53 protein-coding genes (2 of these 53 only partly in view) are annotated in these 55,788 nt (G+C 71.1%); 33 read left to right on the forward strand and 20 right to left on the reverse strand.

Features of this window, described 5'->3' with window-relative positions; translation table 11 throughout:
* Positions 1 to 704: the 5' portion of a cell division protein FtsX gene (locus tag EU555_RS19560; RefSeq protein ID WP_135416904.1), read on the reverse strand. Its footprint begins 256 nt before the window's first position; 704 of the gene's 960 nt are visible here — the first part of the coding sequence; it begins with the start codon at positions 702 to 704; its stop codon lies off the left edge, out of view.
* Between the two features lie 18 nt (positions 705 to 722).
* Complete coding sequence (ftsE, locus tag EU555_RS19565) at positions 723 to 1,442, reverse strand: cell division ATP-binding protein FtsE (protein WP_135416905.1); 720 nt, start codon at positions 1,440 to 1,442, stop codon at positions 723 to 725.
* A gap of 139 nt (positions 1,443 to 1,581) precedes the next feature.
* Between ftsE and EU555_RS19570 the strand changes: the two genes are divergently transcribed.
* From EU555_RS19570 to EU555_RS19580, 3 genes are all read left to right on the forward strand, one after another.
* Positions 1,582 to 2,343, forward strand: coding sequence for a zinc-ribbon domain-containing protein (locus EU555_RS19570; protein WP_135416906.1), 762 nt, complete (start codon positions 1,582 to 1,584; stop codon positions 2,341 to 2,343).
* Positions 2,340 to 2,909 carry a hypoxanthine phosphoribosyltransferase gene (gene hpt / locus EU555_RS19575; RefSeq protein ID WP_135416907.1) on the forward strand — a complete coding sequence of 190 codons (570 nt, stop codon included), beginning with the start codon at positions 2,340 to 2,342 and terminating at the stop codon, positions 2,907 to 2,909. The genes EU555_RS19570 and hpt overlap by 4 nt, the downstream gene beginning before the upstream one ends.
* Positions 2,910 to 3,118: 209 nt before the next feature.
* A complete protein-coding gene (locus tag EU555_RS19580) occupies positions 3,119 to 3,499 on the forward strand; it encodes a response regulator (protein ID WP_135416908.1) in 381 nt (126 codons plus the stop codon).
* A gap of 8 nt (positions 3,500 to 3,507) precedes the next feature.
* Here EU555_RS19580 and EU555_RS19585 read toward each other — a convergent pair whose 3' ends face one another.
* Entirely contained in the window at positions 3,508 to 4,407 is a 900-nt protein-coding gene (locus EU555_RS19585; RefSeq protein WP_135416909.1) for a LysR family transcriptional regulator, read from the reverse strand.
* 111 nt (positions 4,408 to 4,518) lie between these two features.
* Here EU555_RS19585 and EU555_RS19590 point away from each other — a divergent pair, with 111 nt between their 5' ends.
* Entirely contained in the window at positions 4,519 to 5,499 is a 981-nt protein-coding gene (locus tag EU555_RS19590; RefSeq protein ID WP_135416910.1) for a quinone oxidoreductase family protein, read from the forward strand.
* 49 nt (positions 5,500 to 5,548) lie between these two features.
* On the opposite strand, the gene EU555_RS19595 is transcribed toward EU555_RS19590, so the two are convergent.
* Positions 5,549 to 6,079 (reverse strand): TspO/MBR family protein, encoded by a 531-nt coding sequence (locus EU555_RS19595; protein ID WP_135416911.1) that lies wholly within the window; start codon positions 6,077 to 6,079, stop codon positions 5,549 to 5,551.
* Between the two features lie 117 nt (positions 6,080 to 6,196).
* Between EU555_RS19595 and EU555_RS19600 the strand changes: the two genes are divergently transcribed.
* Both EU555_RS19600 and EU555_RS19605 read left to right on the forward strand, forming a co-directional pair.
* Positions 6,197 to 7,351 carry a trans-sulfuration enzyme family protein gene (locus EU555_RS19600; protein WP_135416912.1) on the forward strand — a complete coding sequence of 385 codons (1,155 nt, stop codon included), beginning with the start codon at positions 6,197 to 6,199 and terminating at the stop codon, positions 7,349 to 7,351.
* 88 nt (positions 7,352 to 7,439) lie between these two features.
* On the forward strand, positions 7,440 to 7,904 hold the full coding sequence (locus EU555_RS19605) for a hypothetical protein (protein ID WP_135416913.1): 465 nt from the start codon (positions 7,440 to 7,442) through the stop codon (positions 7,902 to 7,904).
* Positions 7,905 to 7,909: 5 nt separating this feature from the next.
* On the opposite strand, the gene mdoH is transcribed toward EU555_RS19605, so the two are convergent.
* Positions 7,910 to 9,838: a glucans biosynthesis glucosyltransferase MdoH gene (gene mdoH, locus EU555_RS19610; RefSeq protein ID WP_135416914.1), complete on the reverse strand. Its 1,929-nt coding sequence runs from the start codon at positions 9,836 to 9,838 to the stop codon at positions 7,910 to 7,912.
* Between the two features lie 243 nt (positions 9,839 to 10,081).
* Here mdoH and EU555_RS19615 point away from each other — a divergent pair, with 243 nt between their 5' ends.
* From EU555_RS19615 to EU555_RS19640, 6 genes are all read left to right on the forward strand, one after another.
* Positions 10,082 to 11,206 carry an NAD-dependent epimerase/dehydratase family protein gene (locus EU555_RS19615; protein ID WP_135416915.1) on the forward strand — a complete coding sequence of 375 codons (1,125 nt, stop codon included), beginning with the start codon at positions 10,082 to 10,084 and terminating at the stop codon, positions 11,204 to 11,206.
* Positions 11,206 to 12,282, forward strand: coding sequence for an SDR family NAD(P)-dependent oxidoreductase (locus EU555_RS19620; protein WP_205820959.1), 1,077 nt, complete (start codon positions 11,206 to 11,208; stop codon positions 12,280 to 12,282). Before EU555_RS19615 ends, EU555_RS19620 begins: the two co-directional genes overlap by 1 nt.
* A 229-nt stretch (positions 12,283 to 12,511) precedes the next feature.
* On the forward strand, positions 12,512 to 13,810 hold the full coding sequence (locus EU555_RS19625; RefSeq protein WP_135416916.1) for a TIGR04295 family B12-binding domain-containing radical SAM protein: 1,299 nt from the start codon (positions 12,512 to 12,514) through the stop codon (positions 13,808 to 13,810).
* Positions 13,795 to 14,967 (forward strand): glycosyltransferase family 4 protein, encoded by a 1,173-nt coding sequence (locus tag EU555_RS19630; RefSeq protein WP_135416917.1) that lies wholly within the window; start codon positions 13,795 to 13,797, stop codon positions 14,965 to 14,967. Before EU555_RS19625 ends, EU555_RS19630 begins: the two co-directional genes overlap by 16 nt.
* Positions 14,964 to 16,067 (forward strand): CgeB family protein, encoded by a 1,104-nt coding sequence (locus tag EU555_RS19635; protein WP_135416918.1) that lies wholly within the window; start codon positions 14,964 to 14,966, stop codon positions 16,065 to 16,067. Before EU555_RS19630 ends, EU555_RS19635 begins: the two co-directional genes overlap by 4 nt.
* A gap of 177 nt (positions 16,068 to 16,244) precedes the next feature.
* Positions 16,245 to 17,531, forward strand: a complete 1,287-nt coding sequence (locus EU555_RS19640; RefSeq protein ID WP_135416919.1) for a radical SAM protein — start codon at positions 16,245 to 16,247, stop codon at positions 17,529 to 17,531.
* 27 nt (positions 17,532 to 17,558) lie between these two features.
* Here EU555_RS19640 and EU555_RS36285 read toward each other — a convergent pair whose 3' ends face one another.
* Positions 17,559 to 17,699: a hypothetical protein gene (locus EU555_RS36285; RefSeq protein WP_167858613.1), complete on the reverse strand. Its 141-nt coding sequence runs from the start codon at positions 17,697 to 17,699 to the stop codon at positions 17,559 to 17,561.
* 231 nt (positions 17,700 to 17,930) lie between these two features.
* Here EU555_RS36285 and EU555_RS19645 point away from each other — a divergent pair, with 231 nt between their 5' ends.
* On the forward strand, positions 17,931 to 18,200 hold the full coding sequence (locus tag EU555_RS19645; RefSeq protein WP_135416920.1) for a hypothetical protein: 270 nt from the start codon (positions 17,931 to 17,933) through the stop codon (positions 18,198 to 18,200).
* A 44-nt stretch (positions 18,201 to 18,244) separates the two neighbouring features.
* On the opposite strand, the gene EU555_RS19650 is transcribed toward EU555_RS19645, so the two are convergent.
* The 3 genes from EU555_RS19650 to EU555_RS19660 form a co-directional block, all read right to left on the reverse strand.
* Entirely contained in the window at positions 18,245 to 19,426 is a 1,182-nt protein-coding gene (locus EU555_RS19650) for an alpha-hydroxy acid oxidase (RefSeq protein ID WP_135417023.1), read from the reverse strand.
* Between the two features lie 200 nt (positions 19,427 to 19,626).
* The gene (locus EU555_RS19655; RefSeq protein ID WP_135416921.1) at positions 19,627 to 21,192 is read right to left on the reverse strand and encodes a cation:proton antiporter; all 1,566 of its coding nucleotides are present in this window, start codon (positions 21,190 to 21,192) and stop codon (positions 19,627 to 19,629) included.
* 211 nt (positions 21,193 to 21,403) lie between these two features.
* On the reverse strand, positions 21,404 to 21,808 hold the full coding sequence (locus tag EU555_RS19660; RefSeq protein ID WP_135416922.1) for a flagellar biosynthesis repressor FlbT: 405 nt from the start codon (positions 21,806 to 21,808) through the stop codon (positions 21,404 to 21,406).
* 449 nt (positions 21,809 to 22,257) lie between these two features.
* On the opposite strand from EU555_RS19660, the gene EU555_RS19665 reads away from it, so the two are divergent.
* Both EU555_RS19665 and EU555_RS19670 read left to right on the forward strand, forming a co-directional pair.
* Entirely contained in the window at positions 22,258 to 24,153 is a 1,896-nt protein-coding gene (locus EU555_RS19665; RefSeq protein WP_135416923.1) for a flagellin N-terminal helical domain-containing protein, read from the forward strand.
* Between the two features lie 1,153 nt (positions 24,154 to 25,306).
* Positions 25,307 to 27,202 (forward strand): flagellin N-terminal helical domain-containing protein, encoded by a 1,896-nt coding sequence (locus EU555_RS19670; RefSeq protein ID WP_135416924.1) that lies wholly within the window; start codon positions 25,307 to 25,309, stop codon positions 27,200 to 27,202.
* Between the two features lie 76 nt (positions 27,203 to 27,278).
* Here the strand turns inward: EU555_RS19670 and EU555_RS19675 are convergent, their stop codons facing one another.
* From EU555_RS19675 to EU555_RS19685, 3 genes are read right to left on the reverse strand one after another with little or no spacing between them, the layout of a single operon-like run.
* Complete coding sequence (locus EU555_RS19675) at positions 27,279 to 27,599, reverse strand: cupin domain-containing protein (RefSeq protein WP_135416925.1); 321 nt, start codon at positions 27,597 to 27,599, stop codon at positions 27,279 to 27,281.
* Between the two features lie 16 nt (positions 27,600 to 27,615).
* Positions 27,616 to 28,644 (reverse strand): histone deacetylase family protein, encoded by a 1,029-nt coding sequence (locus EU555_RS19680; RefSeq protein ID WP_135416926.1) that lies wholly within the window; start codon positions 28,642 to 28,644, stop codon positions 27,616 to 27,618.
* A complete protein-coding gene (locus tag EU555_RS19685; protein WP_245524388.1) occupies positions 28,641 to 29,336 on the reverse strand; it encodes a GntR family transcriptional regulator in 696 nt (231 codons plus the stop codon). The genes EU555_RS19680 and EU555_RS19685 overlap by 4 nt, the downstream gene beginning before the upstream one ends.
* A 233-nt stretch (positions 29,337 to 29,569) precedes the next feature.
* Between EU555_RS19685 and EU555_RS19690 the strand changes: the two genes are divergently transcribed.
* From EU555_RS19690 to EU555_RS19735, 10 genes are all read left to right on the forward strand, one after another.
* Positions 29,570 to 30,337, forward strand: a complete 768-nt coding sequence (locus EU555_RS19690) for a class II aldolase/adducin family protein (protein ID WP_135416928.1) — start codon at positions 29,570 to 29,572, stop codon at positions 30,335 to 30,337.
* Between the two features lie 244 nt (positions 30,338 to 30,581).
* Positions 30,582 to 32,135, forward strand: coding sequence for an ABC transporter substrate-binding protein (locus EU555_RS19695; protein WP_135416929.1), 1,554 nt, complete (start codon positions 30,582 to 30,584; stop codon positions 32,133 to 32,135).
* A 9-nt stretch (positions 32,136 to 32,144) separates the two neighbouring features.
* Positions 32,145 to 33,116, forward strand: coding sequence for an ABC transporter permease (locus tag EU555_RS19700; protein ID WP_135416930.1), 972 nt, complete (start codon positions 32,145 to 32,147; stop codon positions 33,114 to 33,116).
* A complete protein-coding gene (locus EU555_RS19705; RefSeq protein WP_245524389.1) occupies positions 33,113 to 33,991 on the forward strand; it encodes an ABC transporter permease in 879 nt (292 codons plus the stop codon). Before EU555_RS19700 ends, EU555_RS19705 begins: the two co-directional genes overlap by 4 nt.
* 1 nt (position 33,992) lies before the next feature.
* Positions 33,993 to 35,612, forward strand: a complete 1,620-nt coding sequence (locus tag EU555_RS19710; protein ID WP_135416931.1) for an ABC transporter ATP-binding protein — start codon at positions 33,993 to 33,995, stop codon at positions 35,610 to 35,612.
* 238 nt (positions 35,613 to 35,850) lie between these two features.
* The gene (locus EU555_RS19715) at positions 35,851 to 36,792 is read left to right on the forward strand and encodes a 2-hydroxyacid dehydrogenase (protein WP_135416932.1); all 942 of its coding nucleotides are present in this window, start codon (positions 35,851 to 35,853) and stop codon (positions 36,790 to 36,792) included.
* A 577-nt stretch (positions 36,793 to 37,369) separates the two neighbouring features.
* Positions 37,370 to 38,587: an RNA ligase RtcB family protein gene (locus EU555_RS19720; RefSeq protein WP_135416933.1), complete on the forward strand. Its 1,218-nt coding sequence runs from the start codon at positions 37,370 to 37,372 to the stop codon at positions 38,585 to 38,587.
* Between the two features lies 1 nt (position 38,588).
* A complete protein-coding gene (prfH, locus tag EU555_RS19725) occupies positions 38,589 to 39,221 on the forward strand; it encodes a peptide chain release factor H (protein WP_135416934.1) in 633 nt (210 codons plus the stop codon).
* Between the two features lie 152 nt (positions 39,222 to 39,373).
* Positions 39,374 to 39,607: a hypothetical protein gene (locus tag EU555_RS19730; protein WP_135416935.1), complete on the forward strand. Its 234-nt coding sequence runs from the start codon at positions 39,374 to 39,376 to the stop codon at positions 39,605 to 39,607.
* Positions 39,608 to 39,860: 253 nt separating this feature from the next.
* The gene (locus EU555_RS19735) at positions 39,861 to 40,094 is read left to right on the forward strand and encodes a hypothetical protein (protein WP_135416936.1); all 234 of its coding nucleotides are present in this window, start codon (positions 39,861 to 39,863) and stop codon (positions 40,092 to 40,094) included.
* A 301-nt stretch (positions 40,095 to 40,395) separates the two neighbouring features.
* Here the strand turns inward: EU555_RS19735 and EU555_RS19740 are convergent, their stop codons facing one another.
* The 5 genes from EU555_RS19740 to EU555_RS19760 all read right to left on the reverse strand — a co-directional run bounded on the left by EU555_RS19740 (position 40,396) and on the right by EU555_RS19760 (position 46,005).
* Positions 40,396 to 41,163, reverse strand: coding sequence for an FkbM family methyltransferase (locus EU555_RS19740; protein ID WP_135416937.1), 768 nt, complete (start codon positions 41,161 to 41,163; stop codon positions 40,396 to 40,398).
* Positions 41,164 to 41,200: 37 nt separating this feature from the next.
* Complete coding sequence (gene araD, locus EU555_RS19745; protein WP_135416938.1) at positions 41,201 to 42,997, reverse strand: L-arabinonate dehydratase; 1,797 nt, start codon at positions 42,995 to 42,997, stop codon at positions 41,201 to 41,203.
* A 304-nt stretch (positions 42,998 to 43,301) separates the two neighbouring features.
* Complete coding sequence (locus tag EU555_RS19750) at positions 43,302 to 44,165, reverse strand: ABC transporter permease (RefSeq protein ID WP_425375134.1); 864 nt, start codon at positions 44,163 to 44,165, stop codon at positions 43,302 to 43,304.
* A 22-nt stretch (positions 44,166 to 44,187) separates the two neighbouring features.
* Complete coding sequence (locus EU555_RS19755) at positions 44,188 to 44,952, reverse strand: ABC transporter ATP-binding protein (RefSeq protein ID WP_135416939.1); 765 nt, start codon at positions 44,950 to 44,952, stop codon at positions 44,188 to 44,190.
* A 27-nt stretch (positions 44,953 to 44,979) separates the two neighbouring features.
* The gene (locus EU555_RS19760; protein WP_135416940.1) at positions 44,980 to 46,005 is read right to left on the reverse strand and encodes an ABC transporter substrate-binding protein; all 1,026 of its coding nucleotides are present in this window, start codon (positions 46,003 to 46,005) and stop codon (positions 44,980 to 44,982) included.
* 177 nt (positions 46,006 to 46,182) lie between these two features.
* Here EU555_RS19760 and EU555_RS19765 point away from each other — a divergent pair, with 177 nt between their 5' ends.
* On the forward strand, positions 46,183 to 46,878 hold the full coding sequence (locus EU555_RS19765; protein WP_135416941.1) for a GntR family transcriptional regulator: 696 nt from the start codon (positions 46,183 to 46,185) through the stop codon (positions 46,876 to 46,878).
* Positions 46,879 to 46,887: 9 nt separating this feature from the next.
* Here the strand turns inward: EU555_RS19765 and EU555_RS19770 are convergent, their stop codons facing one another.
* The 3 genes from EU555_RS19770 to EU555_RS19780 all read right to left on the reverse strand — a co-directional run bounded on the left by EU555_RS19770 (position 46,888) and on the right by EU555_RS19780 (position 48,143).
* On the reverse strand, positions 46,888 to 47,313 hold the full coding sequence (locus EU555_RS19770) for a helix-turn-helix domain-containing protein (RefSeq protein WP_135416942.1): 426 nt from the start codon (positions 47,311 to 47,313) through the stop codon (positions 46,888 to 46,890).
* A complete protein-coding gene (locus EU555_RS19775) occupies positions 47,301 to 47,597 on the reverse strand; it encodes a type II toxin-antitoxin system HigB family toxin (RefSeq protein WP_245524390.1) in 297 nt (98 codons plus the stop codon). The genes EU555_RS19770 and EU555_RS19775 overlap by 13 nt, the downstream gene beginning before the upstream one ends.
* A 96-nt stretch (positions 47,598 to 47,693) precedes the next feature.
* Positions 47,694 to 48,143, reverse strand: a complete 450-nt coding sequence (locus EU555_RS19780; RefSeq protein ID WP_135416943.1) for an Lrp/AsnC family transcriptional regulator — start codon at positions 48,141 to 48,143, stop codon at positions 47,694 to 47,696.
* 170 nt (positions 48,144 to 48,313) lie between these two features.
* Between EU555_RS19780 and EU555_RS19785 the strand changes: the two genes are divergently transcribed.
* The 7 genes from EU555_RS19785 to EU555_RS19815 form a co-directional block, all read left to right on the forward strand.
* A complete protein-coding gene (locus tag EU555_RS19785) occupies positions 48,314 to 49,579 on the forward strand; it encodes a D-amino acid dehydrogenase (protein WP_135416944.1) in 1,266 nt (421 codons plus the stop codon).
* A gap of 480 nt (positions 49,580 to 50,059) precedes the next feature.
* Complete coding sequence (locus tag EU555_RS19790; RefSeq protein WP_135416945.1) at positions 50,060 to 50,791, forward strand: DUF429 domain-containing protein; 732 nt, start codon at positions 50,060 to 50,062, stop codon at positions 50,789 to 50,791.
* The gene (locus tag EU555_RS19795; protein ID WP_135416946.1) at positions 50,788 to 51,312 is read left to right on the forward strand and encodes an NUDIX hydrolase; all 525 of its coding nucleotides are present in this window, start codon (positions 50,788 to 50,790) and stop codon (positions 51,310 to 51,312) included. The genes EU555_RS19790 and EU555_RS19795 overlap by 4 nt, the downstream gene beginning before the upstream one ends.
* A 36-nt stretch (positions 51,313 to 51,348) precedes the next feature.
* On the forward strand, positions 51,349 to 52,047 hold the full coding sequence (locus tag EU555_RS19800) for a carbonic anhydrase (RefSeq protein WP_135416947.1): 699 nt from the start codon (positions 51,349 to 51,351) through the stop codon (positions 52,045 to 52,047).
* 298 nt (positions 52,048 to 52,345) lie between these two features.
* Positions 52,346 to 52,744, forward strand: coding sequence for a hypothetical protein (locus tag EU555_RS19805; RefSeq protein WP_135416948.1), 399 nt, complete (start codon positions 52,346 to 52,348; stop codon positions 52,742 to 52,744).
* Positions 52,745 to 53,228: 484 nt separating this feature from the next.
* Complete coding sequence (locus tag EU555_RS19810) at positions 53,229 to 53,846, forward strand: glutathione S-transferase family protein (protein ID WP_135417027.1); 618 nt, start codon at positions 53,229 to 53,231, stop codon at positions 53,844 to 53,846.
* Positions 53,847 to 53,902: 56 nt separating this feature from the next.
* Positions 53,903 to 55,788: the 5' portion of a 2Fe-2S iron-sulfur cluster-binding protein gene (locus EU555_RS19815; protein ID WP_135416949.1), read on the forward strand. It continues 184 nt past the right edge of the window; the window shows 1,886 of its 2,070 coding nt (coding positions 1–1,886); its start codon is at positions 53,903 to 53,905; the stop codon falls past the right edge of the window.

The following is a 55,788-nucleotide window of genomic DNA, read 5'->3' on the forward strand; positions in this document are numbered from 1 at the left end:
TCGCGGGCGATGAAGTCGGCGTCGGCCCCGACGAAGTGCAGCACCTCCACCACCTCGCGGTTGCCCGCCATGGCGCCGCGGGTCGCGAAGGTGACGGCGAGCCCGGTGGCCAGCAGCACCAGCGCCACCACGGCGACGCCGACCCCCACCACCGTGTTGGCCATGGTCGAGAGGCGCGAGAGCCAGAGCGCGTGGTCGTCGAGGCTCGCCACCCCGGGCAGCGCCTCGGCGAGGCGCTGGCGCAAGGAGCCCAGATCGGGCGTGCCGCCGCCGAGCCGAACCGTGATCAGGCGCGGCACCGGCAGGTCGCCGAGGTCGAGGCCGCTGCCGAGCCAGGGCTCGAGCAGGCGCTCGGATTCCGCCTTGGTGAAGGGCCGCGTCGCCGCGATGCCGGGGGTGCCGGCCGCGAGCGCCGCCGCCTTGGCGACGTCGGCATCGGTGTCGCGGCCCGGCCCCGGGCGGACCTGGATCGTCACCTCCTGCGCCACCGAGCCCTGCCATTGCGCCGCGCTCGAGGCGACGATCTCGGCGCCCCCGGCGCAGAGGGCGGCCAGGAAGGTCAGGATCGCGATCACCGCGGCGAGCGCCCGGCCGGCGCTGGTGTCGGTCGGCACCAGGGCTGCGTTGCGGCGCAAGGTGGGGGGAAGGTCGGCGGCGGGCGCCTCGCGCCGCGTCGCCCGCTCCAGGGTGGCCCCGTCAGACATGGTACGCCTCCCCGCGGCTCATCCCTCGATCCGCAGGCGGTTGTTGCCCAGGACGAACCGGCGCGCGTCGACGAGGTCCATCAGGGCGAAGTCGTGGGTGGCGATCAGCACCGAGGTGCCGAGGCGGTTGAGTTCGACGAACAGGCGCAGGAGGCGCCGGCCGAGCTGCGGGTCGACGTTGCCGGTGGGCTCGTCGGCGAGCAGCAGCTCCGGCCGGGCGATCAGCGCTCGGGCGATCGCCGCGCGCTGCTTCTCGCCGCCCGAGAGCAGCGGCGGCAGCACGTGCATGCGCTCGCCGAGACCCACCCAGCGCAGGAGTTCCACCACCTCGGCCCGGTAGCTCGTCTCGGCCCGGCCCTGGACGCGCAGCGGCAGGGCGACGTTCTCGTAGGTGGTGAGGTGGTCGAGCAGGCGGAAATCCTGGAACACCACGCCCATGCGCCGGCGCAAGCTCGTGAGCGCGTCGCTCGAGATGCCGCTCACCTCCTCGCCGAACACCGAGACGAGGCCCCGGCTCGGCCGCACCGAGAGCAGGATCAGGCGCAGAAGCGTCGTCTTGCCGGCTCCCGACGGGCCGGTGAGGAACTGGAACGAGTGCGGCGCGATGGTGAAGCTGATGTCGCTCAGGACCTCCGGTCCGACCCCGTAGCGCATCCCCACATTCTCGAACCGGACCACCGGCTCGTCCATGCCGCCGAGCAGGCTGCTTCCGGTCCCCCGGTCCGTTCTCGCGTCCATCCGGTCTCCGTTGCGGGTTCGTCGCGGCGGTCGATCCGCCCTGCGGCGAGGCCTTCCGGCAGCGCCGCTTTACCACGCATTAAGGCTGAGGCGGGAGGAGTCGTGGTTCGGCCCCGGTGCCGCGCCCGACTGATTCGCCATGCTGATCGTCTGCCCATCCTGCGCAAGCGAATATACGCTCGATCCGGAACGGATCGGTCCCGGAGGCCGCACCGTGCGCTGCGCCGCCTGCCGCGAGCCCTGGTTCGTGTCGGCCCCTCCCGAACTGGCCGAGGCCGCCGCGGTGCTCTCGCCTCCGGGCGAGGCGGTGTTCACGGCGACCGATGCGCCGACACCGCTCCGCCGGGCCGGCCGGCGGGCGGGGCCTGAAACGGGGCGGGGCGAGGCGCCGCCCGGGCGCCGGCGCCTCGCCACGGCCGCCGCTCTGGCTCTGGCCTGCGGCGCGGTGCTCGTCGGCCTCCTGCCCTCGGGCCGCGCGGCGCTGGTGCGGGCCGTACCGGCGACCGCGAGGCTCTACGCGGGGATAGGCCTGCCGGTGAACCTGCGCGGCCTCACCTTCCGGGACGTCGCCGCCTACCAGGTGCCGGACGCCTCCGGAGCCGGCCGGCTCGTGGTCGAGGGCGACGTGGTGAGCGCCTCGAAGGCGGCCGTGCCGGTGCCGCCCCTCAGCCTCGAGCTGCGCGACGCGCGGGGCCAGACCGTCTATCGCTGGCGCGCCGAGGCGCCGCGGGAGCGGCTCGAACCGGACGAATCCGCCCGCTTCCGGGCCGAGCTCCCGGGCGCGCCGGTGAAGGGGCAGGCCGTGCTGGTCCGCTTTGCCGCGGTTGACAGCGGGGATTCTGCCGTCAGCCTGAGGGCTCCGATGAACCCCGACGTGACTCCCAAAGACCGAGACCGATGAACCCGCCCCTGCCCCGCGTCCGCGTCCTCTTCGACGAATCCGCCATCGCGCAGCGCAACGAGGAGATCGCCCGCGCCATCGCGGGCCAGCCGCTGGAGAACCTGCTGGTCGTGGCGGTGCTCAAGGGCAGCTTCATGTTCGCCGCCGACCTGATCCGGGCCCTGCACCGGGCCGGGCTGGCGCCGCAGGTCGAGTTCATCCACCTGTCGAGCTACCGCGCCGCCACCGTCTCCTCGGGCCAGGTCGCGATCCTGCGCGACGTCGAGAGCGAGGTGCGCGGGCGCGACGTGCTCCTGATCGACGACATCCTCGAATCCGGCCGCACGCTCGTCTACGCCAAGGACCTGCTGATGGCCCGCGGCGCGCGGCGGGTTCTCACCACCGTGCTGCTCGAGAAGCCCGGCAAGCGCGCGGTGACGATCGACGCCGACTATGTCGGCTTCACCTGCCCGGACGTGTTCGTGGTCGGCTACGGCATGGACGTGGCGCACGCCTTCCGGCAGCTCCCCTATGTCGGTCTCGTCGATTACGGCGACGGGGAGCCGGACCTGTTCGACAAGCCTTGAGGGCGGGCCTCGCCGCGGGGGATGCGGCCCGTGCGGAGACCCGGCGCGATGCGCGTTTGCAACGCAGCCGCGCGCTTTTCGGCGGACGGCCCGAAAGCGGAACCCGGGCCGCCGCATCGGCTTGACCTCGTGCCGCGCGCCCGCTCACACTCTCCTCCGTCTGCGCGGCTTCGAGGCCCCGAGAGACGCGAGGACAGAGACGAGAGGACATGGCGCGCATCCTGCTGGTCGACGACGAGGAACCGATCCGCGGCTTCCTGAAGCGCGGGCTGGAGATGGACGGCCACACGGTCGTGACCGCGATCGACGGCAGCGACGGTCTCGACCGCCTGGCCGAGGGTGCCTTCGACCTGATGCTGACCGACATCCGCATGCCGCTGATGGACGGCATCGCCCTCGCGCTCGCGGCCAAGCGCGACCATCCCGACCTGACGATCCTGCTGATGACCGGCTTCGCCGACCAGCGCGAGCGCGCCCGCGGCCTCGACGCCATCGTGGCGGACGTGCTGACGAAACCCTTCACCCTGGCCGACATGCGCGCCATGGTGTCCCGGACCCTGCGCGCCGCGGGCGCGGTGGCGGCGCGCTGAGCGCCGCTTCAGCCCGCGGATGCCGGCCCGGCGAAGTGGGCGAGCGCGAAATCGATGAAGGAGCGCAGCTTCGGGGTGATCCGCCGGTCGGGCGCGTAGAGCAGGTGCATCGGCCGTGAGACGGGCCGGTAGGCCGGCAGCACCCGCACCAGATGGCCCGCCGCGACGGCGTCCCGCACAAGGGCCGTCGGCTGCAGCAGCAGGCCGAGGCCGGCGAGCGCCGCCGTGAGCAGGGCCTGGCCGTTGTTGACCAGGAGCCGGTACGACACCTCGACCGCCTCCGGTCCCTCCGGCCCGGTAAACAGCCACTGGTCCCCCGTCGCCATATGGGCGAAGCCCAGGCATTCATGCTGCCGCAGGTCGGCCGGCGCGCGCGGCGCTTCCCTCGCCGCCAGGTAGGACGGGGCGGCGCAGAGAGCGAAATCCATCGGGCGCAGGGGGCGGGCGACCAGGCCGTTGTCGACCGGCGAGCCGACGCGGAAGACCACCTCGTCGCCCTCCTCGATCAGGTCGATCTTCCGGTCCGAGAGGGTCAGCGCGACGTCGACCTTCGGATAGGCGGCGAGATATGCGGGCAGCACCCGGGCGAGGTCGTAGGCGCCGAAGGTGACCGGGGCATTGATGCGGATCTGGCCCCGCGGCACCGCCTGGCTGCTGGCCGCCAGCGCCTCCACCGCCTCGACCTCCGACAGGATGACGCGCACCCGCCCGTAGAGTTCGCGCCCGGCCTCGGTCAGGCTCTGCCGACGCGTCGTGCGATGGATCAGCCGGACGCCGAGATGCTCCTCGAGCAGGCGCACCTGCTTGCCGACCGCTTGCGGCGAGAGCCCGAGGATCTCGCCTGCGGACGAGAACGACCCGGTCTCGACGGCCTTGGCGAAGGCCTCCATGCCCGAGAGACGGTCCATTGATTGCAAACCCAGCGTTTCGAATGTCGAAGACGGGCCCGGATTTATCACGCCGCCGACCGGGTCCATACCGGTGGCACGAGCGGGAGAAATCCAGAGGAGAGGCCCGACATGTCGACCCAACGCCGCGTGGTGCTCACCGAGTTCGGCCCGCCGCAGGTCATGACCCTGGCGAGCGATCCCCTTCCCGCGCCCGGAACCGGCGAGGTGTGCTTGCGCCAGACCGCCATCGGCTTCAACTTCATCGACATCTACCAGCGCCGGGGCGTCTACCCGCTCGAGCGGCCGACCGGGCTCGGCTTCGAGGCGGCGGGCGTGGTCGAGGCGGTGGGTCCGGGGGTCGCGGAGTTCGAGCCTGGCGACCGGGTGGCCTACATGAATGCCGGGGTCGGCGCCTATGCGGACCGGCGCAACGTGCCGGCGGCCAAGCTCGTGCGAATCCCCGAGAGCGTCACCGACGAGGCCGCCGCCGCCCTGCTGTTCAAGGGCATGACGGCGCAGTACCTCCTGCGCAAGACCCATGCGGTGCAGCCGGGCGACCTGCTGCTGGTCCATTCCGCCGCCGGCGGCGTCGGCCAGATCCTGACCCGCTGGGCGACCGCGCTCGGCGCCAGGGTCGTCGGCACCACCGGCTCGCCGGGCAAGCGCGACGCAGGCCTCGCCGCCGGCTGCGCGGCGGTGATCGATCTCAACGATCCCGACTGGCCCAAGGCCTTCCTGGAGGCGACCGGCGGCGCCAAGGCGCGGGTGGTCTACGACGCCGTCGGCAAGGACACGCTGCTCAAATCCCTCGACTGCGCCGCCCCGTTCGGCCTCGTCGTCTCCTACGGCGCCGCCTCCGGCCCCTCGCCGGCGATCGACCCGGAGCTGTTGAACAAGAAGGGCTGCCTGTTCCTCACCCGCCCCTCGGTCTTCCCGCACAATGCCGACCCGGCCACCTTCCGGGCCAACGCCGCCGACCTGTTCGACGCGATCGGCCGCGGCCACGTCGCGGTCGAGATCGGGGCGCGCTTTTCCCTCGATCAAGTCGTGCAGGCGCACGAGGCGGCGGAGGCACGGGCGGTGACCGGCGCGATCGTGCTGGTGCCGTGAGCGGGGATGTCGATGTGAGCGGCCTTCGACTTGCCCGCGCAAGCCTCTGTCACACCCCTCGATTCATCCACCAGATCGCCGCGTTGAGCGCCGTCGCGTAGCTCACCCAGGCGGCGTAGGGCACGAGGACGAGGGCGGCGGCCCGGTCGAGGGGGAGAAAGAGCCGGATCGTCCACAGGATCATCGCCAGGAGGGCCACCACCACGACGAGGCCGCCGGCAAGGTCGTGGGCGCCGAAGAAGACCGGCGTCCAGGCGCCGTTGAGGGCGAGCTGGACGAAGAACGCCCCCAGCGCCAGGGCGCGGGTACGCCGCAAGCCCCCCGTGGCCGGGGCGGTGCCGAGCATGCGCCAGCCCGACCATGCGATCAGGGTGTAGAGGATCGTCCAGGCGACCGGAAACAGCCAGTTCGGCGGGGTGAAGACGGGCTTGGCGAGGCCCGCGTACCAGGTCGGGATGTTCGACGTGGTCGACAGGCTCCCCACGACCGCGACCGCCGCGACCGGCAGGGTCGCGGCGAGGAGGCGCGGCAGGGGCGCCAGGACGGGTCCGGTGCGGGGCAGCGTTGCGGTGGGCGGCATCGCGGGCTCGGGTGCTATGTTCGGGAAGGAGGTTGCGCGCCGGCACCGCTTCTGCAAGGGCGGCGGGACGCCACAATGTCCTTGGCCGAACCGTCGGCCGAACCCTGGAGTCCCGGCATGAGCAGCGCCCCGCGCCCCTGGTCGAAGAAGAGCCTCGCCGCGCAGGCGCTCGGCCACGTCGATCCGGTCACCAAGGCCGTGGTGCCGCCGATCCACGTCGCCACCACCTACATCCGCGACCCCGACAACCAGTACTCCTCCGGCTACGTCTACGGCCGGCCCGACAACGCCACGGTGCGCGAGGCGGAGGCCGTGATCGCGATGCTGGAGGAGGCGCAGGCCGGGGCGCTCCTGTTCTCCTCCGGCATGGCCGCCGCCACGGCGGTGTTCGGCGCCCTCGATCCGGGCGACCACATCGTGGCGCCGACCGTGATGTACTGGGCCCTGCGCCGCTGGCTGTCGGAAGAGGCGACCCGCTGGGGCCTGAAGGTCGACTTCGTCGCCACCGACGACCTCGCGGCGCTCAAGGCCGCGGTGCGGCCCGGGCAGACCAAGCTCGTCTGGCTCGAGACGCCCTCGAACCCGCTCTGGACGATCACCGACATCGCCGGGGCGGCCGAGATCGCCCACGCGGCCGGCGCGCGCCTCGCGGTCGATTCGACCGCGAGCTCGCCGGTGGTGACGCGGCCCCTGAGCCTCGGCGCCGACGTGGTGATGCACGCCGCCACCAAGGTGCTCAACGGCCATTCCGACGTGATCGCCGGGGCGCTCGCCGGCGCGGAGGCCGACGACTTCTGGGCGCGGATCCAGCGCATCCGCTCCGGCAACGGTGCGATCCTGGGCCCGTTCGAGGCCTACCTGCTGATGCGCGGGATGCGCACGCTCCACGTGCGCATCGCCGCCCAGATGGCGAATGCCGCCGACCTGGCGCGGCGCCTCTCCGCCCATCCGGCGGTGGCGAAGGTGCTCTATCCGGGTCTCCCTGAGCATCCCGGCCACGCGGTGGCGGCCCGGCAGATGACCGGCGGCTTCGGCACCATGCTGTCGATCCGGGTGGCGGCGGGCGAGGCGGCGGCGGTCCGGACGGCGTCCCGGGTGGGCCTGTGGAAGCGCGCGACCTCGCTGGGCGGCGTCGAGAGCCTGATCGAGCACCGCGCCTCGATCGAGGGCCCGGGCACCCCCTGCCCGCCGGACCTGCTGCGCCTCTCGGTCGGCATCGAGGACGCGGACGACCTCTTCGCGGATCTGGACCAGGCGCTGCAGCCGGCGTGAGGGCGCTTCCGGCAGGATTGGAGCTTCCGGCAGACTTGGCGCGTTGACCCGGCGAAGCTTTTGTTCTCCGGCTCACGGGAGACCCGCCATGCCCGCCGCCCTGCCCCTCGCGCTCCTGAGTGCCCAGCTCGTTCTCGCCGCGGCGGATGGCCCGCCCCGGCTCAACATCGAGGCCACCTGCAACTCGCCCGGCCGCGCCTCCGTCAGCCAGGAATCCGGCTCCGATGGCTGCCTGCGCTCCGAGCGCTCGGCGGGCGACGAGTTGCGCAAGCGCTGGGGCGAGTTCTCCGGCCCGGCCAGGAACCAGTGTGCGCAGCAATCGAATGCCGGCGGCTTCCCGAGCTACGTCGAGATGCTGACCTGCCTCGAACTCGCCAGCGGCGCCGTGCCGGTGACGAGCCCGCGCAACGGCGCCACCGCCGGCCAGGGCAGCCCCGCCACCACCGGCAGCACCCGCGCGAGGCCGGAGGAGCGCGCCGACAGCCTGACCGCCGAGCCGTCGCCGAGCCAGCGCACCGACCCGATCAAGGTGCTGGGCAAGCCGGCGCAGTAAGACTCTTACCGCGGCGGCGAGGCCTTCGCGTCGTCCGTGGCGGTGGCAAGCCAGACCGGGGCCTCGCCGCGGACCGGCTGCGGCCGGGGGAGAGCCGGCGCCGGCGGCGCGGCGCGGGCCGCCGCGAGGTCGCGCAATTCCGGTGCCTGGGCGGTGTCGTCGACGGTGAGGAAGAGGCCGCGCCGGCGCGCCGCGTGGCCGAGATCGGACCGGCTGGTGAGCACGCTGAGGGCGGGGCTCGCCAGCAGGGCGACGACCAGCGGCGCCATCCAGAGGGCGATGAGCGGGTCGCCGGCATAGAGGAGCGCCGCCGCCAGGAGGCCGCCGGCGACCAGCGAGTCGGCCTGGAGCCGGCAGGCCTCGGACCACGGCACCCGGCGGTCGTCGCGGGCCTGCGTCTCCCAGCGCACCACCCGGCCCGCGAAGGTCGACAGCACGGCACCGGCGTTGAACAGGGTCATGACCGGCCAGAGCAGCACCCACAGGGCCTGTTCGAGGGCGGCGCTCGCCAGGAGGCTCCGCGTACCCCCGAAAGCGGCGCGGCGCTGGGCCGAGACGAGCACGTGGCCGAGGCTGAGGAGCTTCGGCAGGGCGAGGACGGCGAGGCTCAGGGAAGCCAGGACCGCCGCCGCCGGCCCCTCGCCGGTCAGCCCGTAGGCCAGCAGCCCGAGATCGCCGCTGCGCACCGCCTGCCAGGTGCCGAGCGCCAGGAAGGCGACCCAGACCGGCGCGACGAGGTAGGACAGGATGCCCGCGCCGAGATGCCAGCGGCTGCCTCCGGTGAGGCCCGGCATCCCGATGAGACCGAGATGCTGCAGGTTGCCCTGGCACCAGCGCCGCTCGCGGCCGAGCAGGTCGGTGAGGTTGGTGGGCATCTCCTCCCAGGTCCCGGGCTCCTCCGGCAGGAGGCGCAGCTCCCAGCCGGCCCGGCGCAGCAGCGCCCCCTCGACCGTGTCGTGGCACAGGATCTCGCCGCCGAGCGGCGGGCGCCCGGGCAGGACCGGCAGTTCGGCATTGGCCGCAAAGGCCGCGATGCGCAGGATGGCGTTGTGGCCCCAGTAGCCGCCATCCGGCCCCTGCCAGGTCTCCAGCGCCCGGATCGACAGCGGGGCGTAGAGCCGCACCGCGAATTGCTGGATGCGGGCGAAGAGCGTGTCGCGCCCGGCCGCGTAGCTGACGGTCTGGATCAGCCCGACCCGCGGGTTCTCCTCCATCAGCCGCACCAGGCGGCGCATGGCCGCACCGGTCATCAGGCTGTCGGCGTCGAGCACGATCATGAAGTCGTACTCGTCGCCATAGGTGCTGCAGAACTCCCCGATATTGCCCGCCTTGCGCCCGGTATTGTCCCGGCGGCGGCGGTAGCGGATCGCCGGCAGGCCGGGCCCGGCGCTCGCGCGCCACGCCTGGATGCGGGCGAATTCGCGCGCCTCGACGGCGGCGATCTCCGGGTCGCGGGTGTCGCTGAGGACGAAGATGTCGAGGTCGCGCCCATCGCCGCCGGCGCGGGCGAGCGAGCGGGCCATGACCCGGATCGCCGCGAAGACCGCGACGGCGTCCTCGGCGTGGATCGCCACCAGGGCGGCGGTGCGGCTGCGGCCGCTGGCCTTCGGCGGCAGCGCGGCGGCCTGCCGCTCCACCCCCGACAGGACCCGCGCCCCGAGGCCGGCCGCGACCGCGCCGTAGAGGTACTGCCAGGCGATATAGGCCTGCCAGGCCATCGCCAGGCAGAACAGCGCCAGGACGGCGGCCGGGAGCGGCCCGTCCGGCAGCCCGACGCTGGCGGTCGCCGCCGCCGCGAGGGCGAGCGCCGTCGCCAGCGTCGGCAGGGCGAGCGCCAGGCGCCGCCGGTGGAGGGAGACGGCTTCCTGCCGTTGGGCGAGGTCCGCGCCGGGAGCAGCCGGCACCGCATCGTGCGACGGGGAAACGAGGGGCATGAGGGTCGCGTGGGCTCGGTGGATGAGGGCCGGACGATGCGGCGCCGGGCGCCGGCGGCGCGCCGCGGCTGCGCTATCCCGCTGACACGTCATGGATCAATCGGGCTGAATGACGCCAGAACGATGACACCTGTTCGGAAGGCCCCGCTCCCATAGATACAGCCCCCGAGGATACAGGTCCCATGTATCGAGCCCGGCCCGGACCGGGATCGTGCCGGGAATGAAGGCGAAGGAGCGCGACGGGTGCCGCAGACCATCCTGATCACCGGCGGGGCCGGCTTCATCGGCCGGGCCGTGGCGCGGGCCCTCGTCGCCCGGGGCGACCGGGTGCGCGTGCTCGACGGCCTGATCCCGCAGGTCCACGGCGATGGCGCCCGCGCCCGGCCGGAAGGCCTGCCGGAGGCGGTGGACCTGCGCGTCGGCGACGTCCGCGACGGGCGCGCCGTGGCCGAGGCCCTGATCGGGATCGACGCGGTGATCCACCTCGCCGCCGAGGTCGGGGTCGGCCAGAGCATGTACGACGTCGACCGCTACGTCGCGGTCAACGATCACGGCACCGCGATCCTGTTCCAGGCGCTGATCGAGCGGCCGGTGCGCCGCGTGGTGGTCGCCTCCTCGATGAGCGTCTACGGCGAGGGGCTGTATCGCGGCGCCGACGGACGGGTGCGCGAGGAGGTTCTGCGCCAGCCGCGCTCCGGCCCCGACGCGCCCTGGGATCCCGTCGACGAGGAAGGAAGACCGCTGGTGCCGGTGCCGACGCCGGAATGGAAGCGCCCGGCGCTGGCCTCGGTCTACGCGCTCACCAAGTACGCCCAGGAGCGCCTGACCCTGATGCTGGCGCCCGCCTACGGCATGGAGGGCGTGGCCCTGCGGCTGTGGAACGCCTACGGGCCGGGCCAGGCCCTGTCGAACCCCTATACCGGCGTGCTCGCGATCTTCGCCTCGCGCCTGCACAACGGCGCACGCCCGGTGATCTTCGAGGACGGGCACCAGCGGCGCGACTTCGTGCAGGTCGACGACGTGGCGCAGGCCTTCCTGCTCGCTCTCGACCGACCCAGGGCCGCCGGCCAGGTCTACAATATCGGCTCGGGCGAGGACCGCTCGGTGCGGGAGGTCGCAGCCCTCTTAGGCCAGGCGATGGGCCGGCCGGACCTGACGCCGGAGATCGCCGGCAAGGCCCGGGCCGGCGACATCCGGCACTGCATCCCGGACATCGGCAAGGCGCGCGACGAGCTGGGCTACCGCCCGGCCCGCGACTTCGCGGACGGCCTGCGGGAGCTCGCCGCCTGGGTGGCGGCGCAGGAGGAGGCCCGGGACCGGGTCGAGGAGGCGCGCCGCGAGCTCGACCGGCGCGGGCTGGTGGCGTGATGACGGCGCACCCTGCACTGACCGGCCGGCAGCCGGTCCTGATCACCGGCGGCGCCGGATTCATCGGCGCGAACCTGGCGGACGCCCTGGCGGCCGAGGGGCGCGACGTGCTCATCTACGACGCCCTGCTGCGCCCCGGCGTCGAGGGCAACCTCGCCTGGCTCAAGGCGCGCCATCCGCAGCGGATCTCCGCCGTGACGGCGGACGTGCGCGACGCCGCGAGCCTGTCGGCGGCGGCGGCGGAGGCCTCGGCGGTCGTCCACCTCGCCGCCCAGGTCGCCGTGACGACGAGCCTCGAGGATCCGGGCACGGATTTTTCCGTCAATCTCGGGGCGACCCTGACCCTGCTCGAGGCCCTGCGCCGGCGCCCCGCGCCGCCGCCCCTGGTCTTCGCCTCGACCAACAAGGTCTACGGCGACCTCGCCGACCTGGAGTTCCGCCTCGCCGGCGACGCCTACGCGCCGACCGACCCGGGTATCCTGGCCCATGGCATCGGCGAGGGCCGCTCCCTCGACTTCCACACGCCCTACGGCTGCTCGAAGGGCGCGGCCGACCAGTACGTGCTCGACTACGCCCGCAGCTTCGCGGTGCCGACCTGCGTCCTGCGGATGAGCTGCATCTACGGCCCGCGCCAGATGGGCACCGAGGACCAGGGCTGGGTCGCCCATTTCCTGATCCGGGCGCTGGAGGGCCGGCCGATCACGATCTACGGCGACGGCTGCCAGGTCCGCGACGTGCTCGACGTCGGCGACGCGGTGGCGGCCTACCGGGCGGTGCTGGCGCGGATCGGGCGCGTGACGGGCCGGGCCTTCAATCTCGGCGGCGGCCCGGCGAACGCGGTCTCCCTGCGCCAGGTGCTCGCCGCGATCGAGGGACTCGTCGGCCATCCCCTCGACCTCGCCTTCGAGGGGTGGCGCGCCGGCGACCAGCGCTACTACGTCTCCGACGCCCGCCGGGCGACCGCCGAGCTCGGCCTGCCGCCCCCGCTGCCCTGGCGCCGCGGCCTCACCCGCCTGGCGGATTGGCTCGCGGAGAGCCGCGGCCTGCGTCTCCCGGCCCGGGCGGTGCCGGCCTGACGCGGGCGGGGGACACGCGCGAGAGGCGATCCGGTTCCCGCGGCGTGCCTGCGGCGGCGGCATGCTCGATCCCGCGCCGATGCGCCGGCGTCATAGCAAGCGAGCAATCGGTATCGATCGCTTAACCGTACCCGGGCGAAAAGCCCTTGTCGTCCGGAGCGGCCCCGCCAGATCACACATAGTCGCCCCCAGTACCTGCGATGCCCGTTTCCGTCCGAGGACGCCCGCTTTGAGAATCGCCCTCGTCAACCCGACCTGGAGCTTCGAGAACAGCATCTATTTCGGGTGCCGTTCCCCGCACCTGCCCCTGGAGCTCGGCGCCTGCCGGGTGCTGCTGGAGCGGGCGGGGCACGAGACGCTGATGCTCGACGGCGCCCTCGACGGGCTCTCGCTGGAGGCGCTGGCCGACCGGGTGGCGGATTTCGCGCCCACCATCACGGTGGTGACCACGGCCCCGACCTACCTGTTCTGGCGCTGCGCCCAGCCCGAGCTGCGGGTGCCCCGCGCCTTCCTGGACGCGCTGGGCGATCGCGGCGGCCGCACCGTGGCGGTCGGCCCGCACGGCTCGGTGACGCCTGAGACGACGCTCGCCAAGCTCGCCTGCGACATCGTGGTGCGGGGCGAGTGCGAGGAGGTGGTGGCGCAGCTCGCCGAGGGCGGCCTGGAGCGGCCCGCAAGCGTGCCGGCCCTGGCCTTCCGGGACGGGCCCGGGACGATCGTCACCGGGCCTCCCGCGGCGACCACCTTCGTCGACCTGCCGGCCCTGGCCTGGCCGGACGCCTGGGTGGCGCGCCACGCCCACCACCATCACCGCTTCGACCGGGCGCCCGAGGGGCCGGGCGCCGAGGTCGAGGCCTCGCGCGGCTGCCCGTATTCCTGCACCTTCTGCGCCAAGATCGATTTCCGGGACAAGTACCGGCGGCGCGCCCTGCCGCTGATCCTGGAGGAGGTCGACCGGCTGATCGCGCAGGGCGTCACCTACCTCTACTTCATCGACGAGATCTTCCTGCCCCAGAAGCCGCTGCTCGAGGCCCTGGCGACCCGCCGGGTCGAATTCGGGGTCCAGACCCGGATCGACCTGTGGAAGCCCGACATGCTCGACCTCCTCGGGGCGGCGGGCTGCGTCTCGATCGAGGCCGGGGTCGAGAGCCTGACGGAGGCCGGCCGCGCGCTGCTCGACAAGAACTGCCGCGCCTCGACCGACGACCTCGCCGAGCGCCTGATCCATGCCCGCCGCTCGGTGCCGTTCGTGCAGGCGAACCTGATCAAGGTGGCGGGCGACGATCCCGACCTCGTGGCGGCCTGGCGCGACCGCCTGCGCGCCGCCGGCGTCTGGGCCAACGATCCCGTGCCGCTCTACCCCTACCCGTCCTCGCCCGACTATCGCCGCCTGTGGGGCGAGCCGGACGGAGAGGCCTGGGAGCGGGCCCACGCCCATTACCTCGGCCAGTTCGACCGCTTCAGCGAGATCCAGGAGGAGCGGCCGGCCCCGTTGCGCGAACTGGAGGCGGCATGCTGCCCAGCCTGACGGTCCCGGCCGGACGCCCGATCCCGCATCGCGGCGCGCCGGTCCTCAACGTGTTCATGACCGTCGATGCGGTCGGGGGCGTCTGGCAGTACGGGCTCGACCTGGCCGAGGAGCTGACCCGCCAGGGCGTCGGCGTGACGCTCGCGGTCCTCGGGCCCGAGCCGGGCCATGACCAGCTGCGCGCCGCCCGCGCCATCCGCGGCGTCGCCCTGTGCCCCCTCGGGGCCAGCCTCGACTGGACCGCGCTCACGCCCGGCGAGGTCGAGGCCGCCGCCGCGATGGTCGCCCGGGAGGCCGAGCGGGCCGGCGCCGACCTCATCCACCTCAACAGCCCGGCGCTCGCCGGCATCGCCGCGTTCGGTGCCCCCGTGGTGGCGGTGGCGCATTCCTGCGTGGCGACCTGGTGGGCGGCGATGCGCCCCGGGCCCCTGCCGCCTGACCTCGCCTGGCGGGCGAACCTGGTGGCGGAGGGCTACCGCCGGGTCGACGCGCTCATCAGCCCCACCCACGCCTTCGCGGCGGCGACCGCCGCGACCTACGGCCTCGCCCCGCCGCAGGTCGTGCGCAACGGTCGCCGCAGCGCCGCCGCGCGGGGTCACCGCACCCCGGCCGGCACGGCGGCCTCCCCCTTCGCCTTCACGGCCGGACGGCTCTGGGACGAGGGCAAGAACGCCCGCACCCTCGATCGGGCCGCGGCGCGGATGCGCCTGCCCTTCCTCGCCGCCGGCGACCTGAAGGGGCCGAACGCGGCGCAGTTCTCCCCCGAGCACCTGCGGCCCCTCGGCCGCCTGAGCGACCAGGACGTGGCGCGCTGGCTCGCGGGCGCGCCGGTCTACGCCTCCGCCGCCCGCTACGAGCCCTTCGGCCTCGGCGTGCTGGAGGCCGCGAGCGCCGGTTGCGCCCTGGTGCTCTCCGACATCCCGACCTTCCGCGAGTTGTGGGACGAGGCCGCGATCTTCATCGCGCCCGACGACGATGCGGGCTTCGCCTGCGCGATCGAGATGGTGGCGGCCGATCCCGCGATCCGGGCGCGGCTCGGCGCCGAGGCGCGGGCGCGGGCCGGGACCTACACGGTCGAGGCGATGACGGCCGGCGTGCTCGACGCCTACCGGACCGTGCTGGAGGCCCCCGCCCTGCGGGCCGGGGTGCCGGCGTGAGGATCGTCGCCTTCACGCATTCCCTGCGCTCGTGCTGGAACCACGGCAACGCCCACTTCCTGCGCGGCGTGCTGCGCGAGCTCCAGGCGCTGGGCCACACGGTCGCGGCCCACGAGCCGGAGGGCGCCTGGAGCGTCGAGAATCTGCTTCGCGATCACGGCGCGGCGGGCCTCGCCGCCTCCCTCGCGCCCTACCCCGAACTCACCGCCACGATCGACCCGCCAGACTTCGGCTTGGACGACGCGTCGCTGGACGCCGCCCTCGACGGCGCCGACCTCGTGCTGGTGCACGAGTGGAACGCGCCCGCCCTCGTCGCCCGCATCGGCGCGGCCCGGCGCAACGGCGGCCGCTTCACGCTGCTCTTCCACGACACCCACCACCGGGCGGTGAGCGAGCCAGACGCGATGCGGGCCTATGATCTCTCAGGGTACGACGGCGTGCTGGCCTTCGGCGAGACCCTGGCGGAGGTCTATCGCGGCTGGGGCTGGGGCAACCGCGTCTTCGTGTGGCACGAGGCCGCCGATACCCGCCTGTTTCGCCCGCCGGCCACCCCCCTCCCCCGCGACGGGCTGGTCTGGATCGGCAACTGGGGCGACGGCGAGCGCAGCGCCGAGCTGGAGCGGTTCCTGTTCGGGCCCGCCCGGCGGACCGGCCTGCCCCTCGACGTCTGGGGCGTGCGCTACCCGGAGGAGGCCCTGGACGTGCTGCGCCAGCACGGCGCCCGCTACCGCGGCTGGCTGCCGAACGCCCGCGCCCCGGAGGTGTTTTCCCGCCACCTCGCCACCGTCCACGTGCCGCGGCGCTTCTACGTCGAGGCCCTGCCCGGCATCCCGACGATCCGGGTGTTCGAGGCCCTGGCCTGCGGCATCCCCCTGGTCTCGGCCCCCTGGCGCGACAGCGAGGGCCTGTTCACGGCGGGCCGCGACTTCCTGGTCGCCCCGGACGGACCTGCGATGGAGCGCCACCTGCGCGACCTCGCGCAGGATCCGGGCCTGCGCGCCGCGCTCGCCGAGCAGGGCTTGCGGACGATCCGGGCGCGGCACACCTGCGCGCACCGGGCGGCGGAGCTGGTGGCGGTGGCGGAGGGGTTGCGGGGGTGAGGGAGCGGTGCCCCACCGAGTCCCAACACCGTGGGGATGAACGGCGCAGCCTGACCCGGCCGTGAGCCTCACCCGCACGATCTGCCGGGCTGTGTCTCGACGGCGACACGTCACTGGCGAGAACCGCGTAAACATGGAGGAGACCCCGGGCCGCTCACCCCCGCGAGGGAGAAACCCATGGATTGCCGGATCCTGCGCCAGCTCACCCTCAAGGCGGACGGCCATCTGTCCTGCGATGACAGCAATGGCTACTATATCCATGTTGGCGACGTTGCCTCCAAGCCAGGCTGGTCGATCAAGCAGGTCTTCGGCGGCGCGATCTACGAGCATATCCGGCGGTCGTTCCAGGAAGGCCGGGCGCCGTGGCCCGGCAAGTGCGAGACCTGCGACTGCTATTCGCCGAACGACCGGCCCGTCGATACCCTGGAATCGCGGGTACGGATCATGGTCGAGCCGACGCTCGATTGCCGGCTGGCCTGCCCGTCCTGCAAGCGCAAGCAGGAGCTGGGGCGGCGCCGGAACGACGACCATCTCTCGCCGGAACTGCTCGGCAACCTGATCCGCAGCTGCGTGCGCTCCGGCATCACGGTCGACGAGGTGCATTACCTCGGCTGGGGCGAGCCGCTGCTGCATCCCGGTTTCCGCGACCTCGTCGACACGGTGCGCTCCCTCTCGCCGCGGACGATCCAGGAGGTCACCACGACCGGGAACGCCGACTTCCGGACGAGCCTCGGCGACACCTATATCGACCGCCTGGTCGTGTCCTGCGACGGGGTGCGGCAGGCCGAGTACCAGAGATACCGCATCAACGGCTCCCTCGAGGAGGCCCTGCGGTTCATGCGGGATGCCAAGACCTACGGCAATCCGGACACCTTCGTCGAGTGGAAGTACATCCTGTTCGACGGCAACGACCACCCCGACGACCTGGTCCGGGCGCAGGAGCTGGCGGACGAGATCGGCCTCGACAGCCTGCTGTTCATCGTCACCAACTCGAAGACCCGGTCGCTGCGCTACACCGACGAGACCATTGCGGAGATCCCGATCCGGTCGGGCCGGGCCAAGGTGTCCCCCGCCGCCGCGATGATGATCGGCTCGCGCCGCTCCGGATCCGTCGACCCGCATCGCTCGCAGCTCGGGGACCGGGAGAACGCCTCCCTCTACATCGACGAATGCCGGGTGACGCGCGGCAACATCCTGACGGTCAGCGGCTGGTCCCTCGGCGCGGACGGGGCCTATGTCGACGCGGTCGAGATGGTCGCAGGCCCGCACCGGCAGGTCACGAGGACGCACGACCTGCGCCACGACGTGACGGCGGCCCGTGGCAACGCGCAGGGCGCCCGCTGCGGCTTCCTGTTCCGGGTGCCCTTGGGCGATGGACCAGCGCCCGACAGCCTCGCCCTGACCGTGCGTCTGCGCAACCACACGCAGGACTTCTCCGCCATGGTCAGCTGGCCGTCGACCTGAGGCGTTCCTTATCGGTCGTGCACGAAGTCAATACCGCACGAACTCGCCGAGCCGGCCGGCGAGGCGGTAGGCGCGCTCGCGGGTCAGCCCGCGCAGGATCACCCGGGTGTCGCTGTAGAGCGTGAACGTGCCGTCCGGGTCGGCCTGGATCCGGATGCCCTCGTACATGGCGTGGCGCTCCCTCCTGTCGTTGCGGCACCCGCCGCCGATGCGGAGGTCAACGCGTGACAGGCCCCGCGGGTACGCGGCGGGGTTGCTTTTTCTTTGGGCACCCGGCGGGCATGAAACGAATGGCCTACCGGAACCTTCGCCGTTGGATGAAACTTTCCTGCCTACCCGCCGTTCCGGTGGGCCGAGTCCCGCCATGGGGCGGGAGCTCGGGAGAGGGAGATCCCCAAGATGAAGACGTTGACTCTGGGCCTCGCGGCGGCGGCCGTTCTCGGCAGCCTCACCCTCGGCATCGGCGCGGCCTCCGCCGCCCCGGCGAGCCCGGCCGGCATCCAGGCCGGCGCCCCGATGGTCGAGCAGGCGGCCATGATGCATCACGAGCGCCGGATGATGCGTCGCCACATGATGCGGCGGCACATGATGCATCGCCGCCACATGATGCACCGGCGGCACATGATGCACCGGCGGCACATGATGCATCGCCGCATGCACCGCATGTAAGGCGGAGGAACCCGCCCGGCCGGCGCCGGGCGGGCCCTTTTTCGTCAGAACGGCCGGTTGGCGAGCGCCGGCTTGCCGGCCAGGATCCGCTCGTCGACTTGGCGCACGTCGCGCAGGCCGCACATCGCCATCGTGACGTCGAGCTCCTTGCGGATGATGTCGAGGCACTGGGTCACGCCCGCCTCGCCGCCGGCCCCGAGCCCGTACAGGAAGGCGCGGCCGATGAAGACGCCATGGGCGCCGAGCGCCAGCGCCTTGATGACGTCCTGCCCCGAGCGGATGCCGCCATCCATCAGAACCTCGATCCGGTCGCCGACCGTCCGGACGATCTCCGGCAGCGCCGCGATCGACGAGATCGCCCCGTCGAGCTGACGGCCGCCGTGGTTGGAGACGATCATCGCCTCGGCGCCGCTCTGGGCGGCCAGTTCCGCGTCCTCGGGATCGAGGATCCCCTTGAGGATTAGCTTGCCGCCCCAGCGGTCGCGGATGCGCTTGACGTCGTCCCAGTTGAGCCGGGGATCGAACTGCTCGGCGGTCCAGGACGAGAGGGAGCGCAGGTCGCCCACCCCTTGCGCGTGCCCGACGATGTTGCGGAAGGTGCGCCGCTGGGTGCGCAGCATGTTGAGGCACCAGCGCGGCTTCGTCGCCAGGTTGATGATGTTGGGGATCGTCATCCGGGGCGGGGTCGAGAGGCCGTTCTTCACGTCCTTGTGGCGCTGGCCCAGGATCTGGAGGTCGAGGGTGAGCACCAGCGCCGAGCACTGCGCCGCCTTGGCGCGGTCGATCAGCCGGTCGATGAAGTCCCGGTCGCGCATCACGTAGAGCTGGAACCAGAACGGGGCGTCGGTGTTCTCGGCCACGTCCTCGATCGAGCAGATGCTCATGGTCGAGAGCGTGAACGGCACGCCGGCCTTGGCGGCGGCCCGGGCAGCCAGGATCTCGCCGTCGGCGTGCTGCATCCCCGTGAGGCCGGTCGGCGCCAGGGCCACCGGCATGCTCACCGGCTGGCCCACCATGGTGCTGGCGAGCGTGCGGTTCGTCATGTCGACGGCGACGCGCTGGCGCAGCTTGATCCTGGAGAAGTCGTCCTCGTTCGCCCGGTAGGTGCCCTCCGAGTACGACCCGGAATCGGCGTAGTCGTAGAACATCCGCGGCACCCGCCGCTCGGCGAGCACGCGCAGGTCCTCGATGCAGGTGACGGGCCCGCTCGTGAAGAACCGCGACATCCAGGAGGGCGGCCGCGACGAGGGCATTCGGGTGGCGTGCATGGCGTCTCGCTCGTGCGTGTCTTTCGTCCCCGCGCGGGTCGTCCTCGCCCGGGCGCGGGGGGTGCTGTCTTCGCGCCGACCGGGATAGCCCCATCCGTTCGGCTCTGACCATCGTTTTTGCTGTCCGTCCGGCGCGGCCCGGCACCGCGCCGGCTCCGTTACGGCGCCACCTCCTCCCGCGGCGTGGCGCTGAGCTCGGCCCAGTCCAGTTCCTCCTCGAGGCGCAGATAGGCGTCGTCGCCGATCTCGTCGCGCTCGCGCATCGCCAGGATGGCGCCGCGGGCGGCCTCGACGGCGCGGCGGCGCAGGGAATCGGCCGGCAGGCTCTCCGGGGCCAGGCCCTCGTCGTGGGCCTCGGCCTCGCGGATGCCGGCGTCGAACTCGCGCCGCAGGGCCTCGGCATGGGGCGAGCTGTCGTCCGCCAGGCTGTCGCGGGCGGCCCGGTAGGCCGCGGCCCGGGCCCGGCCGATCTCGAGCCCGACCGGATCGTCGTCCCCGAGGGAGAACCAGGCCAGCAGCGGGCGCAAGGTGAGGCCCTGGATCACCAGGGTGCCGAGCACGACGCAGAACGCCGTCAGCACCACGAGGTCGCGGTGCGGGAACTCGCCCGGAAGCGCCAGCGCGAGCGCGATGGTGACGACGCCGCGCATGCCGCACCAGGCCACCGTGGCGCCCGAGCGCAGACCGATCGGGCCAGGAACGATCGATTTCGGGCCGATCGGCCCGGCGAGGCGGTGCCAGAGCCGGCCAGCCCCCCGCGCGCCGAGCACCCAGGCGAGGCGCACCGCCACCGTGGTGCCGAACACCGCCGCGGCGACGAGCGCGTAGCGGCTGCGCTCGGCCGGCCCCAAGCCCTCGAGGAGCGGGCCGATCTGCAGGCCGATCAGCACGAAGGCGAGCACGTTGAGCACGAACACCGCCGTCTCCCAGACGGTGTTGGAGGTGACCCGCAGGTGGGCCGGCATCGCGCGGGGGGCGATCCGCGACACCGTGAGGCCGAAGCTCACCACCGTGAGCACCCCCGAGACGCCGACCCGCTCGGCCGCGAGCCAGAGGCCGAAGGTCGTGATGAATTGCAGCACCACGGCGCTCGGCGGATCGGTGACCCGGCGCATCAGCCGGACGTAGAGCACCGCGAGCGCCGGCCCGGCGACGAGCCCGCCGACGACGCCGACGAGGAAGGTCGGGGCGACCTCGCCGGCCGAGAACGACCCGGTCGCCACGGCGCCGAGCCCTAAGCGGTAGATCAGCAGCGACGAGGCGTCGTTGAACAGGCTCTCGCCCTTGAGGAGAGTGACGAGGCGGTGCGGCAGCCGGGCATGGGCCAGGACCGAGAGCGCCGCCACCGCGTCCGGCGGCGCCACGATGGCGCCGAGCACGATGGCCGCGGAGAGCGGCATGTCGGGCACGAGCCAGCGCACCACCAGCGCCACCGCCGCGGTGGTGACGCCGACCGCCCCGACGACGAGGCCGGCGACGGGCATCCAGTTGCGCCGGAGGTCGCGCAGGCTGGTGTCGTAGGCGGCGTCGAGCAGGACGGGAGCGAGGAAGAGGGCGAGCGCCAGGTCCGGGTCGAGGCGCAGGTTCGGCACCTGGGGCACGAAGGCCAGCACCGCGCCGCCGATGGCGAGGAAGGCCGGGAACGGCGCCCCGAGGCGCCGCGCCAGCCCGGCGAGCAGGACCGCGACGACGAGCACGCCCGCGATCCATTCGAAGATCAGCATCACCCCTCCGGTTCTGGAGAGAGGCAACGCGCGGGGGCGGCCGGGGTTTGGGCAGGATAGCGGGCCCGGCTCACGCGCCGGGCGGCCCCGCTTGAAACGCCGCGATCCCACCGGGGCGCGGCCGCCGGCGGGGAGGATCGAAGGAGACCGGGATGCGACGAAGCGCGAGGCCGTCTCGCGGACCGTCAGGGCCGAGGGCCGGACGCCGCGCTCAGGCGGCGTCGGTCGCGCCGGTCAGCCGGGCCAGCAGGCTGCGCTCGTAGGCGACGAGCTCGCGGCCGACCTTCAGGGCGCGGTGGTACTGCTTGGCCGCGAGCTCGTCCTGGATCGCCACCAGGTAGGGGGCGCTCGTCGGGATGCTGCGCAGGATCTCGAGCGATTGCCGCACCAGGAGGTCGTCGGCCTCGAGGGGATGGTCGGCGAGGTAGATCAGCTGGAGCGTGACGCAGAGGCGCTTGCAGGCGGTGTCGGCGCCGCTCTCCGGGATGATCTCGCTCTCGCGCAGGAACTTGCAGGTGTTCTCGATCAGGAGGTTCGTGGCGCGCTCGCCGTTGCGGAGCGCCGCGCCGTTGATGATCAGCCGCTCGAACGGCTTGAGATGGATGCGCAGGGGCATGGGCGTCTGTCCGTAAGGGTCTTGGCGAAGGGTGCGCCTTCCGAATCTGGTTCCATCCGACACGTTCACCCCGACGGGCCGGCCGGAGACCGCGCCGCCGGCGCCGCCCCCCGCCGCCCGCCCCGCAAGCACGATCCGCGCGGGAAGGACGGCGGGACCGGAGACGGACCGTCCGGGGATGGCCGCGTCCGGCGCACCGGCCCCCGAGGCGGGGCGTCATGGCGGGAAAGGGTGAACATGCGCCCGACGCTAGGGGCCGGACGATTAAGAATTCACTGTACTGGTGAACGAAACAACTCTCCCGGCGGCAGATTTATCTAACATTAACCATAACAGGACGGACCTGATCAGCGTCGCCGTTAGGTTTAAGAAAGACGAAAGGCCCGGGCGGCGATGGTGAACGCGTCGTCAAAAAGACGCCCTTCCCGACGATCAAAAAGGTCGCCCGCATGTCCGACATCACCCTCTCGGCTGCCACCCGGCAGAACCTCCTGTCGCTCCAGGACACGGCCGCGCTGCTCTCCACCACGCAGACGCGCCTCTCGAGCGGCAAGCGGGTCAACAGCGCCCTCGACGGCCCGGTGAACTACTTCACCGCCCAGAACCTGAATTCGCGGTCGTCGTCCCTGACGTATCTGCTCGACGGCGTGTCGAACGGCATCCAGACGATCCAGGCCGCCAATACCGGCATCACAAAGTTGAAGGGCCTGACCGACCAGCTCAAGTCCGTCGCCCAGCAGGCGCTGTCGGCCTCCAATGCCTTCACCGCCAAGGCCAGCATCGCCTCCACCGCCCTCTCCGGCGCCACCGCTAACAACCTCCTCTCCGTTGGCGCCACCACTGCCGTCGCCGAGAACCAGGTCGGCACGGCTGGCCCTGCCGTCGCCCGGGTCCTCACCACCACCGTCGACGTCAGCTCCCAGGCCAACATCCAGAACAACTTCTTCACCGCGGCGTCGTCGAGCAAGACGGTCACGATCGACGGCGTCGCCGTCACCCTGACCAAGGGTATCGACGACACCACGCAGGCGGCCTTCGTCAACGCGATCAACACCCAGCTCAAGGCCGCCGGTTCCTCGGTCACCGCAGCCGTGAGCGGCAACTTCATCGCCTTCACCGGCACCACCGACGGCGGCACCTTCTCGCTCGGCACCGACGCGCAGTCGACCTCACTGTTCGGCGCCACGCCCACCGTCACCACCGCCGGCACGTTCCTGCCGACCGCGACCTCGCTCGCCACCGGCGCCGGCTTCAACGTCGGCGACAACTTCACCGTCAACGGCCAGATCGTCACGGTGGCCCGCTCCGACACCCTGGCGTCGCTCGCCCAGAAGGTGAGCACGGCGACGAACGGTACGGTGAGTGCCACTTACGACGCCGCCGCCCGCAAGTTCAGCTTCACGGCGGCGGACTCGGCGACCGGCATCGTGCTGGGCGACGGCAGCACCTCCACCGCCAAGGTGTCGAACCTCGGCTTCTCGCTCCTCAAGAGCTACGGCGCCGGGCAGGGCTCCACGGTCGCGACGGCCGGCACCCCCCCGACGCAGACCTTCACCAAGAGCGCGCTCGACAGCAAGTCGATCTCCGTCAAGGTGGCGAGCGGCAACTCGGTGACCCTGAGCTTCGGCACGGCGGCGGGCCAGATCTCGACGCTCAACCAGCTCAACGCGGCCCTGGCCCCGGCCAACGCGATGGCGAGCATCGACAGCACCACCGGCGCGATCAAGATCAGCACCACCAACGAGTCGGGCGCCGACAATCTGACCGTGCTGGCGAGCGGCACCGGCAACCCGTTCAGCACGAGCACATCGAGCGCGATCATCAGCGGCGACGGCGCGAACACCCGCAACGGCCTGGTGAACACCTACAATGGCCTGTTGATCCAGATCGACCAGATGGCGGCGGATTCGGGCTTCAACGGCACGAACCTGCTGGCCGGCGACACGGTCAACGTCAGCTTCAACGAGCGGGGCACGTCCTCGCTGAAGATCGCCGGCACGGCCGTGACGGCATCGGGTCTCAACCTGGTAGCGGTCGGCCAGACCGACTTCCAGGACAGCAACTCCATCAATGCCGTGATCGCCACGATCAACAGCGCCAACGCCGCGCTCCAGAGCCAGGCCTCGACGCTGGGTGCGAACCTGGCGGTAGTGCAGAACCGGCAGGACTTCACCAAGCAGATGATCAACGTGCTCGATACGGGCGCGGCGAACCTGACGAATGCGGACCTGAACGAGGAGGCGGCGAACTCGCAGGCCCTTTCGACACGCAACTCGCTCGGCATCTCGGCCCTGTCGCTCGCCAACCAGGCCCAGCAGGGCATCCTCCAGCTCCTTCGCGGCTGATCGCACAGGCGGAACAGGCGCAGGCTCCCCGCCTCTCGTCTGAGAGACGGGAGTCTGCACCTTTTATGCTGCCGAACGGCCCCGCTACGACGGGCAGCATGACACGCTGCTCGTTGCTTCAGCCAGCACTACGCCGATATCGAAGGCAAAATCCTCCGGTACACGACAGGACGGTCTCGTGGTGGCGGTATTCCTTCCTTCTCGCGGCCTCATCCTGAGGTGCCCACGTCAGTGGGCCTCGGAGGAGGTCTCCAGGGATGGCGGCGGCTTCTGGAGCCCTCCTTCGAGGCTGCCGCAAGCGGCAGCACCTCAGGATGAGGTTTGCGGGTAGGAGGGGGCTGATACTGCTACCAATCCGCATTGTTTTGTACTGTGGCAAAATCCCAAGCAGTAGCGTGTCATGCGCTAATGCTTGGGATTTTGCCTTTTATCGTGCCAGAGCCTGCTCGACTAAGAAGACCGAACTGAGATCCTCCTTCGTCATCCCGAGGCCGCGCAGGGGAGCCCGGGATCCATAACCGCTCGCCCATCAGGATGAAGCGGAAAGCGGTTCGCAGTGCTCTTCGCCGTCAGCGGTAATGGATCCTGGGTTCTCGCTTTCGGCGAGCCCCGGGATGACGTTGAGAGGTTTCAATGTTAGCGCCAGATCGCCGAAGCAGCCAAACAAAGAGGCCCTCGGTGGGTGCTAATACTGTCGAGACAGGCACGAGACCCTGAAAAATCGCCGGGCATGCATCCGCCGGCGACCGTGGGTCGGCGGGTTGTGATGGATGTCGCCGAGCCTGCTGCTGACGGACTGACGGTTGGATCGCCCGGCAGCGGGGCCGCTACATTTGCTGCGGATATCACAGTAGCATCCTTCCGGTAGCCGTTGGTGCCTGACGGATCCGCGCGCCGCGCAACCCATTGCCATTTCGCAATCAACTGCCTCGACGATCTGCTCTCAGCCGTGGACGAATTATGGTAACCTCAGCATTAAGGTAAACCGATAAGTCGTGGGAGGCGATCTCATTAATATTTTGAAAGTCATGGCGCTCGGAACCAGGGGAACGGAAGCCTTTTCAGCTTTGCGGTAAGGAGCGGGCAAGGGCGCGGAGCCGAAGGTGAACTCGCCTTCAAAACACGAAGGTCTACCGATCAATAGGATCGCCCCATGTCTTCCGGCATCACCCTCTCGGCCGCCACCCGTCAGAACCTCCTGTCGCTCCAGGGCACGGCCGACCTGCTCTCCACCACGCAGACCCGCCTCGCAACCGGCAAGAAGGTCAACAGCGCCCTCGACAGCCCGAGCAACTACTTCACGGCTCAGGGCCTGTCCTCGCGCTCGTCTGCTCTCAGCAACCTCCTCGACGGTGTGTCGAACGGCATCCAGACGATCCAGGCCGCCAATACCGGCCTCACCAAGCTGCAAGGCCTGACCGACCAGCTCAAGTCCGTCGCCCAGCAGGCGCTGTCGGCCTCCAACGCTTTCAGCGCCAAGGCCAGCATCGCCTCGACTGCCCTCTCCGGCGCCACCGCCAACAACCTTCTCTCCGTTGGCGCCACCACTGCCGTCGCCGAGAACCAGGTCGGCACCGCCGGCCCCGCTGTCGCCCGGGTCCTCACCACCACCGTCGACGTCAGCTCCCAGGCCAACATCCAGACCAACTTCTTCGGCGCCTCGGCCTCGAGCAAGACGGTCACGATCGACGGCGTCGGCGTCACCCTGACCAAGGGTATCGACGACACGACGCAGGCGAACTTCGTCGCCGCGATCAACACCCAGCTCAAGGCCGCCGGCTCGTCGGTCATCGCAGCCGTCAGCGGCAACAACATCTCCTTCACCGGCACCACCGACGGCGGCACCTTCTCGCTCGGCACCGACGCGCAGTCGACCTCACTGTTCGGCGCCACGCCCACCGTCACCACCGCCGGCACGTTCCTGCCGACCGCGACCTCGCTCGCCACCGGCGCCGGCTTCAACGTCGGCGACACGTTCACCGTGAACGGTCAGGCCGTGACAGTGGGACGTTCCGACACACTGAGCTCTCTCGCCCAGAAGGTGAGCACGGCGACGAACGGCACGGTCAGCGCCACCTACGACGCCACCGCCCGCAAGTTCAGCTTCACGGCGGCGGACTCGGCGACCGGCATCGTGCTGGGCGACGGCAGCACCTCGACCGCCAAAATCTCGAACCTCGGCTTCTCGCTCCTCAAGAGCTACGGCGCCGGGCAGGGCTCCACGGTCGCGACGGCCGGCACCCCCCCGACCCAGACCTTCACCAAGAGCGCGCTCGACAGCAAGTCGATCACTGTGAAGGTGCAGGGCGGCACGTCCGTCAGCCTGAGCTTCGGCACGGCGGCGGGCCAGATCTCGACGCTCAACCAGCTCAACGCGGCCCTGGCGCCGGCCAACGCGATGGCGAGCATCGACAGCACCACCGGCGCGATCAAGATCACCACCACCAACGAGTCGGGCGCCGACAACCTGACCGTGTCGGCGAGCGGCGCCGGCAACCCGTTCAGCACGAGCACGTCGAGCGCGATCATCAGCGGCGACGGCGCGAACACCCGCAACAACCTGGTGAGCACCTACAACAACCTGCTGTCCCAGATCGACCAGATGGCGGCGGATTCGGGCTTCAACGGCACGAACCTGCTGGCCGGCGACACGGTCAACGTCAGCTTCAACGAGAAGGGCACCTCCTCGCTCAAGATCTCCGGCACGCAGGTCTCGGCCTCGCTGCTCGGGATGACGGCGGTCGGCCAGACCGACTTCCAGGACAGCAACTCGATCAACAGCGTGATCTCGATGATCAACAGCGCGTCGAGCCAGCTGAAGAACCAGGCCTCGACCCTGGGCGCGAACCTGGCGGTGGTGCAGAACCGGCAGGACTTCACCAAGCAGATGATCAACGTGCTCGATGCGGGCGCGGCGAACCTGACGAACGCGGACCTGAACGAGGAGGCGGCGAACTCGCAGGCCCTTTCGACACGCAACTCGCTCGGCATCTCGGCCTTGTCGCTCGCCAACCAGTCGCAGCAGGGCATCCTGCAGCTCCTGCGCTGAGCGGCGTCAAGGCACCCCAACGACGAAGCGGCCGGGGCTCACGCCCCGGCCGCTCCCGTTTGGGGAGGCGCGCCGCTCAGGCGAGCGCCGCCAGCGCCTCCGGCCGCTTCACCTCGATCTCCACGAAGGCGATCGGGTGGTCGGAGCCGTTCTGGACGTCGTGGCGGATGCCGGCCGGGCGGCGGTAGGACTGGCCGTGGGCGAGCGGCACCTCGGTGACGGTCGTCCCGTCGTGGACCCGCAGGGTGCCGGGGGTGATCATCACCACGAAGTACGGCCAGCCGTGCTCGTGCCAGCCGGTCACGGCGCCGGGGGAGAAATCCCAGCGGGTGATGCGGACCGCGTCGTCGTCGTGCTGGACGGTCGGGACCGCGGGAATCGTGCAGGCGAAGGCCATCGCGAAGAGAACTCCGTTAGCGGGCGGATTCGAAGCCGGCGAGGACAGCCGTCAGGTTCTCGCCGAGCAGGTCCGAGAGGTAGCCGCCCTCCTGCACCAGCACCGTCGGGAGGCGCAGACGCGCCAGAGCCGCGCCGATGCGGCGGAAGCCCTCCGTGGTGATGGCAAGGCCCGCCAGCGGGTCGTGCTCCGAGGCGTCGAGGCCCAGCGCCACCACGAGCGCGGTCGGGGCGAAGGCCTGGACCGTGCGGGCGGCCGTGCCCTCCAATACGTCGAGGTATGGGTCGTCGCCGGTGCCCAGCGGCAGCGGCAGGTTGAGGTTGGCGCCGATCCCCTCCCCCTCCCCGCGCTCGTGGGCGTAGCCCCAGACGAAGGGGTAGAAGCCGCGCGGATCGGCGTGGAGCGAGACCGTGAGCACGGAGGGGTCGCGGTAGAAGATGCCCTGCGTGCCGTTGCCGTGATGCACGTCGACGTCGAGCACCGCGACCCGGGCGTGCTGGCGGCGCAGGTGGGCGGCCGCGACCGCGCTGTTGTTGAAGTAGCAATGGCCCCCGGCCCGGTCGCGATAGGCGTGGTGTCCGGGCGGGCGGCAGAGCGCGTAGGCCGCGTCCTCGCCGTCGAGCACCATCTGGGCCGCGCTCGCCGCGACGTCGGTGGCCGCACAGGCCGCCGCATAGGTGCCCGGCCCGATCGGGCAGGCGGTGTCGACGGTGTGCCAGCCGAGCCGGCCGACGATGTGGGTCGGGTAGGTCGCGGCCTCGCGCACCGGGTGGACGTTGGCGATCATCTCGGGCCCGTGGTCCGGCAGCGCCTCCCAGGCCTCCCAGGCCTCCGCCAGGAAGGCGAGGTAGTCGGGGCTGTGCACCTGCGCCCGGGCGCCCGGGCCGTGTCCTTGCGGCGCCACCACCCGGTGGCCGCCGGCCTTGAGGCCGGCAAGCAGCCGGTCGGCCCGCTCGGGCTGGTCGGCGGCGGGCTTCACCTGGCCGCGGACCAGGAAGAATTTCGGGTCGTGGCTGCGGTGGTCCTCGGAATGGACGGCCTTCATGGGATCTCCGGTATGGTGGGGGTGAGGCTCTGCACCAGGCGGCCGACCTCGCGGCGGGCGACGCCAATATGGTGGTCGATATGGGCGACGATCCGCTCCGGGTGGCCGGCCTCGATGGCCTCCAGCACCGGCTCGTGCGTGCGGGCGATCTCTTCAGGGTCGTCGTAGAGCCGGCCGATCAGCCCGATGACGATGCGCAATTCCGAGGCCAGCCCGTCGAACAGGCGCAGCAGGCGGGCGTTGCCGGCGGCCTCGCAGACCAGGCGGTGGAACTGGTAGTCGGCCTCCACGATGGCGACGGGGTCGTCGCGCCGGGCCAGTTCCCGCATCAGGGCGAGCTGGCGCCGCAGGGCATCGCGCAAAGACGGCGTCAGGCGGCGGGCCGCCTCGACCGCGGCGTGGCGCTCGACGCAGAGACGCAGGTCGTAGAGCTCGTCGACGTCCCGGGCCGAGAGTTCGCGCACGAAGAAGCCGCGCCGCGGCGAGGCCCTGAGCAGCCCCTGGCTCTCGAGGAGGCGCGCCGCCTCCCGCACCGGCGCCCGGCTGATGCCCAGCTCGCGGGCCACCGCCGCCTCCGCCACCTTGGCGCCGGGGGCAAGCCGCCCCTGCACGATCGCGTCGGTGAGCCGGCGCGCGACCTGGCGCACGAGATCGCTCTCGGCCAGCACCGGCAACCCGACGGGTGGGGACATCGCGCGCATCGCACCTCCGTGGCGCCACTGTGCAATGTGTAGGCGTCGATTGTCGACACTTTTGGCTTGATCGCCGCGCGGGGCCGGGCCAGTCTAGGCTCGGGCCGGGTGATGTCGCGTTCCGTCCGGCCCAGTAAACGGCCGTCGCCGCGCGGGTCTTCGCGCCGCGTCGCCCATTCATGCGAAGTCGTCGCGGCGCGCCAGGCCGCCGAATTGGTCCGCGAGGAGGTCCGATGTCGTCATCCGCTCATCCGCACGCCGACGAGGTGCAGCGCATCCGCGTCGACCTCGCGGCGGCCTACCGGCTGATCCACCGCCTCGGCCTCGACGACAGCATCTACACCCACATCTCGGCCCGGCTGCCGGGGCCGGAGCACCGCTTCCTGATCAACCCTTATGGCTTGCGCTTCGAGGAGGTGAAGGCCGGCAACCTCGTCACCGTCGATCTCGAGGGGCACGTCGTCGACGACCCCTGCGGCCTCGGCATCAACCCGGCGGGCTTCACCATCCACAGCGCCGTCCACGCCGCCCGCGAGGACGCGCTCTGCGTCCTCCACACCCACACGGTGGCGGGCGTCGCCGTGTCGTGCCAGGAGGAGGGGCTGCTGCCGCTCAACCAGTGGTCGATGCAGTTCCACGGCCGCCTCGCCTACCACGCCTATGAGGGCATCGCCCTCGACCTCGACGAGCGCGCGCGCCTGGTGGCCGATCTCGGCGACAAGCCGGTGATGGTTTTGCGCAACCACGGCATGCTGACCTGCGGCCGCTCGGTGGCGGAGGCGTTCAAGCTGATGCACAACCTGGAGCGCTCGTGCCGCGCCCAGCTCGCGCTGCAGGCCGCCGGCGCCCCGCTGATCCGCCCCTCGGCGGCGGTCGCGGTGAAGACCGCCGGCCAGTACGCCTCGCACTACGACAAGATGGAGACCGGCACGCTGCCCGACACCGAGTGGGCCGCCTTCAAGCGCATGCTGGAGCGCAGCGACCCGGATTACAAGGAATAGGGCGCGAGATCATTTCGCCCGGGTAGACCACCACATCAACACATCTCGGCCCGACAAACCTCATCTGATGAAGACGAGAGCGCCTCCCCTCCCCCTTGTGGGGAGGGGTGAGGGGGTTGGGGGTGGTGCCGCGTAAAGCGCAACGCTCAATTCTGCGCCACCCCCACCCCTGACCCCTCCCCACAAGGGGGAGGGGAAAGTGCCTTCTTCAATGCCGCGACAGGGACCAAGGGGAACTCGACCGATGCTCAAGACGATTCTGGCCGGCACCGTGCTCTCCCTGGCGCTCGCCGGCGGAGCCCTCGCGCAAGGCACGCCGAAGCCCGGCGGCACCGCCAACGCGGTGATCCAGCCCGAGCCGCCCGGCCTGATGCTGGCGATGGTGCAGAACGGCCCGACCCAGATGGTGGCCGGCAACATCTACGAGGGCCTGCTGCGCTACGACGCCGCCCTCAAGCCCCTGCCCGGCCTCGCCGAGAGCTGGAGCATGAGCGACGACGGCAAGACCTACACCTTCAGGCTCGTCAAGAACGCCACTTGGCACGACGGCAAGCCGTTCACCGCCGACGACGTGATCTTCTCGGTCGAGCTGCTGCGCCAGACCCATGCCCGCGCCCGCGGCAACCTCACCCGGGTGGCGGGGGTGACGGCGCCCGATCCCACCACCGTGGTGTTCACCCTCTCCGAGCCGTTCGGGCCGTTCCTCGGCATCTTCGAGGTCGGCTCGCTGCCGATGGTGCCCAAGCACGTCTATGCCGGGACCGACTACAAGACCAACCCGGCCAACAACACGCCGATCGGCACCGGCCCCTATATGTTCAAGGAGTGGAAGAAGGGCTCCTACATCCGGCTCGTGAAGAACCCGAACTACCACGTCGCCGGCAAGCCCTACCTCGACGAGATCTACTGGCACGTGATCCCCGACGCCGCCGCCCGGGCGGTGGCGTTCGAGACCGGCAAGGTCGACATCCTGCCGGGCGGCTCGGTCGAGAACTTCGACGTGCCGCGCCTGTCGCAGATCAAGGGCGCCTGCTCGACGACGAAGGGCTGGGAGTTCTTCAGCCCACATTCCTGGCTCTGGCTCAACAACCGCAAGGGCCCGATGGCCAACAAGGCCTTCCGCCAGGCGGTGTCCTACGCCCTCGACCGCGACTTCGCCCGCGACGTGGTCTGGAACGGGCTGGGCAAGCCGGCGACCGGCCCGTTCTCCTCCACCGTGCGCTACCACGACCCGAAGGCCGCGAAGTACACCTACGATCCGGCCAAGGCCAAGGCGCTCCTGAAGGAGGCCGGCTACAAGGGCGAGACCGTGCGCCTCCTGCCGCTCCCCTATGGCGAGACCTGGCAGCGCTGGGCCGAGGCCGTGAAGCAGAATCTCGAGGATGTCGGCATCAAGGTCGAGCTGGTCGCCACCGACGTCGCCGGCTGGAACCAGAAGACGTCCGAGTGGGACTACGACATCGCCTTCACCTACCTCTACCAATATGGCGACCCCGCCTTGGGGGTCGGGCGCAACTACGTCTCGTCGCAGATCGCCAAGGGCTCGCCGTTCAACAACGTCGAGGGCTATTCCAACCCGAGCGTCGACGAGGCCTTCGCGAAGGGTGCGATCGCGGTCGGCGATGCCGAGCGCCGGCCGATCTACGAGGCGGTGCAGAGGACGCTGGTCGAGGACGCGCCGGTGGCCTGGCTCCTCGAACTGCAGTTTCCCACCATCACTCGCTGCAAGATCCACGACCTCGTCACCACCGGCATCGGCGTCAATGACGGCTTCCGCGATGCCTGGATCGAGCGCTGAGGTCGGGGCATGGCGGGCTTTCTCGCGCGGCGGTTGGGGAAGGGCATCCTGGTGCTCCTCGCCATCGTGGTCCTGAACTTCTTCCTGATCCGCCTCGCCCCCGGCGACCCGGCTTTGGTGATGGCCGGCGAGGCGGGGGCGGGCGACGAGGCCTTCATCGCCCAGCTCCGGGAAAAGTTCGCCCTCGATCAGCCGCTGCCGAGCCAGCTCGCCGCGTATCTCGGCAGCATCGTCCGGCTCGATCTCGGCTACTCGGTGCGCCAGCAGATGCCGGTGGCGACGCTGATCGGCGAGCGGCTGCCGGCGACGCTGCTGCTGACCGGCAGCGCCTTCCTGATCTCGCTCTCGCTCGGCGTGCTGCTCGGCTCGCTGGCCGCGCGCCGGGCCGGCACGCTGGCCGACACCGCGATCACCGGGACGGCGCTCCTGTTCTACGCCACGCCCCTGTTCTGGGTGTCGCTGATGGCGATCCTGCTGTTCTCGGTCCGGCTCGAATGGCTGCCGAGCTTCGGCTTCGAGACCGTGGGCGCGGGCTACACGGGCCTCGCCCGCGCCGCCGACATTGCCCGGCACCTGATCCTGCCGGCCATGACCCTCGGGCTGTTCTTCATGGCGGTCTATGTGCGGATGACCCGGTCCTCGATGCTCGAGGTCTCGCGCCTCGACTTCGTCAAGACCGCCCGGGCCAAGGGCCTGACCGAGGGGGTGGTCCAGCGCCGCCACATCCTGCGCAACGCGCTCCTGCCGGTGGTGACGCTGGCCGGCCTCCAGGCCGGGACGCTGGTCGGCGGCGCGGTGCTCACCGAGACGGTCTTCGCCTGGCCGGGGATCGGGCGGCTGATGTACGAGGCGCTGCTGCAGCGCGACTACAACCTGCTCCTCGGCGTCTTCGTGGTCTCCTCCGCGATGGTGCTGGTCTTCAACCTCGTCACCGACTTGGTCTACCGCGCGGTCGATCCCCGCATCGAGGTGGCGCGATGAGCGACGCCGTCCCCCTGGCCGCCCCGGCCCGGTCGCGCCGCCGCGGGCCGCTCGCCGCCTTCCTGCGCCACCCGGGCGCGGTGATCGGCCTCGCGATCCTCACGCTCGTCGTCGCGGCGGCCCTCCTCGCGCCGGTGCTGTACCCGACCTCGCCCTGGCGCATGGTGCAGCGGCCCTTCGTGCCGCCCTTCACCCTCGATCGGGTGCCGCTGGGCACCGACGCGCTCGGGCGCGACATCGCCGCCGGGCTGATGCACGGCGCCGGCGTCTCGCTCATCGTCGGCCTCGTCTCGACGCTCGCCGCTCTCGTCATCGGCGTGCCGCTCGGCGCGCTCGCCGGCTATCTCGGCGGCCGGGTGGACGATGCGCTGATGCGCTTCACCGAGTTGTTCCAGACCGTGCCGAGCTTCGCGCTGGCCATCGTGCTCGTCGCGATCCTGCAGCCCTCGCTCTCCTCGATGATCCTCGCCATCGCGCTGGTCAGCTGGCCGCCGGTGACCCGGCTGGTGCGAGGCGAGGTGCTGTCCCTGCGCTCGCGCGAATACGTCCAGGCGGCGATCGTCACCGGTCAGACCACCTTCACCATCCTGCGGCGCGAGGTCCTGCCCAACACCCTCTCGCCGATCGTGGTCCTGGCCTCGCTGATGGTCGCGACCGCGATCCTGCTCGAATCCTCGCTCTCCTTCCTCGGCCTCGGCGACCCGAACCGGATGTCCTGGGGCTTCATGGTCGGGGCCGGCCGCACCGTCATCCGGCAGGCCTGGTGGATCACCGCCTTCCCGGGGGTGGTGATCCTGCTCACCGTGCTCGCCCTCAACCTGATCGGGGAGGGGCTGAACGACGCCCTCAACCCGCGCCTGTCCCGGGAGCGCTGAGATGGACGCCGATTCCAGGCGGGTCGCCGTCTCGGTCCGCAACCTGAGCCTCGCCCTGCCGGAGGGCGGCGACCGGGCGAACGCCGTCGACGGCGTGTCGTTCGACCTCGTCGCCGGCGAGATCCTGTGCCTCGTCGGCGAGTCGGGCTCCGGCAAGTCGATGTGCGCCCACGCCCTGATGGGCCTGCTGCCGAAGGCGGTGCGGCCGGTCTCCGGCACGATCCGCCTCGGCGACACCGACCTGCTCGCTCAGGACGACGCGGCCTGGCGCGACACCCGCGGCCGGCGGATCGCGATGATCTTCCAGGAGCCGATGACGGCGCTCAACCCGCTGATGCGGATCGGCGACCAGATGGCCGAGATGTTCGAGGCCCACGGGCAGCTCACCCCCAAGGAGCGCCGCGCCCGCGCGGTGGCGCTCGCCGGCGAGGTCGGGCTGCCGAACCCGGAGCAGATCGTCCGCTCCTATCCGCACCAGCTCTCGGGCGGCCAGCGCCAGCGGGCGATGATCGCCATGGCGCTGGCGCTCGAACCCGCGGTGCTGGTCGCCGACGAGCCGACGACGGCGCTGGACGTCACGACCCAGGCCCAGATCCTCAAGCTGATCCGCGACCTGCAGCGGCGCCGCACCATGGCGGTCCTGTTCATCACCCACGATTTCGGCGTGGTGGCGGAGATCGCCGACCGGGTGCTGGTGCTCCGACACGGCCGGGTGGTGGAGGAAGGCCCGGCGAGCACGGTGCTCGGCCGGCCGCAGGCGCCCTACACCCGCACGCTGCTTGCCGCGGTGCCGACCATGGACCCGCCGACCCGCCCTCCCCTCGCGGGCCCGAAGGCGGTCGAGGTGGTGGGATTGCAGAAGACCTACGTCACCGGCGGCGGGCTGTGGCGGGCGCCGCGGCGCACGGCGGCGGCGCGGGACGTGGCCTTCGCGCTCCATCGCGGCGAGACGCTGGGCCTCGTCGGCGAGTCGGGCTCGGGGAAATCCTCCGTCGCCCGCCTCGTCATGCGGCTGATCGAGCCTGATGCCGGCCATGTGCGCCTCGGCGACACCGACCTGACGCGGCTGAAGGGCGAGGCCTTGCGCCAGGCCCGCAGCCGCATCCAGATGGTGTTTCAGGACCCCTTCGCCTCGCTCAACCCGCGCCGCAGCGTCGGGCGCATCATCGCCGACGGGCCGGTGGCGCACGGGGTGCCCCCGACGGAGGCGATGGAGCGGGCGCGCCGGCTCCTCGATCTCGTCGGCCTCGACGCCAAGGCGCTCGAGCGCTTCCCGCACGAATTCTCCGGCGGCCAGCGCCAGCGCATCGGCATCGCCCGGGCGCTCGCCCTCGAGCCCGAGGTGCTGGTCGCCGACGAGGCGGTCTCGGCCCTCGACGTCTCGGTCCAGGCGCAGGTGCTGGCGCTCCTCGAGGACCTGAAGGCGCGGCTCGGCCTGTCGATGCTGTTCATCACCCACGATCTTCGGGTCGCGGCGCAGATCTGCGACCGGATCGCGGTGATGCGCCAGGGCGAGATCGTCGAGCTCAAGACCGCGAGCGCGCTCTTCGCCAATCCCGAGCATCCGTACACCCGCGCGCTCCTCGAGGCGGTGCCGGGCCGGGTGCGCCAGGCGGCGTGAGAGTGTCCAAGAATACGCTTTTCCAACCACACACCTCATCCTGAGGCGTGAGTCGATCGCAGATCGACTCACCTCGAAGGAAGGCTCCGGAAGTCCCTGCGCTCCCTGGAGCCCTCCTTCGAGGCTGCCGCACGCGGCGCGATCTTCGATCGCCGGTCACCTCAGGATGAGGTCGCGGGTGGGATGCGCCGCCGATCTTCGCCTCGTCGATAGTTCATCTGCTCGAACAGGCCTGAGAATGAACCGCCTGCCCTGCGTGCTGCTCAGCACCACCACCGACCTGCGCGGGCTGTTCGGCGCGGCGCTGGACACGATCGCCGACCGCGTCGAGATCCTGGACCATCCGGCGGAGAACCCCGAGCGGGTGCGCCTCGCCCTCGGCTGGCGTCCGCCCGCCGACGCGCTGGCGCGCTATCCCAATCTCGGCGCCCTGTGCTCGATCGCCGCCGGCGTCGACAACCTGCTGGCCTGCCCCGGGCGACCGCCCGACCTTCCGGTGGTGCGGGTGGTCGATCCCGACCAGGCCCGGGCGATGGCGGGCTTCGTGCTCTGGCAGGTCATCGGCCATCAGCGGCGCTTCCAGGCCTATGCCGACAACCAGCGCGACCGGGTCTGGCGCCGCCTCTACCCGCGCGACGCGAGCGCGGTGCCGGTCGGGCTGCTCGGCTACGGCCAGATCGGCCGCCGGGTCGCGGCCGACCTCGCGCGCCTGGGCTTTCCGGTCCGGGCCTGGAGCCGGACGCCGCAAGTGCCCGATCCCGGGGTGATCCACCATCACGGACCGGACGGGCTCGCGGCGATGCTGCCTGAGAGCGAGGTGCTGGTGAACCTGCTGCCGCTGACGCCGCAGACCCGGGGCCTCCTCGATGCCCGGCTCCTCGCGCGCCTGCGCCCGGGCGGCTACTTGGTCCAGGTCGGCCGCGGCGAGCACCTGGTCGAGGCCGACCTTCTCGCGGCGCTCGAGTCCGGCCACCTCGCGGGCGCCGCCCTCGACGTGTTCGCGACCGAGCCGCTGCCGGCCTCGCACCCGTTCTGGGACCACCCGGCGATCCGCATCACCCCGCACGAGGCCTGCGAGGCGAGCCCCCAGGCGGTCGCCCGCACGCTGCTGGCCGCGGCCGAGGCTTTGCGCGAGGGACGGGTGCCGCCGGGGACGGTGGATGCGGGCCGTGGTTATTGAGAGCCTGTTTGATTTGGTTTCCATGCTCGTCCCACCCACAACCTCATCCTGAGGTGCCGCGTAGCGGCCTCGAAGGAGGGTTCCAGGGATCCCGGCGATTTCTGGAGCCCTCCTTCGAGGTCAGTCGATCAAAGATCGACCAACACCTCAGGATGAGGTCGAGGATCGGATCGAAGAGGCGCCGGCGATACTGGCTCCATAGGTCAAACAGATTCTGATAAATTATCTGCTTTCTTTGCTACAATTCGAGTAGAGCGCGGGATCCCTCTCCCACACGGGAGAGGGGGACGCGCTTGATACTGTTTCGACTGAGTCGGGCGGAAACCGCGTGACAGCCCACGGCGTGCGGATTGCAACGCTTCTTCCGTTGCGGTACTGAACCGCTTGACCGGGACCGGACCCGGCAGGAGGGCGAGCCATGGAATCCATCCATGCCCGCCCCGTCCTCTGACGGGGCACCAACGCGAGGCTCCCCGCATGTGCGGCGGACCGGCGTTCTGACGCAGCGAGGCGGCTCGTCCGTCCGCTGAGGCTCGTCTTCGGCCGCTCCGCGCGGCCTTCGGAACACACATCCCTCATGGGCAATCCCATCATCGCCACGCGCGCCCCCGGCGTTCGCGTGGTCGCCTCCGCCTCGACCTGGATCGAGGGCGAGGCGCTGCGCCAGCTCGACGAGACCGGCGCGTTGCCCGGCATGCGCGAGACCGTCGGCATGCCGGACCTTCACCCCGGCAAGAACGGGCCGGTCGGGGCGGCCTTCCTGTCGGAGGGGCTGATCCGGCCCGCCCTGGTCGGCTCCGACATCGGCTGCGGCATGGCTTTGTGGCAGACCGACCTGCCCCTTCGCCGGGCCGATCCGGAGCGGATCGCCGCCCGGTTCGACGGGCTCGACGCCCCCTGGGACGGCGACGTCGCCGGCTGGCTCGGCCAACACGGCGTGGCGGCCACGCCCTTCGATGCCTCCCTCGGCACGGTCGGGCACGGCAACCACTTCCTGGAGGTGCAGGCCGTCGCGGAGATCCGCGATCCTGCGGCGGCGGCGCGGATCGGGCTCGATCCGGCCCGCGTCGCGCTCCTGGTCCATACCGGCAGCCGGGGCCTCGGCGAGTCGATCCTGCGGGCCCATGCCGAGCGGCACGGAGCCTCGCCCCTTAGGGCCGACACGCCGGAAGCCGATGCCTACCTGGCGGCGCACGACGCGGCGGTCGGATGGGCCCGGGCCAACCGCGACCTCGTCGCCCACCGGGCGCTCGCCGCCCTCGGGGCGGAGGGCCGGCTCCTGCTCGACCTCTGCCACAACGGCGTCACGCCGGTCGAGACGGGCGGGTGCCGCTGCCACCTCCACCGCAATGGCGCGGCCCCGGCCGATCGCGGGCCGGTGGTGGTGCCCGGCTCGCGCGGCGACGTGAGCGTCCTGGTCGAGCCGGTCCCGGACCGGACCGACACCCTCTGGTCGCTCGCCCACGGCGCCGGGCGCAAGCTCGGGCGGCACGAGGCGAAGGCCAAGCTCAAGGGCCGCCTGCGCCGGGAGGACCTGGCCCGCAATCCCTACGGGGGCGTGGTGGTGTGCGGGGACGAGCGGCTGCTCTGGGAGGAGGCACCGCCGGCCTACAAGCCGGCAGCCTCGGTGATCGGCGACCTGGAGGCCGCCGGGCTGGTCCGGACGGTCGCGGTGCTGCGGCCGCTCGTCACCTTCAAGTGCTCGCTCGACCCGGACGGCCCGGCCCGCGCCGACAAGCAGGCCCGCCTGCGCGAGCGCCGCGCCGCCCGCGCCATCAAGCATCGGGAGCGCTGAGATGGCGATCCTGCTGCATCTCAGCGCCGGGCGCGGCCCCGGCGAGTGCCAGCTCGCGGTCGCGGGCCTCTGCGCCGTGCTGCCGCGCGAGGCCGCGGCGGCGGGCCTCGGCGCCACCGTCCTGGAGACGAATCCGGGCGAGGCCGGCCCGCTCTCGGCCCTCGTCCAGGTCGAGGGCGAGGGCGCCGAGGCCTGGGCGCGGTCTTGGGAGGGCACCGTCCGGTGGACCTGTCCGAGCCCGCTCCGGCCCGGGCTCGGGCGCAAGAACTGGTTCGTCACCGTCGCCCGGGTGACGCCGCCCCGCCTCGAGGATCTGGGCGTGCGCGAGGCCGACCTGCACTGGGAGACCTTCCGGTCGTCCGGCCCGGGCGGCCAGCACGTCAACACCACCGACAGCGCGGTGCGGCTGCGCCACCGGCCGAGCGGCCTCGTCGTCACCTGCGCCACGGAGCGCAGCCAGCACCGGAACCGGGCGCTCGCCCTGGCGCGGCTCAGGGTGGCGCTCGCCGCCCGGGCGGAGGCGCAGGCCGAAGCGGGGATGCGCGAGCGCTGGTCCCTGAACGGCGCCGTCGCCGACCGGGGCGGGCACGCGGTCCGCGCCTATGCGGGACGGCATTTCGAGCGGGTGCGCTGAGAGGCGCACGCTACCTCCCGTTAACCATCCGGCGCGCACTCTCCCGGCAGGGCCGCGGTATCGGCCCTGCGACCGTGCGGGCACGTGACTTCGTTTCGCCGTGTTGCGAGGTTAGGCTCAAACACGGTGGCTCAACCGAGGGGGGATGGGGCATGCTCGGAACTGTGACGGCCTTCCTGGCGATCCTGATGGTGCTCGCCCTGCGCAACGCCGCCAAGGCGGTGCTGATGCCGGTCTACGCCGTGCGCGACCTGCACCGCGGCCGCTACGTCCGCGGGCTGGTGCTCCTGTCCTGCTCGGCCCTCGCCGCCTGGACGATCTGGACCATGACGCATCCGGGCCGGACCAAGGCCGCCCCGGTGGCGGCGGTGATGTATACCGGCTGAGGCCGGTTCGACCGCTCTCTCGTCCTGCGGCAACAGGGCTGGCGCTTCGCGCTGGCGCTCGGCGGCGTTCGGCCCCATATCCCCGCTCGCGTCGCGCGCCCGCCCGTTCGAGGCGAGGCCCCGACCAGGCGCCCGAAGGACCGCCATCGCCTGATCGACCATCCCACCTCGCGGCGCGGGTCCGCGCAGCGCGGCCCGGGCCGCGCTCGGCGCCACGATCACGCGCGCTCCGCCGCCAAGACGAGTCACGACCATGTTGCGTTCGAAGCAGAAGCCCAAGGTGCAGGACACGGGCTACGTCCTGTACGACGTCTACTACGAGGACGGCTCGCGCCGCTCCAACCGGCGGGTGCCCCGGGCGGCCCTGCTCGACCTCGACGCCGACACCGCCATCCGCCAGGCGATCGAGGAGCAGGACCGCGACATCGCGGAGAAGTCCGGCCGGCCGCCGCTGGCGATTACCAAGATCGTGCGCTCGGCGGCGTGAGCGCCGCCTTGAATGCCAGGGGCGATGTCCCACCGCTTCACCTCTTCCCGGGGCCGCGCCGCGGAACCCGGGATCCATGACGGCTGACCGGCCAGAACACAGCGGCGCGCGTTCCGCTTCCTGAATCGTCAGTGTTTGTGGATCCCGGGTTCTCGCTTCCGGCGGGCCCCGGGATGACGCAGCGAGGCGTGAATGGCCGTCACGACATCGATCGCGCTTTTCGTGTCTCCCACACAACTCCCGATCGCCGGCATGGCTCAGTGGGGCGGTCTCGGCGCAGCGGGAGTTGCGTGAGGGGCACCTACTCGGGCGCATCCGCAGACGTCGTCAGCACCGCGTACACATCCCCCGAATTCGCCGCGACCGGCAGCCCCATCACGAAATCCGCCATCTCCGCCCGGCCGACGAACCGCCCGAAGGTCAGCCTCTGGCTCTCCCCCAGCGCCACGTCGAAGCCGTAGGGCCCGAGACCCGCGAGCCGGTCGAGGCAGCGCAGGGCTACGTCCCGCGCGATGGTGGTGAACTCGAACGACAGGGCCGGCAGCGGCGCGGACAGTCCCGCCAGCACCCTTTCCTCGAACCCCTCGACGTCGATCTTCACGAAGGCGGGACGGCCATGCTCAGCCACCAGCCGGTCGAGGTTGGTGGCCGGAACGGTGATCCGCCGGTCCCAGACCTGCCCCTCCCAGCCCGGCGCGCCCGCCGCCCCCGCGACGAAATCCGCGGAGGCCGAGGACACGGTGGGATTGGCCGAGTTGAGATGGAACACGACCTCGCCGGGCGCGTCGCTCACCGCCGCCGCCACCAGGATCACGTCGTGATCGCGGCCGTGGAGCAGGCGCAGGGCCCGGGCCGGTCCCGGCTGCGGCTCCAGCGCCACCACCCGGGCGCCGAGGCGGCGGAAGGCCGCCACCCGGTCGCCGACATGGGCGCCGACGTCGAACACCAGGTCGCCCGGGCGCACGAAGCGGCGGTAGAGCGCGTCCATCGCCGCGTGCGGCGCGCCCGCGCCGCGGTAGATCCGCAGCGAGCGGCCGATCGCGGCGGCGGTGCCTGTCGGGCGGGTCATCGGGGGCTCCGGGACGGGGATTCGTCCCGGGTGCGTATCAGTAGATCGCCGGCTCGGGCACCGGGGCGCCGTACTCGGTGCGCAGGAAGTCGAAGTCGCAGCCCTCGTCCGCCTGCTGGATGTGGCGCGAGAACATCACGCCGTAGCCGCGCTCGTAGCGGGGGACCGGCGGGGTCCAGGCGGCGCGGCGCCGCTCCAGCTCCTCGTCCGACACCTCCATGCGAATGGAGCGCGCCTCGACGTCGATGCTGACGATGTCGCCGGTGCGGAGCAGCGCCAGCGGCCCGCCGATGAAGGATTCGGGCGCGACATGGAGCACGCAGGCGCCGTAGCTGGTGCCGCTCATCCGCGCGTCGGAGAGGCGCAGCATGTCGCGGTGGCCTTGCCTGAGGAGCTTCTTCGGCATCGGCAGCATGCCCCATTCGGGCATGCCGGGGCCGCCCTGCGGACCGGCATTGCGCAGCACCAGCACGTGGTCGGCGGTGACGTCGAGATGTTCGTCGTCGATCGCGGCCTTGAGGGACGGATAGTCGTCGAAGACCAGAGCCGGGCCGGAATGCTTGAGGAAGCGCTGGTCCATCGCCGCCGGCTTGATGACGCAGCCGCTCGGGGCGAGGTTGCCCTTGAGCACCGCCAGCGACCCCTGGCCGTAGACCGGGTTCGAGAGCGGCCGGATCACGTCGGAATTGTAGACCTTGGCGCCTTGAATCGCCTCGCCGAGCGTCTGGCCGCTGACGGTCAGGCAGTCGAGATGCAGGTGGTCGCGGATCTCGTTCATCAGCGCCCGGATGCCGCCGGCGTAGAAGAAATCCTCCATCAGGTAGGCGTTGCCGCTAGGGCGCACGTTGCCGATCACCGGCACCTGGCGGCTGTAGCGCTCGAAATCCTCGAGGCCGATGGCGTGGCCGGCCCGGCGCGCCATGGCGATCAGGTGGATGATCGCGTTCGTCGAGCAGCCCATCGCCATGGCGACCGCGATGGCGTTCTCGTAGGCCTCGCGGGTCTGGATCCGCTGCGGGGTCAGGTCCTCCCACACCATGTCGACGATGCGCCGGCCGGATTCCGAGCACAGGCGGATGTGCCCGGCATCGGCGGCGGGAATCGACGAGCCGCCGGGCAGCACCATGCCGACCGCTTCCGCGATCGCCGTCATGGTCGAGGCGGTGCCCATGGTCATGCAGGTGCCGTAGGAGCGGGCGATGCCGCCCTCGATCCCGAGCCAGTCCTGGTCCGTGATCTTGCCGGCGCGCAACTCGTCCCAGTACTTCCAGCTGTCGGAGCCGGAGCCCAGCACCTTGCCCTGCCAGTTGCCGCGCAGCATCGGCCCCGCGGGAACGTAGATCGCCGGCAGGTTCATGCTGGTGGCGCCGAGGAGCAGGCCCGGCGTGGACTTGTCGCAGCCGCCCATCAGCACCGCGCCGTCGACCGGGTGGGAGCGCAGCAGCTCCTCGGTCTCCATCGCCAGCATGTTGCGGTAGAGCATGGTGGTCGGCTTGACGAAGCTCTCGGAGACCGAGATCGCCGGCAGCTCGACCGGGAAGCCTCCCGCCATCAGGATGCCACGCTTCACGTCGTCGACGCGGTGCTTGAAGTGGGCGTGGCAGGGCTGGAGGTCGGACCAGGTGTTGAGGATCGCGATGACCGGCTTACCCGTCCATTCCTCCGGCGCGTAGCCCATCTGCATCGCCCGCGAGCGGTGCCCGAAGGAGCGCAGATCCGCCGGGCCGAACCAGCGCGCCGAGCGCAAGGAGGCTGGATCGCGGCGCACGGCCTGCGGGCCGTCCGGCACGGCACCGGGCTCGAGTTCGGGCGGGGTGAGCGGGTCGCGGGCCATGGTTTTCGGCTCCTGTTGGTTGTCGTTGATCGTCGTACCGGTCGTCCGCTTCCACCAACGTTTCCAGGGGAACCGCGTCTCCCCTCTCCCGTGTGGGAGAGGGGTCGGGGGTGAGGGTGCTACGGTACGAACTGAAGCTCACACCGTCGTGCTGGCAGCGGAACGTCCGGGGTCTCTTCCGGCACCGTCTCCACCCTCACCCCTACCCCTCTCCCACACGGGAGAGGGGATCCCGCGCTTCTCTTCGGAGCGTCAGATCAGACGGCGACGTAACAAGTGGACGCTGCTTTCGGCCGTATGGGGGTCAGTGCTGCAGGCCCCACTTCTGCACCGTGCGCCGCTCGACCGTCCGGAAGATCAGGTTCTCGACCACGAGGCCGATGATGATCACCGTGAGCAGGCCCGCGAAGACGGCCGGGATGTCGAGGAGGTTGCGGTTCTCGAAGATGAACCAGCCGAGGCCGCCCGCCCCCGACGACACGCCGAAGACCAGCTCCGCCGCGATCAAGGTGCGCCAGGCGAAGGCCCAGCCGATCTTGAGGCCCGTGAGGATCGACGGGAACGCCGCCGGAATCAGGATCTTGGTAACGTAGGGCAGACCTTTCAGGCCGTAGTTGCGTCCGACCATCCGGAGCGTGTTCGAGACGCCGCGGAAGCCCGAATGGGTGTTGAGCGCCACCGCCCACAGCACCGAGTGGACCAGCACGAAGACCAGGCTGCCGTTGCCCAAGCCGAACCAGATCAGCGCCAGCGGCAGGAGCGCGATCGCCGGCAGCGGGTTGAACATCGCCGTCATCGTCTCGAGGAAGTCGGTGCCGATGCGGGTCGAGATCGCCAGCATGGTCAGCGTGGCGGCAAGCAGGATGCCGGCGACGTAGCCCATCAGCAGCACCTTGAGCGACGAGAAGGCCCGGTTCGGGATCGTGCCGTCGATCGTCTGCTGCCAGAGCGTCGTGACCGTGTCGGAGAAGGTCGGAAAGAGCAGCGGGTTGTCGAGGACCCGGGCGTAGACCTCCCAGATCAGCGCCAGCACGACGATGATCGCGGTCTTGCGGACGAAGCCGCTGTTCCACAGGATCTCGGCGGTGCCGAGCTGGCGCTCGACCGCGCCGTCGGCGGCGGGCGCGGCATCGCTCATGATGATGCGGGCCGGCATGGTGGCGGTCATGGTGTGCCTCCTCAGCGCTCGATCAATGGTGGCCCGGCTCGCCGGCAAACAGCAGGTCGTGGATCTGCTGCTCGAGCTGGCCGGCGCTGCCGTCCTGGGCCGAGACCTTGTCCACGTCGCGCACCTCGGCCTTGACCCGGCCCGGATGGGGCGAGAGCAGGAGGATGCGGTTGCCGATCTTGATCGCCTCGGCGATCGAGTGGGTGACGAACAAGACCGTGAACTTGGTCTCCTCCCAGAGCTGCAGAAGCTCGTCCTGGCAGGTGCGCCGGGTCAGCGCGTCGAGCGCCGCGAAGGGCTCGTCCATCAGGAGGATGTCGGGCTCCATCGCCATGCCGCGGGCGATCGCGACGCGCTGCTTCATGCCGCCCGAGAGGGTGTGGGGGTAGCTGTCGATGGCCCGGGTCAGGCTGACCTTCTCGATATAGGCCTTCGCCCGCTCCTCGGCCTCGCGGCGGGGCATCTTGCGCGCGTTGAGGAGCGGGAACATCACGTTCTCCAGCACCGTCTTCCAGGGCAGGAGCTGGTCGAACTCCTGGAAGACCATCATCCGGTCGGCGCCGGGCTCCTTGACCACCCGGTCCTTGATGCGGATCTCGCCCTCGCTCGGATGCAGGTAGCCGCCCACCGCCTTGAGCAGGGTGGACTTGCCGCAGCCGGAGGGCCCGAGCAGCACGAAGCGGTCGGAGGTGTCGACCCGGAAGCTGACGCGCTCGGTCGCGGTGACCAGCACGTTGGGGGTCTTGTAGCGAAGCGTGACGCCGCGGACGTCGAGGAGCGCGGTCATGGTGTCGTGTCCTCTCTCAAGGTGGCGTCAGCTGCCGCTCAGGTCGTGGGCGACCGGCAGGTAGTAGTCGGTCCAGGCCTTCGGCTTCGTTCGCAGGGTGCCGATCCGGCCGAGATGCTCGGCGAAGCGCATCGTTCCTTGCGGCTGGAGGTTGAACTCCATCATGCCGGGCTCACCCAGGTAGCTGAGGAGGTCCTCGACGCTGGTCTTGTCGCCCGTCACCTCGCGGTAGATCTCGACCGCCTGGCGGGTATCCTGGCGGATGAAGGCTTGCGCCTCCTCCGAGGCGGCGCGCACGGCCTGGACGATCTTCGGGTTGGCGTCGGCGAACTTGGTGGTGGTGAAGAACTGGCCCTGCGTCAGCGGCCCGCCGATGATGTCGGGCGAGCGGGCGACGATGCGGGCGCCCGGAACGTTGCGCAGCTCGACGTACTGGAACGGGGGCGCGGCGAAGTGGGTCCTGATCTCATGGGTGGGGTTGGAGAGGGCGATCGCGGCGTCCGGGTGCCCGAGCTGCACCGTGTTGGCGTCGAGGCGCCCCGACTGGTCAGGCCCCCACAGCTCGCCCGCCGCCATCTGCAGGAGGATCGCCTGCGTCGAGACCTTCACGGTCGGCACCGCGATCTTGTCGCCGGGCGCGATGTCCTTGATCGTCTGGATCTTCGGGTCGCGGGTGACCATCAGCAGCGGCAGCGCCGAGGTGGCCACGATGCCCTTCACCCCGCCCCGCGTGCGGTCCCACAGCAGCAGCAGGTTGCCGGTGCCGGTATTGACGATGTCGACCCCGCCGGCGAGCAGCGCGTCGGTCTGGCTGCCCCCGCCCGAGAAGGTGATCCACTTCGTCTTGACGCCCGGCACGCCCAGCCGCTCGGCATGCTTCTCGATCAGCCCCTGCTTCTCGATCACGTGGGTCGGCAGGTAGATGATGCCGGGCTGGCGCGTGATCGCGATCTCGCTCTTCTGCTGCGCCAGGCTCGGGCCCGCGCCGGACAGGACCGTTCCGGCAGCGAGAAAACCGGCCACGAAGGCGCGGCGCGCGGGCGACTGGATCATGAGCGTTCTCCCGATTCCGCCCCGGGGGGCGGTGGCGTGCGCCGGCCCTTGTTGGATTGCCGGCCTGGCCCCCGCACTAAAATGGTAATGCATTAGTATGTCAACCGGGACCGGGCTGTGCTAGCCTCGTGCCGGCGCCGCCCCGGCGGCCCCGAGTGCCTGCTACGAGTCTACCCCATGAACGCCGTCTTCGCCGGCGCGCAGCGCCTCCGCGACCGCTCGCGCCACGCCGCCCCGCAGGTCTTCGACCTCATCCGGGAGAAGATCGTCTCGCTCGACCTCGCGCCCGGCACGGTGCTGTCGCGGCCCGAATTGCAGGCGAGCTTCGGGTTGAGCGCCACCCCGATCCGCGACGCGCTGCTGCGCCTGCAGGAGGAGGGCCTGGTCGACATCTTCCCGCAATCGGCGACGGTGGTGAGCCGGATCGACCTGGCGGCCGCGCGCCAGGCGCAGTTCCTGCGTCGCGCCGTGGAGCAGGAGGTGGTGCGCACCCTGGCGCTCGCGCCCGACCGGGCGCTCGTCGCCCGGCTCCGGGCCTTCGTGACCGAGCAGGGGATCTTCGCCGAGCAGGGCGATTTCGCCCGGCTGTCGGCCAGCGACGCGGCCTTCCACCGGGCGCTCTGCGAGGCGGCGGACGTGCCCGACCTCTGGGACCTGATCCGCCGCCGCAGCGGCCACATCGACCGCCTGCGCCGCCTGCACCTGCCGGTCGAGGGCAAGGCGCAGCAGATCGTGGCCGACCACCGGAGGATCGTGGCGGCCCTCGCGGAGGGTGCGCCGGAGGCGGCGCAGGAGGCTTTGCGCGATCACCTGTCGAAGTCGATCGCGCTCGGCGACGAGATCCGGGCGCGGTGGCCGGCGTATTTCGCGTGAGGCGTGGGCTCAGAAGAACGTCGCCGGGCTGACGCCGAAGCGCTCCGACAGGCGCGCGATCTGGTTCTTGTTCAGCTCGCGCTTGCCGTTCAGCAATTCCGAGACGACCCCCTGGCTGCCGATCTCCGGCAGGTCGCCCTGCTTGAGCCCGTGCTGCTCCATCAGCAGGCGCAGCACCTCGGCGGGAGCAATGTCGGGCCGGCGGTGCTCGGCCTCCTCGTAGGCGGCGATGAACTCGCCGAGGAGGCCGAGGAGCGGGCCTAAGGGATGCGTCTCGTCACCCGCGCCGGCGTCGATGAGGCCGTTCATCGCGGCGACGGCTGTCTCGTACTGCGCACCATCGGTGATCGGATGCAGCGGAATGCGTTGGGTGATGACCTGGAAATGGTGGGTGAGCGTGGCAACGTCGTCGCGGCTCAAGGTCAGGCATTCCATGCATCGTACTCCTTATGCGTGAAGACATGTCGCAGGTACAATCTCTGCTTATCGAAATGAATGGCTGTGATAATACGATATTTGTTGCCGCCAATGTCGAAAATATAGAAACCCCTCACCCGATCCGTAGCGTTAAAAGCTCTTTTCAAATCGGCATAGCTTGTGAAGCTGTTCGCCTCGATGATCTTGCGCCATGCTTGGAGTGGCGCCGCGGCCACCGGATGAATTGCCGCAAAATCCACGAGGGTCCTGTTCGAAATGACGCGCATCGCGGCTGGAACCATCCATCTGGAGGCCTCACCACTCCAGAAGCATCGAGCCGAGACGGCGCGCGACGCTGGCCGAGGATGACTATCTCATTTTGAGATTTTGGCAACCCTCTATCCCCGCCCCACCACCGTGCGGATCGCGAAGCTCGACTGGATCCGCGCCACGCCCGGCAGGCGCGACAGCACCTCCTTGTGCAGGCGTTCGTAATCGCCCGCATCCGACACCTCGATCCGCATCAGGTAATCGGACAGGCCGGTCATCAGGTAGCAGTCGCGCACCTCGGGGCAGCGGCGCACCGCCGCCTCGAAGCGGTTGAGCGACTCCTCCGTCTGCCGCTCCAGGGTGATCTGGGTGAGCACCACGAGGTGGGCCTCGCGCTCGTCGGCCTCGATCAGGGCGGTGTAGCCGCGGATGGTGCCGTTCTGCTCGAGCAGCCGCAGCCGGCGCAGGCAGGCGGAGGGCGACAGGCCGACCTTGGCGGCGAGATCCGCGTTGCTGATCCGCCCGTCGTCGCGCAGGACGCGCAGGATGCGCGCGTCGATCTCGTCCCGTACCGGCACCGCGCAATCTCCTGTCGTTTGGCCGCAGAACCGTGCGTGTCGTAGCACAGAGTCGCAGCCTGTGCGGCGGTTCGGCGGGACATTCGGCGATCCTTGCGCGACACTGTGGCCCTCGACCGACGCGCCGGGTCGGGTCACGACGGGCAGGGCGCGACAGGGATTTTCCGACGATGCGCGTTCTGATCCTCGGCGGCGGCGTGGTCGGCGTCACCTCGGCCTACTACCTCGCCAAGGCCGGCCACGCGGTCACCGTGCTCGACCGGCAGCCGGGCGCGGGCCTCGAGACCAGCTTCGCCAATGCGGGCCAGGTCTCGCCGGGCTACTCGGCGCCCTGGGCGGCTCCCGGCATCCCCGTCAAGGCGATGAAGTGGCTGATGATGCGCCACCGGCCGCTGGTGCTGTGGCCGAGCCTGGAGCCCAAGCTCTACGGCTGGCTCGCCCGCATGCTGGCGAACTGCACCGAGGACGCCTATCGCCGCAACAAGGGCCGGATGGTGCGGCTCGCCGAGTACAGCCGCGACGTGCTGCGCGACCTGCGCACCGAGACCGGCATCGCCTACGATCACCGCGAGAAGGGCACGCTCCAGCTCTTCCGCACCCAGAAGCAGCTCGACCATGTCGGCGACGACACCGGTGTGCTCGACGAGTACGGCGTGCCCTACGAGGTCCTCGACCCGGCGGGCTGCATCGCGGCCGAGCCGGCTTTGGCCCGCGTCGCCGGCACCTTCGTGGGCGGCCTGCGCCTGCCGGGCGACGAGACCGGCGACGCGCATCTCTTCACGAAAGCCCTCGCGGCGATCTGCGAGCGGATGGGCGTGACGATCCGCTACGGCGCCACCATCACGTCCTTGCGCCAGGAAGGCGGCCGGATCGCCGGCGTGGGCCTCGCCGGCGGCGAGGTGCTGACGGCCGATGCTTACGTCGCCGCCATGGGCAGCTACACCCCGGCGATGGTGAAGCCGCTGGGCATCGACCTGCCGGTCTATCCGGTGAAGGGCTACTCCCTGACCCTGCCGATCACGAACGCCGAAGCCGCCCCGGTCTCGACCGTGATGGACGAGACCTTCAAGGTCGCGATCACGCGGCTGGGCGACCGCATCCGGGTCGGCGGCACGGCGGAGCTCGCCGGCTTCAGCCAGGCGTTGCGCGGGCCCCGCCGGGCGACCCTGGAGCGCTCGGTCCTCGACCTCTTCCCCGAGGGCGGCGACGTCGCCAAGGCGAAGTTCTGGACTGGCCTGCGCCCGATGACCCCGGACGGCACCCCGATCGTCGGTGCGACCGCCTATCCCAACCTCTACACCAATACCGGCCACGGCACGCTCGGCTGGACCATGGCCTGCGGCTCGGGCCGGCTCCTCGCCGACCTGATCGGCGGCCGGACGCCGGAGATCGCCCACCAGGATCTGGCCGAGGCGCGCTACGCCCGGGCGGCGTGAGACGGCCTTCTCACTGCCAAGCCTTCACCCTCAGCGACATCCCGGGGCCGCGAGAGCGGAGCCCGGGCTGCCGAAGGCATGCCCGGAAGCGCTGACGCGACTCTGCCTCTTGCGCGTCGCGTCACCCGAAGCCGCTCTCTCCCACCCTCGACCTCATCCTGAGGTGACCGGCGATCGAAGATCGCGCCGCATGCGGCAGCCTCGAAGGAGGGCTCCAGAAGCCTCCGCGATCCCTGGAGCCCTCCTTCGAGGTCAGTCCATCGGAGATGGGCTGACGCCTCAGGATGAGGTTGAGAGCTGGATGATCGTAGAAGCGACCTGATGGCCTCCTGCACTTATCCGAGTCGCCGGTTCTTCTGAATCGCGGGCTCTTGCCCTCGGCCCGCCCCGGGATGATCCGGTGGAGCGGAAGCGTGAGTTCCCGCTCCGAGACAAGGCCCGTCTCCGCCCTACATCCCCGCCCCGAGCGGGAGACGGCGCATGACCTGGGTCGCGGGGGTGGACGGGTGCCCGGGCGGCTGGGTCGCGGTCCTCGCGCCGCGCGACGGCGGCAGCGACGACATCCGCGCCCGGGTGCTCCCGAGCCTCGCGGCGATCTGCGACGCCCCGGAAGCCCCCGTCGTGGTGGCGGTCGACATCCCGATCGGCCTGCCGCACCGGGTCGGGCCCGGCGGCCGGACCGCCGAGGTGCTGGTGCGGGCGCTGCTGGGTCCGCGGCGTGCCTCGGTCTTCCCGACCTCCGCCCGCAGCGTCGTCTACGCGCCCGACTACACCGCCGCGATCGCCCTGTCGCGCCGGCCCGAGACCCAGCCCTTCGCCCCCTCCCCGCCCGCCAACGCGATCTTTCCCCGCATCCGCGAGGCGGACGGTCTCCTGCGCGCCCGGCCCGAGCTGCAGGCGCGGGTCTACGAGGTGCATCCGGAGCTCGCCTTCCTGTGCCTCAACGGCGGCACGGCCCTGCCCGAGCCGAAGCGCAAGCCCGCCGGCGCGGCCCTGCGGCGCGCGCTCGTCGCCAAAGCCGGCCTGCCGGCCGACCTCGCGGCCCCGCGCGGCGCCAAGCCGGACGACCTCCTCGATGCGCTGGCGGCCCTCGCCGTCGCGCGGGCCATCGCCAACGGGCGCGGGGTGCCGTATCCGGATCCGCCGGAGCGCGACGCCCACGGCCTGCCGGCCGCGATCTGGACGCTCCCCGCCAGCGAGGCTCCCGCATGACCGAACGACCGACTGATCTTGCGACCCGCGACATCGCCCGCGCCCTGGTGCTCGACCCGGCGGGACGCCTCCTCCTGATCGCCTACGAGGCCTCGCGCGACGTCGATCCCGCCCGGCCCGGCGAGCGGACGTTCTGGTTCATGCCCGGCGGCGGGATCGAGCCCGGGGAGACACCCGAAGAGGCCTGCCGGCGCGAGCTGGAGGAGGAGATCGGCGTCAGGGATGCGCCGCTCGGGCCCCAGGTCGCCCGCTGCGACGGCCCGTTCACGCTGTTCAACAAGCCGCGCTTCGCCCGCGAGCGCTACTTCGTGGTCCGGCTGCCGGATGATAACGTCGATACCAGCCGGCTCGCCGAGACGGAGGACAACCCGGTCTACGGCACCCGCTGGTGGCCCCTCGACGAACTCGCCGCCACGAACGAGCGGGTCGAGCCGCGGGGGCTCGCCGAGCTGGCGAAGCGCCTCGTCGCCGGCGAGACGCCGGAGGGGGTGACGTTGTCCTGGGGCCCGGGCGCAGCGTAAGCCTGCGGCGGAACATTCCCGAAGGAACGCGCGACCATGACCGACACCCCGTCATTTCCCCAGGCGCTGACGGAGGGCTACCGCGCCTTCCTGGACGACCGGTTCGTGCGCGAGCAGGACCGCTACGCCAGCCTCGCCGAGGGGCAGAGCCCCGAGATCCTGATCATCAGCTGCTGCGACAGCCGGGTCTCGCCGGAGGTGATCTTCGACGCGCGGCCGGGCGAACTGTTCGTGGTGCGCAACGTCGCCAACCTGGTGCCGCCCTTCGAGACCGGCGGCGAGTATCACGGCACCTCGGCGGCGCTCGAATTCGCCGTGCAGGCGCTCAAGGTGAAGCACATCGTGGTGCTGGGCCACGCCCGCTGCGGCGGCGTGCGCGCCTACGCGGACGACGCGGCGCCGCTCTCGCCCGGCGACTTCATCGGCCGCTGGGTCTCGCTGATCCGCCCGGCCGCAGAGGCGCTCGGCGACGAGCCGCGCGGGCCCGACTACCTCGAGCAGCTCGAATACGCGACCGTCACGAACAGCCTGAGGAACCTGATGACGTTCCCCTGCGTGCGCATCCTGGTGGAGCGCGGCAGGCTGCAGCTCCACGGCGCGCATTTCGGCATCGCCACCGGGCAATTGCGGATCCGCGACCCCGACACCGGCGAGTTCCGCCTCGCCGAGCCCGACCGGGCGGCCGGCGCGACCCGGCTGATCCGCTGCCAGGACGGAGCCGGCAGCGGCGGCTGAAAGGGGGCGAGGCGCGGGCCGCCTCCCCGGCGGTCGCCATCGGATCAGGGGCACGGCGCGGCAGGCCGGCCGTGCCGACCCCGTGTCCCGAGATCGTCCGGTGCCGGCGCCGGATCGCCGGCCGCGCCGGCGATCGGGGTTCGCCACGGCCGGCCAGCGGTTCCGGCCATCGAGAGTCCGCAATCCGACATCGCGACGATTCGGCTGCCCTTAAGACAATTGTCCTTGCGTTCCTGGTCTTGCCAAGTATGCTGCGACGCAGCATCGCCGTTAGGGCCAGGAGGTCGGGGCAATGTTGGTGTCTCACATCCAGAAACAATTCAAGAAGAGGCGTAATCTGTCCGGAAGCGAAGAATTTACGATCAGCAAAGAAATGCTCTATGATCTGATAAAATGCGCACTTAAGAATGTAGAATTTGATGAAGACTGGTATCTTGAAAGGCACCAGGATATAAAACAGGCAATAGAAGCCGGTGAAATCAAGAACGCAAAAGAGCATTTCATCAAATATGGGTATTTTGAAGGAAAATTACCCTATCGCATTCCCGTGGATGACAATTTTTATTTATCAGAAAATCAGGACGTGAGAGACGGTGTAGCGAACGGCACGATCAAGAGCGCGGCCGAGCATTTCTATACGGCGGGCGCTCAAGAGGGGCGGCTTCCCTACAGGGGGTTTTCCTTGTTCGAGTTGTGATCGGCCCGTCGACCGGACCGCGTCCGGACGCGAGAAGTCGAGCGCAGATCCGCCGGCATCCGCCAATGCCTTCGACTGTCGGCGAGACATGGACCCGGCCGATTCTCCTGCGATCCGCCGCATCGCCGCACGGCCAGGGCCCGGGATGAGGATCGAGACTGTCCCCGCCATGCGCCCCCGCCATGCGCGCGCGTGAGCCGGCGCTCGACCGGGGACGCGGCGGCGGCCGACGCGGGTCTGCCGAGGGCGGGCCGGACCCGTCTCACGGTCCCGGCGGATGGTCCGGGCCTGCATGCCGATCGTGACGGCCAGCCCTCCGGGCGACTCGGCTCACCCGCGGAGCGCCGGGCCCCCTCGTCGCCGATTATTCCGCTCCTGGCAGCAATGAACTGTCGAGAGCGGACATTCTCCCGGTCGTCCGGTCGCGTCATCATTCCCCTGCGGTTCGGGACTGATCCCGGCCATGCGTCCAGGGAACGCGATCATGAAGCTCTACCACCATCCCCTCTCCGGCCACGCGCACCGGGCCCGCCTGTTCCTCTCGCTCGTCGGCGTTCCGCACGAGGCCATCGAGGTCGACCTCAAGGCGGGCGCGCACAAGCGGCCCGACTTCCTGGCGCTGAACCCGTTCGGGCAGGTGCCGGTGCTCGACGACGACGGCACGATCGTGGCGGATTCGAACGCCATCCTGGTCTACGTCGCCCGCAAGCTCGGCCGGACCGACTGGCTGCCCGAGGATCCGCAGGGCGCGGCCGCGGTGCAGCGCTGGCTGTCGGTCGCGGCCGGTGAGCTGGCCTACGGCCCGGCCGCCGCGCGCCTCGTCACGGTGTTCGGCGCCAATTTCCGGCCCGAGGAGGTGATCGGCCGTGCCCATACGCTGCTGGGCCGCCTGGAGGCCCATCTCGACGGCCGGGACTGGCTGGTCGGCGAGCGCCCCACCATCGCGGATGTCGCGCTCTACAGCTACCTGGCGCGCGCGCCCGAGGGCAATGTCGACCTGTCGGGCTACCGCCGCGTCACCGCGTATCTGCGCCGGATCGAGGCCCTGCCGGGCTTCGTCGCCTTCGCAAAGACGCCCGCCGGCCTCACGGCCGCCGCATGACCGCGGGTCCGGGCGCGCCAGGCGGCGCGCCCGCCGGAACCGGACAGGAGAGCATCATGAGCGACGGTCCGACGATGGCGAGGCGGCCGGCTTCGCAAACCTCGCCCTGGCACCCGGGCGAGAAGGCGATCCAGGAGAAGGTCGGCGTGGCCGACCGGATGGAGGAGGTGGGGCGCCGCGTGGTGCGGGATTACATGCCCGACCAGCACCGGGCGTTCTACGCCCAGATCCCCTTCGTCGTGGCCGGCAGCGTCGACGGCCGGGGCGACGCCTGGGCGACGCTCGTCGCCGGCGGTCGCGGGTTCATCACGTCGCCGAGCCCGACGACGCTCGACATCGCGGCGCGGCCCGACCCCAGCGACCCGGCGAGCGAAGGCTGGCGCGACGGGGACGCGCTCGGGCTCCTCGGGATCGAGCTGCACACCCGCCGCCGCAACCGGGTCAACGGCCTGATCGAGTCGTCTTCGGGCGGCGTCCTGCATGTCGCGGTCGATCAGAGCTTCGGCAACTGCCCGCAATACATCCAGCTGCGCGACCTCACGGTCGTCCGCGACCCGCACGCGCCCTTCGCGGTCGCCGTCGAGGCGAGCGCCGGGCTCGACGACGAGGCACGCGCCACGATCGAGGCTGCCGACACCTTCTTCGTCGCCTCCTACGCCGAACGGGACGGCGGGCGTCAGGTCGACGTCTCGCATCGCGGCGGCAAGGCGGGCTTCGTGCGGGTCTCGGGTGACGGCACGCTCACGATCCCGGACTTCGCCGGCAACCTGTTCTTCGCGACGCTGGGCAACATCCTCCTGAACGGCAAGGCCGGCCTCGTCTTCGCCGATTTCGAGACCGGCGACCTCCTGCAGATGACCGGCGACGCCGAGGTCGTCCTGGCCTCGCCCGAGATCGCCGCCTTCCAGGGCGCCGAGCGGCTCTGGACGTTCCGGCCGCGCCGGGTCGTGCGGCGGCGCGGCGCGCTGCCGCTGCGCTGGTCCTTCCGGGAGGGGGGCTGGTCGCCCAACTCCCTGATGACCGGCGACTGGCGCGGGGCCGCCGACCGGCTCCGCGCCGCCGACCTCGCGACGCGCTGGCGACCGTTCACGGTCACGAAGATCGTGGACGAGAGCCGCCAGATCCGCTCCTTCCACCTGCTCCCGGCGGACGGGTCCGGGCTCGTCCCGCATCAGGCCGGGCAGCACCTGCCGATCCGCGTGACGCTCCCGGGCGCGGACAAGCCCGTCATCCGCACCTACACGCTGTCGGTCGCGCCCTCGGACGCGGCCTACCGGATCAGCGTCAAGCGCGACGGCCTCGTCTCCCGCCACCTGCACGACGGGCTGCGGGTGGGCGACGTGATCGAGGCGCGGGCGCCCGCCGGCGGCTTCACCCTCGACGCGCGCGCGACGCGGCCCGCCGTGCTCCTCGCCGGAGGGGTCGGCATCACGCCGCTCCTCGCGATGCTGCGCCACGTCGTCTACGAGGGCCTGCGGACCCGCGGCATCCGGCCGACCACCCTGATCCAGGCCGCCCGCACCAGGGAAGACCTGGCCTTCGGGGAGGAGCTGGCCGGGCTCGCCGCCGCCGCGGGCGGCGCGGTCCAGATCGTGCGCGTGCTGAGCAACCCGGGCGATGCCGTGGCCGGCGTCGATTACGACGTCGCCGGCCGGATCGACACCGCGCTCCTCGCCCGCACCCTGCCCTTCGGCGACTACGACTTCTACCTCTGCGGACCGGCGTCGTTCACCCAGGCCCTCTACGACGGCCTGCGCGGCCTCAACGTCGCCGACGACCGCATCCACGCCGAGGCGTTCGGGCCCTCGTCGCTGGTGCGCAGCGGCGCGGCCGCCCCGACGCGGCCTCCCGCCGCGACCGAGCCGGTCCCGGTCGCCTTCCTGACCGCCTCCAAGGAGGCACGCTGGACGCCGGAATCCGGCACGCTCCTGGAGCTCGCCGA

The sequence above is a fragment of the Methylobacterium nonmethylotrophicum genome (assembly GCF_004745635.1).
In the GTDB taxonomy this organism is placed as follows: Bacteria; Pseudomonadota; Alphaproteobacteria; order Rhizobiales; family Beijerinckiaceae; genus Methylobacterium; species Methylobacterium nonmethylotrophicum.

Coding starts and splice junctions, on each gene's coding strand:
- EU555_RS19685 (WP_245524388.1), bottom strand. CDS start 29,336: ATGTCCCCACCCGTCGGGTTGCCGGTGCTGGCCGAGAGCGATCTCGTG.
- EU555_RS19620 (WP_205820959.1), top strand. CDS start 11,206: ATGACGGCGCACCCTGCACTGACCGGCCGGCAGCCGGTCCTGATCACC.
- EU555_RS19735 (WP_135416936.1), top strand. CDS start 39,861: ATGTTGCGTTCGAAGCAGAAGCCCAAGGTGCAGGACACGGGCTACGTC.
- EU555_RS19770 (WP_135416942.1), bottom strand. CDS start 47,313: ATGGAATGCCTGACCTTGAGCCGCGACGACGTTGCCACGCTCACCCAC.
- EU555_RS19710 (WP_135416931.1), top strand. CDS start 33,993: ATGGACGCCGATTCCAGGCGGGTCGCCGTCTCGGTCCGCAACCTGAGC.
- EU555_RS19650 (WP_135417023.1), bottom strand. CDS start 19,426: ATGTCGCGGTTCTTCACGAGCGGGCCCGTCACCTGCATCGAGGACCTG.
- ftsE (WP_135416905.1), bottom strand. CDS start 1,442: ATGGACGCGAGAACGGACCGGGGGACCGGAAGCAGCCTGCTCGGCGGC.
- EU555_RS19800 (WP_135416947.1), top strand. CDS start 51,349: ATGACCGACACCCCGTCATTTCCCCAGGCGCTGACGGAGGGCTACCGC.
- EU555_RS19795 (WP_135416946.1), top strand. CDS start 50,788: ATGACCGAACGACCGACTGATCTTGCGACCCGCGACATCGCCCGCGCC.
- hpt (WP_135416907.1), top strand. CDS start 2,340: ATGAACCCGCCCCTGCCCCGCGTCCGCGTCCTCTTCGACGAATCCGCC.
- EU555_RS19640 (WP_135416919.1), top strand. CDS start 16,245: ATGGATTGCCGGATCCTGCGCCAGCTCACCCTCAAGGCGGACGGCCAT.
- EU555_RS19775 (WP_245524390.1), bottom strand. CDS start 47,597: ATGGTTCCAGCCGCGATGCGCGTCATTTCGAACAGGACCCTCGTGGAT.
- EU555_RS19660 (WP_135416922.1), bottom strand. CDS start 21,808: ATGCCCCTGCGCATCCATCTCAAGCCGTTCGAGCGGCTGATCATCAAC.
- EU555_RS19785 (WP_135416944.1), top strand. CDS start 48,314: ATGCGCGTTCTGATCCTCGGCGGCGGCGTGGTCGGCGTCACCTCGGCC.
- EU555_RS19755 (WP_135416939.1), bottom strand. CDS start 44,952: ATGACCGCGCTCCTCGACGTCCGCGGCGTCACGCTTCGCTACAAGACC.
- mdoH (WP_135416914.1), bottom strand. CDS start 9,838: ATGCCCCTCGTTTCCCCGTCGCACGATGCGGTGCCGGCTGCTCCCGGC.
- EU555_RS19765 (WP_135416941.1), top strand. CDS start 46,183: ATGAACGCCGTCTTCGCCGGCGCGCAGCGCCTCCGCGACCGCTCGCGC.
- EU555_RS19760 (WP_135416940.1), bottom strand. CDS start 46,005: ATGATCCAGTCGCCCGCGCGCCGCGCCTTCGTGGCCGGTTTTCTCGCT.
- EU555_RS19720 (WP_135416933.1), top strand. CDS start 37,370: ATGGGCAATCCCATCATCGCCACGCGCGCCCCCGGCGTTCGCGTGGTC.
- EU555_RS19675 (WP_135416925.1), bottom strand. CDS start 27,599: ATGGCCTTCGCCTGCACGATTCCCGCGGTCCCGACCGTCCAGCACGAC.
- EU555_RS19655 (WP_135416921.1), bottom strand. CDS start 21,192: ATGCTGATCTTCGAATGGATCGCGGGCGTGCTCGTCGTCGCGGTCCTG.
- EU555_RS19595 (WP_135416911.1), bottom strand. CDS start 6,079: ATGCCGCCCACCGCAACGCTGCCCCGCACCGGACCCGTCCTGGCGCCC.
- EU555_RS19700 (WP_135416930.1), top strand. CDS start 32,145: ATGGCGGGCTTTCTCGCGCGGCGGTTGGGGAAGGGCATCCTGGTGCTC.
- EU555_RS19715 (WP_135416932.1), top strand. CDS start 35,851: ATGAACCGCCTGCCCTGCGTGCTGCTCAGCACCACCACCGACCTGCGC.
- EU555_RS19705 (WP_245524389.1), top strand. CDS start 33,113: ATGAGCGACGCCGTCCCCCTGGCCGCCCCGGCCCGGTCGCGCCGCCGC.
- EU555_RS19740 (WP_135416937.1), bottom strand. CDS start 41,163: ATGACCCGCCCGACAGGCACCGCCGCCGCGATCGGCCGCTCGCTGCGG.
- prfH (WP_135416934.1), top strand. CDS start 38,589: ATGGCGATCCTGCTGCATCTCAGCGCCGGGCGCGGCCCCGGCGAGTGC.
- EU555_RS19590 (WP_135416910.1), top strand. CDS start 4,519: ATGTCGACCCAACGCCGCGTGGTGCTCACCGAGTTCGGCCCGCCGCAG.
- EU555_RS19695 (WP_135416929.1), top strand. CDS start 30,582: ATGCTCAAGACGATTCTGGCCGGCACCGTGCTCTCCCTGGCGCTCGCC.
- EU555_RS36285 (WP_167858613.1), bottom strand. CDS start 17,699: ATGTACGAGGGCATCCGGATCCAGGCCGACCCGGACGGCACGTTCACG.
- EU555_RS19645 (WP_135416920.1), top strand. CDS start 17,931: ATGAAGACGTTGACTCTGGGCCTCGCGGCGGCGGCCGTTCTCGGCAGC.
- araD (WP_135416938.1), bottom strand. CDS start 42,997: ATGGCCCGCGACCCGCTCACCCCGCCCGAACTCGAGCCCGGTGCCGTG.
- EU555_RS19670 (WP_135416924.1), top strand. CDS start 25,307: ATGTCTTCCGGCATCACCCTCTCGGCCGCCACCCGTCAGAACCTCCTG.
- EU555_RS19810 (WP_135417027.1), top strand. CDS start 53,229: ATGAAGCTCTACCACCATCCCCTCTCCGGCCACGCGCACCGGGCCCGC.
- EU555_RS19600 (WP_135416912.1), top strand. CDS start 6,197: ATGAGCAGCGCCCCGCGCCCCTGGTCGAAGAAGAGCCTCGCCGCGCAG.
- EU555_RS19750 (WP_425375134.1), bottom strand. CDS start 44,165: ATGACCGCCACCATGCCGGCCCGCATCATCATGAGCGATGCCGCGCCC.
- EU555_RS19585 (WP_135416909.1), bottom strand. CDS start 4,407: ATGGACCGTCTCTCGGGCATGGAGGCCTTCGCCAAGGCCGTCGAGACC.
- EU555_RS19605 (WP_135416913.1), top strand. CDS start 7,440: ATGCCCGCCGCCCTGCCCCTCGCGCTCCTGAGTGCCCAGCTCGTTCTC.
- EU555_RS19665 (WP_135416923.1), top strand. CDS start 22,258: ATGTCCGACATCACCCTCTCGGCTGCCACCCGGCAGAACCTCCTGTCG.
- EU555_RS19630 (WP_135416917.1), top strand. CDS start 13,795: ATGCTGCCCAGCCTGACGGTCCCGGCCGGACGCCCGATCCCGCATCGC.
- EU555_RS19680 (WP_135416926.1), bottom strand. CDS start 28,644: ATGAAGGCCGTCCATTCCGAGGACCACCGCAGCCACGACCCGAAATTC.
- EU555_RS19570 (WP_135416906.1), top strand. CDS start 1,582: ATGCTGATCGTCTGCCCATCCTGCGCAAGCGAATATACGCTCGATCCG.
- EU555_RS19730 (WP_135416935.1), top strand. CDS start 39,374: ATGCTCGGAACTGTGACGGCCTTCCTGGCGATCCTGATGGTGCTCGCC.
- EU555_RS19690 (WP_135416928.1), top strand. CDS start 29,570: ATGTCGTCATCCGCTCATCCGCACGCCGACGAGGTGCAGCGCATCCGC.
- EU555_RS19790 (WP_135416945.1), top strand. CDS start 50,060: ATGACCTGGGTCGCGGGGGTGGACGGGTGCCCGGGCGGCTGGGTCGCG.
- EU555_RS19580 (WP_135416908.1), top strand. CDS start 3,119: ATGGCGCGCATCCTGCTGGTCGACGACGAGGAACCGATCCGCGGCTTC.